This is a genomic window from Streptomyces sp. NPDC008150 (assembly GCF_042956945.1).
Taxonomy (GTDB): domain Bacteria; phylum Actinomycetota; class Actinomycetes; order Streptomycetales; family Streptomycetaceae; genus Streptomyces.
Genome location: NZ_JBIBHJ010000024.1, coordinates 1 through 56128, shown reverse-complemented (window position 1 = coordinate 56128; position 56128 = coordinate 1). Strand labels below are relative to the sequence as shown.

Genomic DNA, 56128 nt, shown 5'->3' with positions numbered 1-56128 from the left:
AGAGGAGCCGGAGAGGGCCTTGAGCGACGGGAGGGGCGCCGGGCGCACGAGTGCGCGGCGGGACCGCAGGACACGTGGCCCTGGCCGGTCCCGCCGCGCGGGAGGTGGTGCGGAGAGGGGTGCGGGCGGATCAGACGGCCGGGGCCGCCTCCGGCTCGCCGCCGGCCGGCGCCTGCTCCTCCTCCTCGGGTGCTTCCAGACGCATCTGCCGCGGGATCGCGAACATCAGCGCGAAGGCGAGCGCGACGACGCCGGCGAAGACCCACAGGGTCGTCTGGAGGCTCAGCGCGAACGAGTCGCCGGTCGCCTTCTTGGAGTAGTCGGCCAGCACGGGCGCCGCCTGCCGGTCCTGGAGTGCCGGGGCCGCGCAGCTCTTGGGCACGACCGCCGGGTCCTTCTCGTCCACCCGGTCCACGGCACACGCCCGGTACGCGGCCACGGTCGTGTCGGCCTGCCCCGGGGTGAGGTGCGCGGTGGCGACCAGGTCGCCGCGCAGGTGCGCGGTCTGGTCGTCGATGGTCGAGCCGGTGTTGCCGGCGAGCCCGGCGAAGAAGACGACGCTGACGAGCGCGCCGCCGATCGCGAAGCCGAGCTGCGCGTTGGTGTGGACGATGCCGGACGCGGAGCCCGCGTCCTTCTGCGGCACCTCGGAGATCACGATCTGCGGCAGCGGGGCGGCGATCAGGCCGAAGCCGAGGCCCACGAGAAGCATCGGGACGACGAGGTGCCAGGAGCTGATGCCGCTGCCGTAGTGGCCCGCCGCCCACAGGAACGTGAGCGCGCCGGTCACGGTGACGACCGCGCCGACCTGGAGCACCTTGCGCCCGAACTTGGGCACCAGGGCGACCATCGCCGCCGAGGAGGTCAGGAACGCTCCGATGCAGAAGGACAGGCTGGTCAGACCGGCCCGCATCGGGGACCAGCCCAGGCCGACCTGCATGTAGACGGTCCAGCCGATGTTGAACATGCCGATGCCGATGTAGAAGGCGAGGTTGACGCCGAGGCCGGAGGAGAAGCTGCGGATGCGGAACAGCGCCAGCTCCACCAGCGGCGAGCCGTCGAGGCGGGTGCGCCGCTTCTGCCACGCCACGAACGCGGCGAGGACCGGGACCGAGGCGGCCATGGAGACGAATCCCCATACCGGCCAGCCCAGTTCGCGGCCCTGGAGCAGCGGGAAGATCAGCAGCAGCAGACCGGCGGTGGCCAGGACGACACCGCGCACGTCGAGTTTCAGGGCGTGGGGTGCCCGGGACTCGCGGATGACGCGGGGCGCGTAGATCATGCCGAGGATGCCGACGGGGATGTTGATGAGGAAGATCAGCCGCCAGCCGAGGCCGAAGAGGTCCCACTCGGCGAGCGGTCCGCCCGCGGCCATGCCGACGGCGGCGGCGAGACCCGCCACACCCCCGTACATGGCGAACGCGCCGGCCCGCTCCTTGGCGGAGAAGGTGACGTGGATGATGGCCAGGATCTGCGGCACCATGATGCCGGCGAAGGCACCCTGGACCATGCGGGAGGCCACGAGCTGCCAGGGCTCGTGGGCGGCGCCCGCGCCCAGCGACGCCAGGGTGAAGCCGACGACGCCGAGGAGGAACATCTTCTTGCGGCCGTAGATGTCGCCGAGCCGGCCGCCCAGGATCAGCAGCAGCGCGAAGCTGAGCTGGTAGCCGACCAGGACCCACTGGATGACCGAGTAGCCGCCGCCGATGCCCTTCTGGACGGCGGGCGCGGCCACGTTCGCGATGGTGCCGTCCAGCATGTCCATGAACGCCGCGACGAGCAGCACCAGGAGGGCCATCCAGCGCTTCGGGTCGGGTGCCGCGGCACCGCCGGCCGCCGTCGTGCCGTCGGGCGCCGCCGAGTCCTGGGGACCGGTCGACCCGGTCCCGGTTCCGTCCTCTAACACCTCCGTCTCCGTGGGCGGAGCCTGCTCGGAGGAAATAGCCATGGTGTACCTCTCAGATCTCGTGGGGGACGGTGGATGCTCTCGACAAACGCCTCGGGCGGCCGGACGGCCTCGTGTACCGGACGGCTACGGGCACTTGACGGCCTCGGAGCACCGGAGGGCAGGATGCCGGGTGTCAGTGGAGTCCCGCTCGAGCGGCGCTGGTGCCGGATCCGGCGGTGCCGAAACGCGGTGCCGCCGTGGCGGGGCCGCTCCCGCGGGCCCGTTGGTGCGGATGCGACGCCGCCTCGCCGGCGCTGAGCACCGGCGTCACGCAGGCCTCGGTGCCCTCGAACAGCGCGGCCCACTCGTCACGGCTGCGGCCCGCGAACCGGTTCGCGAACTCCCGCCGCAGAGCGGGCCAGTTGACGGGGTCGTCGCGGTCGGGCAGCGCCGCCGGGTCGAGGCCCAGGCCGTGCAGGAGCGCGGCGTAGAACCGCTCCTCCAGCGCTCCCACGGCGACGTAACCGCCGTCGGCGCAGGCGTAGCAGGTGTAGAACGGGGCGCCGCCGTCCAGCAGGTTCCCGCCGCGTTCGGGCCGCCACTGGCCGGCCGAGCGCATGCCGACGAGCATGCCGAGCATCGCGCCGACGCCGTCCACGATCGCGGCGTCGACGACCCGTCCCGCGCCCGTCGTCTCCCGTGCGTGGAGCGCGGCGAGGACGCCCGCGACCAGGAACATGGAGCCGCCGCCGAAGTCGCCCAGCAGGTTCAGCGGGACCACGGGCGGGCCGCCGGCCTCGCCGATCGCGTGCAACGCCCCTGTCAGGGCGAGGTAGTTGATGTCGTGACCGGGGGTCTGGGCGAGGGGTCCGTCCTGGCCCCAGCCGGTCATCCGGGCGTACACGAGGCGCGGGTTGCGGGCGAGGCACACGTCGGGCCCGATGCCCAGTCGTTCCGTGACACCAGGCCGGAAACCCTCGACGAGGACGTCGGAGTCCGCGACGAGGTCCAGGAGTTCCGCGACGTCGCCGGGACTCTTCAGATCCAGCGCCACGCGCCTTCTGCCGCGGTCGAGTTCGCGGTGCCACTGCTCGAACGACCTTTTTCCGTCGGCCCGTTCGACGCGGACCACGTCCGCGCCGAGGTCGGCCAGCACCATGCAGGCGAAGGGCACCGGCCCGATCGCCGCCAGTTCGACCACGCGCAGCCCGGCCAGCGGGCCGGTGCGGCCAAAAGTGCGCTCTGTCGTCGCGATGCCCATTCCGGGAGGCTGTGCCCGCGCGCCGGAGCGGCCCTCGGGGCCCTCTGGAGCGCCCGCGTCCGGACTCCACCTGTGCCCGAGGGGGCGCTGACACCGTGTCGCGGGAATTCCCGGGAATCCCAGAGGAAGGACTCACTGTGACCACCAGTGCCACGGAGCGGGACACCGCCGAGGCGGAGGCCGCCACCTTTCCGTACAAGCGGCAGTGCCCGTTCACGCCGCCGAAGGAGTACGCGGAGATCGTCCAGAAGGACGTCTCCCAGGTCACGCTGACCGGCTCCGGGCTGCGGATTTGGACGGTCGCCGGCTACGAGACCATCCGCACGCTGCTCACCGACCCGCGGGTGAGCGCGTCGCGTAAGCACGACAACTTCCCCTTCTACTTCATCGCGCCGCCGGAGTACCGCACCGAGACGTCGTTCATCGGCTACGACGGCAAGGCGCACAGCGACACCCGCCGCAAGGCCGCGCTGACGTTCACCAGCCGGCAGGTGAAGCGGCTGCGCCCGCGCATCGAGGAGATCGTCGACGACCACCTCGACAAACTGCTGGCGAGCACGCCCGTGGTCGACTTCCACCACGCGTTCTCCCTGCCGGTGCCGATGACGGTCATCTGCGAGCTGCTCGGCATCCCGCAGGACCGGCACGAGTTCTTCATCAAGCACGGCACCGCGCTGCTCGGCGGCCACAGCTCCACCGAGGAGCGGCAGGCCGCGATCGTCGAGGTGAACCAGTACGTCAGCGACCTGATCCAGCTCAAGAAGCGCGAGCCCGGCGAGGACCTGCTGTCGCGGGCCATGGCCGACTACGAGGAGTCCGGCGAGCCCTACACCGACCGGGACCTGTTCAACATGGTGCGGCTGCTGATGAACGGCGGCCACGAGACGACCGCGAGCCAGATATCGCTCGGCACCGCCTGCCTCCTGGAGAACCCCGACCAGCTCCAACTGCTGCTGTCCGACCCGTCGTTGGTGAAGCCGGCGGTGGAGGAGCTGGTGCGCTTCGCGACGATCGGCGACACCGCGGTGCCGCGCGTGGCGCTGGAGGACATCGAGATCGGCGGGCAGGTCATCCGCAAGGGCGACGGCATCCTCTGCCTCGGTCTCGCCGCCAACCGCGACCCGGAGGTCTTCCCGGAGCCGGAGAAGCTGGACATCACCCGCGGCAGCCGCAAGCACCTGGGCTTCGGCCACGGCGTGCACCACTGCATCGGCGCCGACCTCGCCCGGCTGGAGCTGGAGATCGTCTGGAGCAAGCTGTTCCAGCGCATCCCCACCCTCCAGCTCGCCAAGCCCTTCCTGGAGATCCCGCGGAAGGAGGGGGCGGTGATCTACGGGCTGTGGGAGCTGCCCGTGAAGTGGTGACCGGGGCCGACCACGTGTACGCACACCGCGCCGGGCACGGTCCGGCGCGGTCGACCGGCGCTCCAGCCGCCGTCCGTAGCGTGGGCCTCCGACGGCCGAAGTCCCGGCCGTGGCGGCCCACTTCGGCCCAGGAGGAAGACGCATGAGCACCGCACCGACGCCCTTCCGCGTCGCGTTCCCGGACCGGGACCTCGACGACCTCCGCGAACGCCTCGCCCGGACCCGCTGGCCCGACGACGAGACGGTGGACGACTGGTCGCAGGGCGTGCCCGCGGCCTACCTTCGCGAACTGGCCGCGTACTGGCGGGAGTCGTACGACTGGCGGGCCACGGAGGCGCGGCTCGACGCGCTGCCGCAGTTCCGCACCGAGATCGACGGGCTCGGCATCCACTACCTGCACGTCCGGTCCCGGCACGAGGGCGCCCGGCCGCTGCTGCTCAGCCACGGCTGGCCGGGTTCCGTCGTCGAGTTCCTCGACGTGATCGGCCCGTTGACCGACCCCGAGGACCCGGCGCAGGCCTTCCACGTCGTGGCGCCCTCGCTGCCCGGCTTCGGCTTCAGCGACAAGCCGCGCGGGACCGGCTGGACGATCGAGCGCACCGCCGCCGCCTGGGCGGAGCTGATGCGCCGGCTCGGCTACGACCGGTACGCCGCGCACGGCACCGACTGGGGCTCGTTCCTCACCGCGATCCTCGGCGAGAGCGACGCGGCGCACCTGACCGGCATCCACATCACGATGCCCTTCGCCAGGCCGCCCGAGGAGCAGGTCCAGCTCGACGCGCGCGACTACGCGGGCCTCGCCGCGCTCAAGGAGTTCCAGGCGAACGAGGGCGCGTACTCCGTGCTCCAGGCGACCCGGCCGCAGACGCTCGGGTACGGCCTGGCGGACTCCCCCGTCGGCCAGCTCGCCTGGATGATCGAGAAGTACTGGGCCTGGAGCGACCACGACGGCGACGTGGAGAAGGTCATCGCCCGTGACCGGCTGCTGGACGCGGTGACGCTGACCTGGCTGACCGGCACGGCCACCTCCTCCGCGCGGATCTACTGGGAGAGCCACAACAAGATGGCGCTCGGGCGGGTCGACGTGCCCACCGCCTGCTCGCTGTTCCCCAAGGACGGCAGGATGCCGCGCCCCTGGATCGAGCACCGCTTCACCGACCTGCGCCGCTGGCGGGACCACGAGCACGGCGGCCACTTCCCCGCGCTCGAACAGCCCGACCTGCTGGTCGACGAACTCCGTTCGTTCCTGGCTCCGTTGACCTGAGCGGACTGTCAACGCCGCGCCCCGCACGCGGCATTGGCGCCCGTCACTGCCCGACCCCTCGTTTCCCTGGCTCCCGACTCCGGAGGCACTGCCATGACCGCCCGAACAACCGGGGTGAGTGAAGAACTGCCCGAATTCCCCTTCCCGGACACGAGTTACCGCGGTCCGGACCCGATCTTCACGCGGCTGCGCGAGGAACGCCCCGTGGTGCGCGTGCGGTGGAGCGGCGGCGGCCACGCCTGGCTGGTGACGCGCCACGCGGACATCCGGGCCGTCCTCGACGACACCCGGTTCAGCCGTGCCGCCTCGTACGCGCCCGAGGCGCCGAAGTTCAGCGGTCTGTTCCAGGCGCCGCCCGGGATGATCATCTCGCTGGACCCGCCGGACCACACCCGGCTGCGCGTGCTGGCCGAGCAGGCGTTCTCCCCGGCCCGGATCCAGGGCATGCGCCCGCGGGTGCGGGAGCTGGCGGGACGGCTGCTCGACGCCCTGGAGAAGGAACCGCCCGGCGCGCCGGTCGACCTCGTCGAGGGCTTCTCGGCGCCGCTGGCCATGGGGGTCATCTGCGAGCTGCTCGGCGTGCCCGAGCAGGACCGGGACCAGTTCCTCACCTGGGTACGGCAGTTCGCCGACGTCTCGGGGCCCGAGGAGCTGGCGGTCGAGGGCCGCGAGAACCTCGGCGCGTACATCGCCGGTCTCGTCGGGGGCAAGCAGGCGGCGCCCGCGGACGACGTGCTGTCCGACCTGATCACCGCGCGCGACGGCGAGGACCGCCTCGACTTCGGCGAGCTGGTCGGCCTCGGCTACACCCTGCTGGGCGGTGGGTTCGACTCGGCCGCCGGGCAGATCTCCAACTTCGTCCTCACCCTGCTCGACCGCCACCAGGACGTCTGGCGCCGGCTCGGCGAGCACCCCGAGGACGTGCCGGCCGCCCTGGAGGAGCTGTTGCGCACGGTCAACCTGACCGGCAACGACACCTCCGGGCTGCCGCGGATCGCCACCGAGGACGTGGAGATCGGCGGGGCGACGATCCCGGCCGGTGACGCCGTCTTCCTCTCCTTCGCCTCCGCCAACCGCGACGGCGCGGTCTTCACCGACCCGGAGACCGTGGACTTCCACCGCGGCGACAACCCGCACCTGGCCTTCGGCCACGGCATCCACCACTGCCTGGGCGCACCGCTGGCCCGGGTCGAACTCGCCGTCGCGCTGGAGGAGTTGACCCGCCGCTTCCCCGACGCGCGGCTCGCCGTGCCGGAGGGCGAGCTCGTGTGGCGGGCCGGCGACGTGAACCACAACCTGGTCAGCCTCCCCGTTCACCTGAGAAGGAGCACCGTATGAGCAGCGTCGAGCTTCCCGCCGTCAGCAGGGAGGTCCGCCTGGCGGCCTACCCCGAGGGCGACGTCACCCTGGACACCTTCGAGTTCGGCGAGGCGGAGGTGGCGGCGCCCGCCGAGGGCGAGGTGGTCGTGCGCAACGACTGGATGACGCTCGGGTCCGTCGCGCGCGACCAGATGAACCCGGACACGAAGCTGCCGATCCCGGTCTTCCAGCCGGGCGTCGCGATGTGGGGCCGCACGATCGGCACGGTCGTCGCCTCCAACAGCGACACCCTCGCGGTCGGCGACCTGGTGGAGCACTTCCTGGGCTGGCGCGAGTACGCGACGGGGAACGCGCACGGGTTCTTCAAGCGCGACGCCGCGCTGCTGCCGGGTCCGGAGTACTTCCTGTCGCAGGGCCCCACCGCCTGGCACGGCATGGTCGGCACGGCGAACGTCGGCGAGGGCGACACGGTGTTCGTGTCGGGCGCCACCAACGGCGTCGGCGCGCTGGCGGGGCAGATCGCGAAGCTGCGGGGCGCGGGGCGCGTCATCGGCAGCACCGGCTCCAAGGAGAAGATCGACTTCCTGGTCGAGGAGCTGGGCTTCGACGCCGCCTTCGACTACCACGAGGGGCCGGTGGCCGAGCAGTTGGCGGAGCTGGCGCCCGACGGTCTGGACGTCGTCTTCGACAACGTGGGCGGCGAGCAGTTCGAGGCGGCCGTCCAGGTGGCGGCGCGCGGCGCCCGGTTCGCGCTGTGCGGGGCGCTGTCGGGGCAGCACGGCGGTGACGGCGGCAGCCCGCGGCTCCCGCTGATGTCGGCCATCACCAAGGACCTGACGCTGCGCGGCTTCGCGACGCTGCACACCCCCGACCAGATCGAGGAGTGGAACGCGCGCTTCGGCCCGTGGCTGCGCGAGGGCCGCATCGTCTTCCCGCACACGGTCGTCGAGGGCGGTGTCGCCGGGCTGCCGGCGGCGTTCGTCGCGCTCCAGGAGCGCAAGTACAGCGGCACGGTCCTGGTGAGGATGAGCTGACCGCGGTCGCGGTCACGGCGCTGTCGGTGGTGTCCCGGACACGGTCCGGGACACCACCGTGTTCTTTTGTGGGAGCTTTTCGTTCGGAGTCCGGGGCCGCCCCGCGGCTCTGTGCGGTCACGAGAAAGGAAGTCCCGTCGTGGTGACAGGGGACGAGCGCGTGCTGGACCGGCGGGCGCTCAACAGGGCATTACTCGCGCGGCAGTTGCTGCTGGAGCGGTCGTCGATGACGGCGGCGGGGGCGATCGGGCACCTGGTGGGCATGCAGTCGCAGGCGCCGAACCCGCCCTACATCGGCCTGTGGACGCGCCTGACCGGCTTCCGCACCGCGGACCTCGCCGACCTGATGCGCAGCCACGAGGCGGTCCGCCTGGTGCTGATGCGCGGCACGATCCACCTGGTCACCGCGGACGACTGCGTCGCGCTGCGGCCGGTGCTCGGGGCGGCGCTCAGGCAGGGCCTCAAGGGCACCTTCGGGCGCAAGCTCGACGGGCTCGACACGGACAAGGTCGCCGAGTTCGGCCGTGAGCTGGTCGAGCGCGAGCCGCTCACCCTGGGCGGCCTGGGCACGCTGCTGGCCGAACGGTGGCCGGACCGGGACCCGTTCGCCCTCGCCAACGCCGTGCGCAACCTGGTGCCGCTCGTGCAGGTGCCGCCGCGCGGGCTGTGGGGCGAGAGCGGACAGGCCGTGCACACCAGCGCCGAGGCGTGGCTCGGCCGGCCGCTCGCCGAGGAGACGGCGCCGGACCTCGTGGTCGAGCGGTATCTCGCGGCGTTCGGTCCCGCCACCGTCAAGGACGTCCAGGCGTGGTCCGGCATGACGCGGCTCGCGGACGCGGTGAAGCGGCTGCGGCCGCGGCTGCTGTCGTTCCGCGACGAGCACGGCAGGGAGCTGCTCGACCTGCCGGACGCCCCCCGGCCCGACGCGGACACCCCGGCCCCGGTGCGGTTCCTGCCGGACTTCGACAACATCCTGCTGTCGCACGCCGACCGCGCCCGCATCCTCACCGAGGAGCAGCGCATGCTCGTGTTCACGCGCAACGGGCTGATCCGCCCGACGTTCCTGGTGGACGGGTTCGTGGCCGGCCTGTGGCGGATCGAGCAGACCCGGGACGCCGCCGTCCTCGTCGTGGAGCCGTTCGCGAAGCTGGGCACGGCGGCACGGGCCGCGCTCGCCGAGGAGGGCGCGGCCCTGCTGGCGTTCGCCGCGGCGCCGGCCGCGAAGCGGGACGTCCGGTTCGCCTGACCCGCCGCCCGACCGTCGCCGCCCCCGGACATGGGCGGGGGAGGGACCGCCCCGGCCCCTCCCCCGCCCGCCCCGCGCACGGTCCGGTCGTCAGCCGGTCCAGTGCGGCGTCTCGAGGATCTCCAGGACCACCGTGGTCCACACGTAGCCGGCGCCGGCCGCCTGGAGGACCACCAGGTCCCCGGGCTTCGCCTCGCCCGACTCCAGCACCCGGTTGAGGCCGAGGACCGGGTCCGCGGTGCCGACCATGCCGGTCGACAGTCCCCACTCGTGGGTCGTGCGCTCCCGGTCGACGCCGAGCAGCCCGTACAGGCCGTGGGTGACGATGGACAGCGCCAGGTTCTGGTGCAGGAAGTACCGGACGTCGGCGAGGTCCACGTCCGCGTCGTGCAGGGCCTGCTTCATGGAGAGCTGGACGCTCGCGGAGATCTTCTCGATGGCGTCGTCGAAGTCCATGTCCTCGGCGAGGAGGTAGTCCGACTTGCGCTCGCTGACGCCGACCGGCGCGCCGCCCGAGAAGGGCGCGTCGGTCCAGCCGGCGCCGCTGCGGCCCATGGGTTCGAGCGACGGGTCGGCGTGCGAGTAGGTGGACAGCACGCGGGCGACGCCGGTGCGGCCCGACAGGACGAGGGCGGCGGCGCCGTCACCGTCGACGTTCTGCTCGTCGGAGCCCCACCGGTCGATGTACGGCATCCGGAACGCGTCGCCGCCCGTGATGAGCGCGGCGGTGACGTCGGGCCGGGCGCTCACGTAGGAGGCGGCCACCTCGAAGGAGGCGAGCATGCCGTTGCAGCCCTGCTTGATCTCGAAGGCCGGTCCGGTGCCGCCGACGGTCTCGCGCTGCACGAAGCTCGCCGGGGTCCAGAAGTCGAGGCCCTGGTGGCCGATGTAGCTGTGCAGGACGAGGCCGAACTCGTCGTGCTCGTGGCCCGACCGGGCGACCGCGCGGCGGCCGGCCTCGGCCGCCATCGTGGGGCCCGTCTCGCCGGGCGCCGCGACGTGGACCGAGCGGAACCCGTTCAGGGACCGCTTCTTCTCGGTGTACCTGCCGTCGGCGATCGCCTCCTCGGCGGTCTCGACCCGCTCGGGCAGGTAGCCGCCCACACCGGCGACGTACAGGTTGTTCCAGCGCATGTCGGTCTCTCCTTCAGGCCGCGTGCAGGTACGCGGCGAGGGTCGCGGGGGTGGGCACCTGGTAGATGCGGCGCACCGGGATCCTGATGCCGAACGCCTCCTGGACGCGCCGGGTCAGCTTCGAGGCGAGCAGCGAGTGGCCGCCCAGGTCGAAGAAGCTGTCGTCGGCGTCCACGTCCGGCAGGCCGAGCACCTCGCCGAACAGCAGGCGCAGTTCGTTCTCCCACTCCGTCTCGGTCACCGGGGCCTCCGTCGTCTTCCGCTTCTGGGTGGGTGGTTGGGCGTGCGCGGGGCCGTCCTGGGCGGTGGTCATGCCGCCGCCTCCTTCTCCAGCCGGTTGTGCAGTTCCTCGTCGTACAGCTCGTCGACGGACATGCCGCCGGCGGCGACCGCGAAGTAACGCTCGGTCAGGTCCTGGGACTTGGAGATCATGCGGAGCATCGCCAGGCGGTCGGGGGTGACTTCGAGGCGGCTCACGAACAGGGTGTTGCGGTAGCCCTCGAACAGGTCGTCCTGGAGCTGCTCGCCGTAGCGCCGCAGCCCCTCGTCGAGCCGGGCCGGGTCGTCCAGGACCCCGGCGACCGAGGCGGCCAGCAGGTCGGCCTGGAGGAACGCGTCGCTGATGCCGCGCGCGGTGATCGAGTCCTTGTGGTGGGCCGCGTCGCCGACCAGCGCCCAGCCGGGGCCGTTCGGCACCCGGAAGAAGTTCTGCTGGTCGCCGGTGCCGCGCAGCCGCTCGACGCGCTCGCCGCCGTCCATGGCGCGCTCGTACAGGTCCGGCGCGGTGGTGCGGATGTTGTCCAGGTAGTTGCCGAGCGAGTCGGCGCGCACCCGCTCGAACTCGGCCTGCGGGTGGTACGAGGCGATGAGGGTGGCACCGTCGTTGGTGGGGATGGCGCCGATCCAGCGGCCGGGGCGCTCGTACAGCTCGAACCCCGACCGCACGCCCTGCCAGTAGGTGAAGTAGATGCAGGACATCAGCGGGTCCTGCACCGTGTAGGGGGCGTCGACGGCGCGGGCGACGGCCGAGCGCATCCCGTCGGCGCCCACCACCAGGTGCGCCCGCTCCTCGACCGGTTTGCCGTCCTTGGAACGGCACTTGACGCCGACGACCCGGTCCCCGTCGAAGACGAGGCCGGACGCCGCGCAGCCGTCCCGGAACTCCGCGCCGGCGGCCACGGCCGCGTCCACGAGGATCTGGTCGAGCAGGAAGCGGCGCGGCGCGTACGCGGCGGACTGGCCGTCGTGGGGCACGGTGCCGCCGTCCAGGCGGACGTCCTCGACCTGGTAGACGGTGCGGTCGAGCGCGGGGCAGCCGGTGGCGCGGACGGCGTCCAGGACGCCCCAGCGGGCCAGGCGCGCGACGCCGGGCTGGTGGATGTAGTGCGTGGACAGGGTGTCGCTGGGGAACCGCGCCCGGTCGACGAGCAGCACCCGATGGCCCGCCCGCGCCAGGAGCAGAGCGGAGGCGGCACCCGCGACGCGAGCACCCACCACGATGACGTCGTACATTCCGGACCTCCAAGTCGCGGACCCGCCCCCGCGGTTCGGCGGCGGGCCGGGTTCGTTCGCCACCCGGCCCGCCGGCGGAGGGGGCAATCTCGGGGCACCATCGCAGCCGTCTCTTGAGACCCGCTCGACAGCGCCCCGGGCGCCGCTCCCCGCGCGGGTCAGTTCCGGGCGGCGAACGCGTCGAGGTGCTCGCGGGCCCACTGCTCGAAGGTGCGGGCGGGCCGGCCGGTGACGGCCTTCACGTCGTGCACCTCGGCCGGGCGGTCCACGGCGGCGGACCACTGGTCGAGCAGGGAGGCGAGGACCGGCGGCGGCATGAACCGGCCCATCTCCTCGACCGCCTGATCCCGCGTCAGTTCGTGCACCGCGACGTCACGCCCCAACAGCGCGCCGATCACGGCCAGTTGCTGCCGGAAGGTCAGCGACCGCGGCCCCGAGAAGGTGAGGGTGCGGCCGGCGTACGACCTGTCGCCGAGCGCGACCGCGGCGACGTCCGCGATGTCGTCCTCGTGGACGGGCGCGGTGTGCGCGTCGGGGAAGGGGATCCGCACGGGCTGTCCGGCGGCGATCGCGCGGCTCCAGCCGAGCGCGTTGCCCGCGAAGGCGCCGGGCCGCAGCACCGTGCCGGGCACGGCGGACGCGGCGAGGGCGTCCTCGACGGCCGCGTGGTGCAGGGCGAGCGGGTCGGTCCCGGCGGCCGGACCGGACACCGTGGCCGACGACAGCAGGACGACGTGCCGCACGCCCGCGCGGGCGACGGCCGCGAACAGGTCCCGCGCGGCGGCGGGTTCGGCGTAGAGGAACGCGCTGTCGACGCCCTTCAGCGCGGTGTCGAAGGTCTCGGGCCGGCCGAGGTCCAGCTCGACGGCGTCGACCCCGGCCGGGACGGTCAGGTCGTCCGGCGTGCGGGCGGAGGCGCGCAGGTCGTGGCCCGCGGCGTGCAGCCGGTCCAGGACGCGGCGTCCGACGTTGCCGCGGGCACCGGTTACGAGAATGGTCACGATGTACTCCTGTCGAGTGCGGTGCCGGTCCGGACGGTGGGGAGCCCGCGGCGGACCGAGGCGCTGTGGGGGGCCCCGGCCGGGGGCGGGCGCAAAGCGGAACCGGCTGCTCAAGGAAACAGAAGGCCGCTCGGGTACGCCTCGACCGGCCCGTGGGGAGGTGCGGCACCGCGGCCCGTTCCGGGCCCCTGCCGGTACCCGGTTCCACCGGCAGTCGAGCCGCCGGGCGGACCCTGCCCGCCGGACCTCGAAAGGAGTCGGCCGATGACATCGGTAGTCGCGGCGTTTCGCCGCCGGGTGGCCGAGGCCCCCGACACCGTGGCGGTCTCCGCCGGTGACGACACGGTCAGCTACGCCCAACTCGACGCCTGGGCACGGGAGGTGGCCCGTCTGCTCGCCACCGGGGCGGGCGCCGCACCCGGCGACCGGATCGCCGTGTGCCTGGAGCGCTCCCCCGAACTGATCGCGGCGCTGCTCGGCGTCCTCGGCGCGGGCGCGGCGTTCGTGCCCGTCGGCCTGACGGACCCGGCGACGCGGATCGCGGAGGTGTTCGGGGACGCCGGGGTACGGGCCGTCCTGTGCGAGCCGGACGACGCGGACCGCTTCGCCCCGCACGGCGCGGCGGTGCTGCACGTGCCGGCGCGGCCGGACACCGCTCAGGACCACGGGGCCGTCGACCCGTCGGCGTACACCGTGCGCCCCGACGACCTCGCGTACCTGATGTACACCTCGGGATCGACCGGCCGGCCGAAGGCCGTGATGGTGGAGCACCGCAACGTCGTCAACCTCGTCACCGAGCCCAACTACGTCGAACTCGGCCCCGATGACCGGGTGTTGCAGCTCGCGCCCGTCGCCTTCGACGCGGCCACGTTCGAGATCTGGGGCGCCCTGCTCAACGGCGCCCGGCTGGTGCTGGCGCCCGCCGGACAGGTCCAGGCCGAGGAGCTGGGGGCGCTGCTGCGCGACGAGGGCGTCACCGTGCTGTGGCTGACGGCGGCGCTCTTCCACCGGCAGATCGACACGGACGTGAAGGCGTTCGCGGGGCTGCGCACGGTTCTGGCGGGCGGTGACGTGCTGTCCGTGCCGCACATCGACGAACTGCGCGCGGCGGTGCCGTCCTGCGGCATCGTCAACGGCTACGGCCCCACCGAGACCACCACGTTCGCCGTGTGCCACCGGATCGGCGCGCGCGAGGACCTCGGCCGGTCGGTCCCGATCGGCACCCCGCTGCAGAACGTGGACGTGCGGATCGTCGGGGACGACGGCCGCCCCGTGCCGGACGGCACGCCCGGCGAGCTGTGGATCGGCGGCGCCGGGGTGTCCCGCGGCTACTGGCGGCGCCCGGACCTGACCGAACGGGCCTTCGTCACCGCGCCGTGGGACGCCTCCGCCGGCCGCTTCTACCGCAGCGGCGACCTGGCCCGGCGCCGGGCCGACGGTGTCGTGGAGTTCCTCGGGCGCAACGACGACCAGTTCAAGCTGCGCGGCTTCCGCATCGAGCCGGGCGAGCTGGAGAGCACGCTCGTCGGCCACCCCCAGGTGCGCGCGGCGGCCGTCGCCCTGCGCGAGAGCCACCTCGGGGACCGGCGCCTGGTGGCGTGGGTGGTGCCGGACGGCGACGCGCTGGACCGGCGCGGGCTGCGGAAGTACCTGCGCGAGCGGGTGCCCGAGCACATGATCCCGGCCGCCTTCGTCGCGGTCGGCGAACTGCCGGTCACCGGCAACGGCAAGACCGACCGCAAGGCACTCCCGGCCCCCGACTGGACGTCGAAGTCCATCTACGTCTGAGACCTCCCAAGCGCGAAAGGCAGGACGGAGCATGACCGATCAGCCGTTCACGAACACGACCGCCGTGGTCACGGGCGGTGCCACGGGCATCGGCCTGGCCGCCGCGCTCGACCTGGCCAAGCAGGGCGCGGCACAGGTGATCATCACGGGGCGCCGCGCCGGCCGGCTGACGGAGGCGGCGGCGCTGCACCCGGCGCTCGTCCCGGTCGTCGCCGACGTGAGCACCGAGGAGGGCGCCGACGCGGTCGCCGCGGCGGTCGCCGACAGCGGCGGCACACTCGACGTCCTGGTGCACAACGCCGGGGTGCACACCATCGGCGCCGTCGGCGAGATCGACCCGGCGAAGGCCCGCGAACTGTTCGACATCAACGTCGTCGGCACGATCATTCTCACCAACAGGCTTCTGCCGAGCCTTCGTTCGCCCGGCGGCAGCATCGTGTTCGTCACCAGCCCGGCGGGCCACAACCCGACGCCGCTGGCCTCGGTGTACGCGGCGAGCAAGGCCGCGGTGAACACGTTCACCCGCTCCTGGGCACTGGAGCTGGCCCCTCGCGGCATCCGCGTCAACGCGGTCGCCCCGGGGTGGGTGCGCACCGAGGTCTACGAGAGCAACGGCATGACGCCCGAGCAGGTGGACGCGCTCTTCGCGCACGCGGCGACGGGCGTGCCGCTGGGCGTGACCGGTGTCCCGGAGGACGTGTCGCAGTGGATCACGCTGCTGTCGGCGCCGAGCAGCGCGTGGGTGACCGGCCAGATCCTGACGATGGACGGCGGCGCGGACCTGGTGCGCGCCAAGCAGGTGTGACGCCCCGTCACTTCTGCTCAACTCCCCTCCCCCGCACAGAAAGGAAGCACCCATGCCGCACGACGAGCACGACGGTCAGGCCGCTGTACCGGCGCTCTCCCCCGACGCCCTGTTCCACACGGGCCTGGTCGTGGACGACCTCGACCTGGCGATGAAGACGTTCGGCGCGCTGGCGGGCTACCGCTTCACGACCGTGATGGAGCTGGAAGTGACGGCGCGCCTGGCGGACGGCCGGCTCCAGCACGCCTCGCAGCGGTTCGCACTGACCGTGGAGGAGCCGCGCCTCGAACTGGTGGAGGCGATCCCGGGCACCGTGTGGGTGTCCGACGGCAGCAACGGCGCCCACCACCTGGGGTATTGGGCGGACAGCGACCGCATCGGGGCGATGTCGGCGGAACTCGTCGCCCAGGGCTTCGCGGTGGAAGCCTCCAACGACCACGAGGCCGACGGCATCCTGATGTGGGTCTACCACCGGGGTCTGGGCGGCCTGCGCATCGAGCTGCTCAACAAGCTGATGAAGCCGTCGATGGACGCGTGGATCGCGGGCGCGGACCCGGCGGAGGTGGCCCAGGAGGCCCCCGGCAGCTGATCCGCCGACGCACGGCGGCACGGCGGCACAGCGGCACAGCGGCACAGCGGCACAGCGGCACAGCGGCACAGGACAGCACGACACAGGCACAGGCCACGGAGGCCGCCCCCTCAGCCCGCCTCCGTGGCCTGTGCCTGCGTCGGTGCGGGTGCCCGCGCCGGTTCCGCCCGGGCGCTCACCGTTCGTCCGCGACGTCGACGTAGCGGGGTTGCCGGACCGGCGTGGCGGCCACGATCCGGCCGTGGCCGAAGTGTGGCCGACGTTCGCCGTGGCTGGTGTCGGGGAGGGTGCTGACGGCGACCAGGCCGATCGTACGAGCCGGCGGCGGAGCACCACACTTGATTTGTTCCGGCACGTCCACGGCCCGGCCGGGGTGTCCCGGCCGGGCCGTGGGTGCGGGGTGTTCACGGCCGCAGCAGTACCGGCAGCTTCTCCAGCGCGTGGTTGATGCCTCCGAGGTGCCAGGGGATCTCCTCCTCCGGGACCGCGAGGGACAGGTCGGGGAAGCGGCGGACCAGGCCGTCGATCGCTATCTCCAGTTCCATGCGCGTCAGTTGCTTGCCCAGGCACAGGTGCATGCCGTGGCCGAAGGACAGGTGCGGGTTGTGGGTGCGCGCCAGGTCCATGCGGTCCGGGTCCGGGAAGACGCTGCCGTCCCGGTTGGCGGCCGAGATCGCGATGACCACCGCGTCGCCCTTGGCGATCCGCACCCCGCCCAGCTCCACGTCCTCCACCGCGATGCGCGGGTTGCCTGCGGAGTCGGTCGAGAACAGGTTGACGTGGCGCAGCAGTTCCTCCACCGCGCGCGGGATGCGGGAGCGGTCCTCGGCCAGCCACTTCCACTGGTCGCGGTGGTGCGCTATCAACGCCAGGACGGAGCTGGCCAGTTGGTTGGCCGTGGTGTCGAAGCCGGCGCCGATGAGCGTGAACGCGAAGGTGACCAGCTCCTGCTCGCTGAGCCGGTCCCCGCTGTCGCGCGCCTCGACGAGGTCGGACAGCAGGTCGCGGGTGGGGTGCGCGCGCTTCTCGGCGACGACGTCGACCATGTACTCGTTGAGCTTGGCGAGGCCGTTCAGCGAGTCGGAGCCCTCGCTCTGGTCGTCGACGGTGACGAAGTCCCGCGCGTTGGCCGCGAACAGCCGCAGCACCTTCATCGGGACGCCCAGCAGTTCGCCGATGACGGTGAGCGGCATCGGCACGGTGAACCGCTCGACCAGGTCCACCGGGCCCTCGGTGCCCGCCAGTTCGTCGAGCAGGGTGTCGGCGATGCGGTTGATGCCGGGCCGCATCTGCTCGATGCGGCGCGCGGTGAACGCGCCGGCCGCGAGCCTGCGCAGCCGGGAGTGCTCCGCGCCGTCCATCGAGATGATCATCTCGGGGGTCGAGGTCATCGCCCCGCCGATCCGCGGCGCGTCCGGCTTCACGGTCTCGGCCCGGCTGAGCCGGGGGTCGGCGAGCGCCTCCCTGGCCTCCTCGTACGCCGTGACCAGCCAGGCGTCCACACCGCCCTCCGTGCGCACCCGTACGACGGGCTGCTGGGCCCGCAGCCGGGCGTACTCCGGAGCCGGGCAGCGGTAGGACGAGCCGGCGAGGGGGAACACCTGCGTCTCCTGAACCTCATCGGTCACGTTCAAGACAGCACCTCCACGGTTGACACGGTTGTGCGGCGCCGGGTCAGCCGGCGTCGGCGGGGACGTCCGGGCGCGGGGTGCGGCCGGGGACGGAGGAACGCTCGGGCGGCAGGGTGCCGTCCACCAGGTAGGCGTGGACGACGGCGTCGACGTGGGGGTTGCCGCCCAGCGCGAACACCTCGTGCTCCCCCGAGTCCTCGACGGTGAGCAGGTGGTGGCCCAGCAGCTCCGCCATGGCCACGCCGCCGTCGTAGTGGTCCATCGGGTCGCCGTCGGCCTGCACGATCAGTCCCGCGGGGTAGCCGTCGCGGGTGAGCGCGGTCGGCTCCTCGGGGGCCTCGAACGCGCGGAAAGCGCCGACCCAGGGCGAGGCGCGCAGCACGCCGTACCCGTACGGGAACCGCTTCCGGAACTCGCGCATGTCCTGGTAGTAGACCTCCAGGTCTGCGGGCCAGGCGTGCTCCAGGGTGATGGCCTCCAGGACGCCGACGCGCAGGTCGCCCTCGCTGTCGGCGGGCCGCCAGGTGCCCTGTTCCGCGAGGAGTTCACGGCTCGCGCCGACGTCCTTCGCGGTGGCCGCGCGGCCCAGCTCGGCGACCAGGACGGCGAGGGTCGCCCACTGGCCGCGGTCGGCGGCCCTGTTGCCCACGGCGCCGTCGAACAGGGTGCGCAGCCGCACTCCGTCCTCGGGCAGCGCGTCCAGGGCGGCGACGGTCTCCTCGACGCCGGCGAGCACGGCCTGCGGCGAGGTGCCGATGCCGAAGGTCCCGTCGCGCTCCCCCGCCCACGCGGCCCACAGGTCGACGTTGCGCTGCACGGCGTCGCCCTGCTGGAGGAACTGCTCGCGCCAGGTCCACCCGGGGCCGACGCAGGAGTCGAGCACGAGCCGGTCCAGGCCCTCGGGGAAGAGGCTGCCGTAGACCGCGCCGACGTAGGCGCCGTACGCGTACCCGACGAAGCTGATGCGCTCCTCGTCGAGCACCCCGCGGATCACGTCCATGTCGCGGGCCGTGTTGCGGGTGCTGATGTGCGGGCGCAGCTCGCCGCCGGCCCGTGCGCAGGCCTCCTCGCGCAGCCGCATGTCCTCGGCGATGGCCGGGAACAGGTCGTCCGGCGGGCGGGAGTCGAACGGCACCTTGGGGACGGTGACCTCGGCGTACAGGTTGGTCGACGCGCCGATGCCGCGCGGGTCGAAGCCGATGAGGTCGTAGACCTCGGCCAGGGGTGTGCCGGCGTAGACGCCGGGCAGGTCGCGTCCCCGCCCCCAGTCGCCGCCGGGGCCGCCGTTGACGGCCAGCAGGACACCGCGGCGCCGCGCCGGGTCGGTGGCGCGGCGGCGGGTGAGGGCGAGGGTGATCCGTTCGCCCTCGGGTTCGGTGTAGTCGCGGGGGACCTCGATCGTCGCGTGCTCGACGTGGTCCGTACCGGGTGCGGGCGACCAGGTCGGCCGCTGTGTGTGGAACTCGCTCACCACCGCAAACCTCCGTTCTCGTCAGGCCGCCACCATCTCGGTGTCCCCTTGAGGGGAGGTGGACCGCTTCCGGACCGGGACGAAGAGCGCGGCGACCAGCCCGGCCACCGCGAAGAACGCGGCCCCGGTGAGCGCCAGCCGGTAGCCCGACGCGAGGGCGTCGGTGGTCGCGGCGCCCGCGCCGGTGCGGGCGTCGGCGCGGGAGACGGACAGCGCCGCCAGGGTCACCAGGCCCACCGCGCTGCCGAGTTGACGGGTGGTGTTCAGCAACCCGGAGGCCAGGCCCGCCTGGTGGGGCGCGAGTCCGGCGGTCGCCGCGTTGGTCGTGGCGTTCAGGACGGCGCCCATGCCGAAGCCGAGCAGGACGCACGGCACGAGCACGTCGCCGACGTAGCCGGAGTCGACGCCGACCCGGGAGAGGAGCAGCAGGCCCGTCGCGGTGAGCGTGAGGCCGCCGAGCAGGATCGGGCGAGGGCCGGTGCGCGGCACGAGGGGGGCGATGCCCCAGCCGCCGAGCGCCATGCCGAGGGAGAGCGGCAGATAGCTCAGTCCGGTGCGCAACGGGCTGTAGCCGAGCACCTGTTGGAGCACGAGCGTGAAGAAGTAGAAGGTGCTGAAGAGGGCGGCGACGCCGAAGAACGCCACCAGGTTCGCGGCGGCGACCGACCGGTTGCGGAAGATCCCGAGCGGCACCAGCGGGTGGCGGGCGAACCGGGCCTGGATCACCAGGAATCCGGCGAGCAGCGCCACGCCCGCGGCGAGCGGGACCAGCACCCGGGCCGAGCCCCAGCCGTACGCGGCCGACTGGGAGACGGCGTACACGGCGGACATCAGGCCGAGGGTGACGGTCACCGCGCCCGGCAGGTCCAGGCCGGCCGCCCCGCCGGAGCGGCGCGGGCGCGTCTCGGGCACCACCCAGCGCACCCCGGCGAACAGCAGCAGCCCGACGGGGACGTTGACCAGGAAGATCCAACGCCAGGAGAACCACTGGACGATGACACCGCCGGCCAGCACGCCGATCGCGCCGGCGGCGCCCGACACCGCGCTCCACCAGCCGAACGCCCGTGCCCTGGCGCCCGGTTCGGTGAACGTGGTGCCCAGCACGGTGAGCGTGGCCGGTGCCATGACGGCGGCGCCCAGGCCCTGGAAGGCACGGGCGAGCACCAGTGTCGCCGGGGAGCTGGCCGCTCCCCCGACCAGGCTCGCGAACGTGAACAGGCCGACGCCGCACAGGAAGACGCGACGCTGCCCGAACAGGTCCGCGAGCCGCCCGCCGAGCAGCAGGAACCCGCAGACGACCACCGTGTAGGCGTTGTTGACGAACTGGAGGTTGTGCCGGGTGAAGTCCAGGTCGGCGGCGATGACGGGCAGTGCCACGTTCACCACCGACGCGTCCAGGACGTTCATGAACTGGCCCAGGCAGCAGGCGGCGAGTACGAGGCCCAGCCGGTGGCCGGAACCGCCCCTGCCGGGACGGGCGGGCCTCTCGGTTGTCCGATCGGTCACAGTCATGGCCGCACGCTGCGCCGCCGCGATCGACCGGCGCTGGTGACCGGGTCGAGCGCGCCGCGACGGTCCAGATTCCCTCCACCGCCGCTGAAGGAACGGCCGCCACATTCGGTGCCGTACCCACCTCCGCACGGATGGCCGAAAAATCCCACGAGGAGACCTCGCATGGCCAAGATCACCTACAAGCATCCGAACGGAACCGTCACCGTCGTCGACGTCCAGGCGCCCAACACGGTCATGCGCGGGGCCAAGCTCAACAACGTCGACGGCATCGAGGCGCAGTGCGGCGGCTCCGCGCAGTGCGGCACCTGCCACGTGTTCGTCGACGCGGCGAACACCGTGCCGCTGCCGCCGATGCACGAGGTCGAGGACGACGTGCTGTACGGCACCGCGTGCGAGCGCACCGAACTGTCGCGGCTGAGCTGCCAGTTGCCGGTGTCCGAGGAGATGGACGGGCTGCTGGTCCACCTGCCCGAGGCGCAGAGCTGATGGCCCCGCACTCGGTGGTCGTCGTCGGCGCGGGCCAGGCCGGACTGGAGACCGCGGCCGCGCTGCGCGCCCGCGGCTTCGCCGGCCGGGTCACCCTCGTCGGCGACGAACCGCCCGGTCCCTGCCACCGGCCGCCGCTGTCGAAGGGCTACCTGACGGGCGCGGTGTCCGCCGAGGACGTCCCGCTGCGGCCGGCCGCCTTCTACGCCGAGCAGGACATCGAGCTGCTGACGGGCGACCGCGCGACGGTGGTCGACCGCGACCGGCGCACCGTCCTGCTGGAGTCGGGCCTGCGGCTGCCGTACGGCGCGCTGGTCCTGGCCACCGGCTGCCGCCCGCGCACGCTTCCGGTGCCCGGTTCCTCGCTGTCCGGGGTGCGGGTGCTGCGGGGCCTGGCGGACGCGGAGGACCTGCGGCTGCGGCTCGACGGGCCGCCGCTGCGGATCGTCGTCGCCGGGGCCGGGTTCATCGGCCTCGAAGTGGCGGCCACCGCCCGCGGTCTCGGCCACGAGGTGACCGTGGTCGAGCCGCAGTCCCGCGTGCTGACCCGCGCGCTGACCCCCGAGGTCGCGGACCACGTCGTCGCCGAGCACCGCGCGCACGGCGTCACGGTGCTGACGTCCCGTCACATCACCGTGCTGCACGGCGACGGGGAGCGCCGCGTCCGCGCGGTGGAGCTGTCGGGCGGCGAACGCCTCGACGCGGATCTCGTCGTGACCGGCATCGGCGTGCTGCCCAACACCGAACTCGCCGCCGCCGCGGGCCTCGCCGTCGAGAACGGCGTCGCCGTGGACGAACAACTGCGCACCGCGGACCCCGCCATCTGGGCGGTCGGCGACTGCGCCTCGTTCCCCGGCGTCCCCGGCCTCAACGGGGCGCACACGGGCGGCCGGACCCGGCTGGAGTCCGTGCAGAACGCGACCGACCAGGCCCGCTGCGCCGCCGCCGCGATCTGCGGCGAGCCGTACGCGTACACCGCCGTGCCCCGGTTCTGGTCCGACCAGTACGCGCTGCGCCTCCAGATGGCGGGCCTGACGGCCGGTGCCGACGAGACCGTGACGGCCGGCGACCCGGCGGGCGGGCGGTTCTCCGTCTTCTGCTTCCGCGCCGGCCGGCTGATCGGTGTCGAGTCCGTGAACCGCCCCGCCGACCACGGCATCGCGGCGCGGCTCCTCGCGAACGGCACCGCGCTGTCGGCGGCGACGGTCCGCGAGCCCGGCTTCGACCTCAAGAGGCTGCCCCGCACGCCCCCTTCGGCCACCCCGGCCGTCCCCGACTCCCCCACCACCCCCACGGCGTCACCGTCCGGTTCCACCCTCCAGGAAAGGCTCACCGTCCATGCCTGAGAACACGTCGGCCCCCGAGGGCACGACATCCTCCGTACCCGCGCCGTCCCGGCGTCCGGCGGCGCTGCGACTGCTCGGCGTGCTCCTCGCCGTGCTGGCCGTCCTGACCGGCGTCGGCACCGCGTCCGCGTCGCCTGCCGTGCACGCCCACGCGGTCCACCACCAGGTCAAGAACAAGCCGCTGACCGGGGTGTGGGACCTCATCGTGACGGTTCACCTGCCCGACGGCACGTCCTCGGTGACCGACCCGCGGTTCACGTTCACGCCGGACCACAAGCTGACGGCCGAGGGCCCCCCGGACGCCAGCGGCGACCCGCTGTACGCGGCCACGGGCTACTGGAACGAGAGCGCGGACGGCTCGATCGCCCTCTACATCACCCACGGCGGCGCGTCCGAGGGCGGCGCCATACCCGGCACCGTCCAGGCGGAGCACATCGGCAAGATCAAGGGCAAGCACTTCAGCACGGACGCCTACGCGTTCGTCTTCACCGCCCCGGGCGCCGCGCCGGAGGGCCCGATCCACGTCGACTCCACGGCCACCTGGGTCTCCCCCGTCCCGGCCGCCTGACCCGCCCGCACCAGCACGGCGCACCGCTACGCCCCCGCCCGTGTCCGGCTCCCAGAGCCGGGCGCGGGCGCGGCTGTTTCCGCCTGCGCGCCGGGAGTTGAAGCCCCAGCCGGAGAGCCGGCCCCGCCGGGCGCGGGCCGCACCGGTGCGTTCGGGAGCGTCCCGCTCCCGGCCGTCAGCGGGTCGCGCCGACGGCGTGCCCCACGGGTGGCCGGGCGCCCGGCCGCCGCGGGGAGGACCGGTCGGCGGGTCGATCGACTGCCTGCGTCCCCTGAACGCCCCAGGGACAGAGGGGCGTTGGGACAACGGACGCTGAGGCAGAGGGACGCAGAAGCGGAGGGACGCTGAGGCAGGGACGCCGCGACAAAAGGACGCCGGGGCAACGAAGAAGGTCCCGGCCCCCGGAGAAGGGGGGCCGGGACCTTCGCCGTGCCGCCGGCGTCGGACCCGCTCGCGGGGTCTCAACTCCCGCGTACCACCGGCAGGCTGGTCAGGGTGTGGTTGATCTCGCCCTCGTGCCAGGGCAGTTCGCCCTCCGGGACGGCGAGCCGCAGGTCGGGGAAGCGGCGCACCAGGCCCTCGATGGCGACCTCCATCTCCATGCGTCCCAGGTGCTTGCCCAGGCAGTAGTGCATGCCGTGGCCGAAGGAGATGTGCGGGTTGCGCTCACGGGCCAGGTCGAGCCGGTCCGGGTCGTCGAAGACGTCCGCGTCCCGGTTGGCGGAGGCGAGCGAGAGCAGGACGGCGTCGCCCTTGGGGATCGTCACGCCGCCGACCTCGATGTCCTCGGCGGCGATGCGCGGGAACCCGGACGTGTCGGTCGCGAACAGGTTGACGTGGCGCAGGAGTTCCTCGACCGCCCGCGGGATGCGGGAGGTGTCCTCGACCAGGTAGCGCCACTGGTCCTGGTGGTCGACGAGCAGCGCCAGCACGGAGTTGGCGAGCTGGTTGGCGGTGGTGTCGAAGCCCGCGCCGATCAGCGTGAAACCGAAGGTCACCAACTCGGGTTCGCTGAGGCGGTCGTTGTCGTCACGGGCGGCGATCAGCTCGGAGAGCATGTCGTCGGCCGGGTTGGCGCGCTTGTCCGCGATGAGCCCGACGATGTACTCGCTGAGCTTGCCGAGCGCGTGCAGCGACTCCTCGCCGCCCGCACGGTCGTCGACGGTGGCGAAGGCGCGCGCCCACTGCTCGAACTCCCGCAGGTCCTTGGCCGGTACGCCGAGCAGCTCACCGATGACGGTGAGCGGCAGCGGCACGGCGAGCTGCTGCACGAGGTCGACGACGCCGTCCTTCTTCTCCATGTCGTCGAGGAGTTCGTCGGTGACCCGCTGGACGTTCTCCCGCATCCGCTCCACGCGCCGCATGGTGAACGCGCCGGCCACCAGCTTGCGCAGCCGGGAGTGCTCGGGGGCGTCCAGGGAGATGATCATCTCGGGGGTGGTGTGCATGGTGCCGCCCACCCGGGGCGCCCCCTCGCCGCAGGCCTGGGCCCGGCTGAGACGGGGGTCGGCGGACAGCCGGCGCACGTCCTCGTACCGGGTGACCAGCCAGGCGTCCACGCCGCCCGCGGTGGGCACCTTCACCACCGGCTGCGCCGCGCGCAGCTGACCGTACGCCGGGGCGGGACCCCGGTAGCTCGAACCACTGAAGGGGAACACGCCCGCCACCGGGCAGCCGCCGCCCTGGGGCGCCGTCCGCGGGCTGGCGGGCTCCTGGGGAGCCGTCTCCTGGGTGACTGTCACGATAGATCCTCCGCTGGAAGCGTTACGGGGCGGGTCTCAACGTACGGACCGGCAATAGAGCCCAAGTCGCCCTGGACTGGAGCTGGTTGGGGCCGGGCGGCGGACCGGTCGGGCCGGCGGCCGCGGGCGGACGGCGGAGGGGGCGCCCCCGGGGTGGGACGCCCCCTCCGTCGTCCGGCCGGCCGCCGTCATCCCTCGGGGCCGAGCAGGACCGCCGAGTAGTTCTTGCGGGCGGCCGTGTCGTACTGGAGCGCGACGTGGCTCGTCGCGGACGTGATGTCGCGCCAGTACCGCTGGAGCGCGTGCTTCTCGCCGAGGCCGCCGGTGCCGGCGGCGCCGACCAGCAGCGTCACGGCCTCGCGCAGGATCTCCGCCGCGAACGTCGCGTTGCGCTCGTTGCGCGCCATGTGCTCGGGGGTGAACAGCCGCCCGTCGAGGACCTGGGCGTTCTGCTCGACGAGGTGGCGTGCCGCGTCGATGCGGCCGGAGGCGCGCACGACGGTGAGCTCGGCCCCCTGGTTGCGGCGGCGCCCGGTGATCGAGCCCGCGCACGCGGCCAGTGCCCCGGTGGCGGCACCGGCGACGGGCGCGATGAAGGTGAGGCCGCCGACGGCCTGGAAGGGCACGTTGTGGGACGACACGGCGGACGTGCCGTTGCGGCCGCTGAGCATGTCGGCCCGGTCGAAGGTGAGATGGTCCGGCACGAAGGCGTTCTCGACGACCACGGTGTGGCTTCCGGTGGCCCGCATGCCGACGCTGTCCCACGTCTCGCGCACGGTGTAGGCGCCGCGCGGCAGCGTGAAGAAGCGGAGCTGCGGCGGCCCTTCGGCGCCCGCGACCGCCGCGCACACCATCACCCAGTCGGCGAAGTCGACGGCGCTGACGTACGCCCACTGGCCGTTGACGCGCCAGCCGCCGCTCTCGGCGACGGCGCGGCCCGCGGGCATCAGGCCGGTCGCGACGACGGTGTCGGGCCCCGCGCCCCACAGTGCCTGGTGGCCGCCCTCGGGCAGGTGGGAGGCGAAGCGCGCCGAGTACGCGGCGAGCGAGGCGCACCACGCGGACGCCGCACAGCCCTCGCCGACGGTCATGACGGCCGAGGTCAGCTCCGCGAAGGTGCCCTCGGTGCCGCCGAAGCGGGTGGCTACGAAGTGCCGGGCGAACCCGGACTCCCTTATGGCGTCGGTGACTTCGCGGGACAGGCCGCGTGCCGCGTCCGCGTCGGCCGCGTGCGCGGCGGCCAGCGTGCGGAGCTGTTCGGCGGCGGCCGTGAGTCCGGAGCCCGCGGTGACGGACGCAACGGGCGCGACGGGGGCGGCGGAGACGCCGGTGTCGACGCTCACGCCGCAGGTCCGTTCGCGACGGCCGCCGCGAAACGCTCCAGCGTCTCGCCGGGGCTCGGTCCGTCGAGCGCCTTGAAGATGCGCTCGGCGCCGGGGCCGTGGTTGTCCAGCTTGACGTGGGCGAGCGACACGAGGGTGTGGGTGTCGTCCACGGCCTCGAAGTCGACCTCGATCTGGCTGGCGCCGTCGTCGGTCGGGATGGACTGCCAGTTGGGGTCGATCCGCCAGGTCATGACGACGCGGCGGCCCGGCACCCATTCCAGGACGCGGCCCCAGGCGATCTCGGTGCCCTCGACGTCCCACTCGTAGTAGCGTCCGCCCACGCCGGGTTCGAAGGCGAGGCCGGCCCGCTCCTTGCGCACCAGGATGTGGCTCGGCGGCCACCAGTCGGCCGGCCGCTCGGTGAAGATCTGGAAGCACTCGTCGGGAGTCGCCGCAACGGTCACCGACTTCCTGACATCAGGCAGGGTCTGCGTCTGCTCGGGCACGGGGCCTCCTCGCTCCGGCCGGGTGTCCGCCCGGCCACGGCATCGAATACGCCCAAACTGCCGCCCTTCGCTAGGCCCCTTGTCGAGCCCCGCTCGAACGCCCGTCCACGCGGCCCGGCCCGCCGCCCGGCCCGCGTCCCTCCGGCGCCCGCCCGGGTCCCGTCCGCGTCCGTCCTCCAGTCGCGCTCGAGGCCGCGCCGAGAACCCCGCAAGGCGACGGGCCCACCTTCGGTCCGACGTGGACCGACCGGTACGAGCGACGAGGAGAGCACGATGACAGACGCGGGACGACGGGTCGCCTTCGTCACCGGCGCGACCAGCGGGATCGGCCTTGCCGTGACCGAACTGCTGGCCTCGCAGGGTGTCGCGGTGTTCGGTGTGGCACGCGACGCGGAGAACGTGCGCACGATGGTCAAGGAGCAGCGCGAACTGGGCCGCGAGGTGGCCGGCACGGTGTGCGACGTGACGTCGCTGCCGCAGATCCAGGAGGCCGTGCGGGCCGCGGTCGCCGAGTACGGGCGCATTGACATCCTCGTGAACAACGCGGGCCGCGGCGGGGGCGGCGTGACCGCCGAACTCCCGGACGCCCTGTGGGACGACGTGATCGAGACCAACCTCAACGGCACCTTCCGGGTGACCCGCGAGGTGCTCAGCACCGGCCTGCTGCGCGAGGGTTCGTGGGGCCGGATCATCAACATCGCCTCCACGGGCGGCAAGCAGGGCGTCGAGCTCGCCGCGCCCTACTCCGCGTCCAAGCACGGCGTGATCGGCTTCACCAAGGCCGTCGGCAAGGAACTCGCCGCGACCGGCATCACCGTGAACGCCGTGTGCCCCGGCTACGTGGAGACCCCGATGGCCCAGAAGGTCCGCCAGGGCTACGCCGGCCACTACGGGGTGAGCGAGCAGGAGATCCAGCAGCGCTTCAACGCCAAGATCCCGCTGGGCCGTTACTCGACCCCGGAGGAGGTCGCCGGACTCGTCGGCTACCTCGCCTCGGACACGGCCGGCTCCATCACCGCGCAGGCCCTCAACGTCTGCGGCGGCCTCGGCAACTACTGACCGCCGCCCGGCCGGACACGACCGGGCCCCCGCGGCTCCCTCCGCGGGTGTCCGGCCCCGCCGCCACCGACGGTGCCGACGCCGACGACGGCCCCCCACGGACGAGTGCACGAGCAGAAACGGAGTACTGACATGACCGCCGCAGCGACCGCCGGCCCCCTGCTGGCCGCCGAACCCGACGTGACCGCCTTCCGTACCGCGATGGGCCGGTTCCCGACCGGCGTCACCCTGCTCACCCAGGGCAGTGGCGACGAGACGATCGTGATGACGCTCAACAGCCTGACCTCGGTCTCCCTCGACCCGATGCTGCTCCTGGTGTCGGTCAAGGCGGACGGCCGGATGCGCCCGCGCATCTCGCGCGCCGGCAGCTTCGCGGTGAACGTCCTCACGGACGCGCAGCGCGACCTGGCGCAGGAGTTCTGCCGACCCGACCGGCCGGAGGGGCACGCCGCGATGCGCCGGCTGTCCGCCGTGGAGGGCGTCACCGGCAACGCCGTGCTGCCCGCCTCGGAGACGTACGTCGAGTGCGTGCTGCACGCCGAGTACGAGGCCGGCGACCACACGCTGCTGATCGGCGGGGTCGTCGCCCTGTCCGGCGGCTCGGCCGCGCCGGACCCGCTCCTGTTCCACCAGGGCCGCTTCGCCGCCCTGCCGTCCGCCGCGCCGCGGGGGGCCGCCGCGTGACGGCGCCGGCCCCCCTCGCGCCCGCCGCGCCCGTCGTGGCGGCGCACGGCACCCTCGGACGGGTCGCCGACGACGTGTACGCGTTCGTCCAGCCGGAGGGCGGCTGGTGCCTGAACAACGCGGGTCTCGTCGTCGGCGGCAGCCGGGCGGTCCTGGTCGACACGGCCGCGACCGAGTCCCGTACCCGGCGGCTGCGCGAGGAGGTGGAGGGCGTCGTGCCCGGGGGTCCGGACTTCGTCGTCAACACCCACTTCCACGGCGACCACACCTTCGGCAACGGCCAGTTCGTGCCGCGGGCGACGGTCGTGTCCGCCGAGGGGACCCGCTCCGACGTGGCCGAGGCGGGCCTCGGGCTGCGCCACCTGTGGCCGGACGTGGAGTGGGGCGAGACCCCGCTCACGCCGCCGACACTCACCTTCCGGGACACGCTGACCCTGCACGGGGACGGCGGTCCGCGCACCGAACTGTTCGACGTGGGCCCGGCGCACACCCCGAACGACGTCGTCGCCTGGGTGCCGGAGCGCCGGGTGCTGTTCACCGGGGACGTCGTGTGGTCGGGGGTGACCCCGTACCTGCTGATGGGGTCGATCACCGGTTCGCTGAAGGCCCTCCAGCGGCTGCGCGCCCTCGGCGCCACGGTCGTCGTACCCGGTCACGGACCCGTCGGCGGGCCGGAGTTGATCGACGCGACGGCCGCGTACGTACGACGGATACAGGAGATCGCCCGCGACGGGCTGCGGCGGGGGCTGACCCCGCTGCGGGCCGCGCGGGAGGCGGACCTCGGCGCGTTCGCCGGCCTGCTCGACGCGGAGCGCCTGGTCGGCAACCTGCACCGCGCGTACGCCGAGGCGGAGGGGCTGGCGCCGGGTGCCCGGATCGACGTCGCGGCGTCCTTCGGGGAGATGGTCGAGCTGCACGGCGGCCTGCCCTCCTGCCACGCCTGACCGCACCACGCAGAGGCACGTTCCACCCACCGAAAGGAGTCGTCGATGGAGACGATTCTGCCGGACCGCGAGATACCCGTCGCACCGCTGCCGCACCTGGCCGGACTGCACGAAGTGCCGGACTGGGTACCGCTGTTGCTCGCCGGAGACCTCGACGACGACGGCACCGAACCGCACATCTGCCGGGGCATCGACTGACCCGGCGCACGACCGGCCGGCCGCCGGAACGGCCGGCCACGGCGGACAGCGACAACGACGGACGAGGGGCCCTCGGTGAAGAGGGCCCCTCGTCCGTCGTGCCGCCGCCGCGCGGTCCGTCAGGAGGCCGCGGGGGTGGACGGGGTGTCCCGGCGGATCACCCGGGAGCGGTTCAGCAGGCCGCCGTCGCGGCGCACGAGCACGTCGTCCACGGTGAACGTCGGCTGGAAGGACACCTTGCCCTCCCGGTCGGTCAGCGTGACCAGGGTGTAGTACGAGACGCGGACGGTGTCCTCGTCCGCCGGGTCGGGCTCGATGAGGAGGTGCCCGAACCAGTGCCGCGTCGCGATGTCCTTGTAGCGGGGCAGGGCCGCCCGCATGCCGGCGATCATCTCGTCCCGGCCGCTCTGCCGCTGGCCGCCGGCGTGCACGACCTCGCCGTCCTCCGTGAACGTCGCGGCGAAGCCCTCGATGTCCAGGCTGTCGACGCGGCGCATCTGCTGGGCGTAGAAGGTCTGCACCTCGGCGTACAGGTCACCCGTGACCTGCTGACGGAGGGTCCCGACCGACTGAGACATGGTGAACTCCCTTCGCGGCGGCGCCCCTCACGGCCGCCCGCCATCTCTCACCACCCTGCCGGGCGCGGCTGCAGCACCGCTGGAGAGCCGGTCGCGGTGCGTCCGGCCCGGCCGGCGGCGCCGCCCGGCGGGAGCGGCACCGCCCGCGGTCCGGGACAATGTCGTGCGGGTGGGCCCGGCTCCCCCGCGAGGCCCGCGGCGTGCGGGCCCGCGTTACGACGGTGGGCGAGAGGGCATGGGCGGCACGTGAGCGAGAACAGCAGCCGGCCGGACTGGACCGCGATGTCGCAGGCCGAGTTCGACGCGGAGGCGCCCAACATGCTGCCCGTCTCCGTGGTGTCGCGGCGCGTCGTCGCGGTCTGCGACACGTACGGCACGACCGCGCTGTTCGGCGAGGAGCCGAACCGCCCGGCCCCCGCGCCCCGGCGGCCCCGGGCTCCGGCGCCGGGGGACGTCGAGGGGCAGGGCACGCTCTTCTGAGGGACACCGCCGCGGGGCCCCGTCGCCCCGTCAGCCGGCGGGACGCGGGTTCCTCACGGGACGAGGAGGCCGACGATGCTTCCCACGAGGTCCGACAGGACGCCCGTCGGCCTGTCCCCGGCGGCCGTGCCCGTCCCGGCGGTGGCGGACGGTGACGCGGCGGGCGCCGACGTGACCGGTGACGCGGGCGCCGGGTCCTGCGCGGTGCCGCCGGCCGGCGCGGACGTGACCGCGGCCGGACCGGTCGCCGTCCCGGTCGTCGTGCCGGTGCCACGCGCGGCCCCCGTCGCGGGCGCCGGTGTCCGGGCTCCCGCCCCGGCCGCGGCGGACGCGGACGTGCCGCCCGGCGCTCCCGCCGGTCCGGCCCCCGCGGCACCGTCCGGCGCGGACGGCGCGGAGGCCGGGCCCGTCGCCGGGCTCGCCGGCACCGGCCGTTCCCGTGTCTCCTTCCGGACGAGCGACGCGGCGGGCGCCGGAACCGCTCGGGCCGTCCCTCCCCCCGCCCCGGTCCCGTGCGCGGCACCCGGTATCGGCAGCCACGGCGCGCCGGGGCCGCCACCGACGAGCGCGGCGGCGAGCAGCCCCGTGTAGCAGAGGCACACCGCTCCGACGACGAGTGCGGCACGCCGCATCACGAGCAGCCGCCGCCCGCTGGAGTCCACGAACACGGGTGCGCCCTCGGAGGTCATGGGCTCGGCAGCTGCAGCGGCTTCTGGGGAGACCTGTGCGTCGGCTTCGGCCTCCGTGTCGGTGTCGGCCACGGTCCCGGTGCCGGCTTCACGTTCCGCGGCGGTACCGGTCCCGGTCCCGGTGCCGGCTTCGCGTTCCGCCGCGGTATCGGTCCCGTGCGGGGTCGTCGGGGCGTGGGTACGGGTCGGTGCTTGCATCGTCGTGTCCTCACGGCAGTCCGGTCCTCGGTCGGGTGCTGCCGCTCCCGGCTCCCGCGCGACGGCGCGGCACGAGAACGCGGCGCTCCCGACGAGTGGTCCGAAGCCGACGAGCCGGTCGGATTGGTGTGCTGAACCGATAAACAGCCCGATCGATGGCGAGCGCCTCCGACCAGCGCCGGAGGCGTCCGGTGCCGCGGATAAAGTGGCACCGACTTGTGAAGGGAACGTGCCGTCGTGCTCACTGCTTCGCCACCGGCGCTCGGTCCGCTGCTGCGCGGACTCCGGCACGCCGCCGGGATGACGCTGGAGGAGCTGGCCGCCGCCTCCGGTGTCAGCGACCGGGCCATCGGCGACATGGAGCGCGGGCACAGCCGCGGGCCCCAGGCGCGTACGGTCCGGGCCCTGGCCGACGCCCTGCGTCTCGGCCCCGAGGACGCCGACCGGCTGCTCGCCGCCGCGCGCGACGGACGTCGGCACGTCCACCGGGAGGCCGACCGGGGGCGGGGCCTGTGCGACCTGCCGCCCGCGGTGCCGGACATCGCCGGGCGCGCCCGTGAGCTGGCGTGGCTGGAGAGCGGGGCGGGCACGGACGACGGGTCGGGCCGGACCGTCACGATCGTCTCGGGCGGACCGGGGCTCGGCAAGACGACGCTGGTCGTGACGGCCGCGCACCGCGTCGCCGACCGGTTCGCCGACGGCTGCCACTACGTCAACCTGCGCGGCCTGGACGCCCGGCCGCTCGACCCGCACGACGTCCTGGGCCGGCTGCTGCGCGCGCTCGGGGTGCGGGAGCGGGACCTGCCCGCCGACCCCGACGAACGGCCCGTACTGCTGCGCCGGCTCGCCCGGGAGCGCGGCGCCCTGGTGATCCTCGACAACGCGGCCGACGAGGCGCAGTTGCGGCCCCTGCTGCCGGGCGAGGGCCGCAGTACCTTCTGGGTCACGAGCCGCCGCGCGCTGACCGGCATCGAGCACGCCCGACGGCTGACGCCCGGACCGCTGCCCACGCGGGCCGCGGCGGCACTGCTCGGCACCATCACCGCCCGGCGGCCGGCCGGTGCGCGCGAAGGGGAGGCACCGGCCGCCGACCTCGAACGGATCGCCGACCTGTGCGGCGGGCTGCCGCTCGCGCTGCGCATCGCGGGCAACCGGCTGGCGAGCCGCCCCGCCTGGAGCGCGGCCGACCTCGCCGACCGGCTCGCCGCCGAGGACCGGCGCCTGGACCGGCTGACCGCGGGCGACCTGCGCGTGCAGTCCGCGTTCACCCTCTCGTACGAGCAACTGACGCCCGCCGCACGGCTGTTGTTCCGCCGCCTGTCGCTGGTGCCGGGCCCCGACTTCGACCCCGCCCTCGGCGCGGTCCTCACCTCGCTGGACCTGGACCGGGCCGAGCAGATCATGGACGAGCTGGTGGAACTGGGCCTGCTCAACCCCGGTGCGGGCGACCGGGCGTCCTTCCACGACCTGGTACGGCTCTACGCCCACCAGCGGCTGCGGGAGGAGGAGTCCGCGGAGCGACGGGAGGCGGCGCGGGCCGCGATGAACACCTGGCTCCTCGGCACGGCGAGCACGGCCGGCCAGTGGTTCGAACCCGGCCCGGACCCGTCCGCCGACGACGCGCTCGTGCCGCTGCGCGACCAGCAGGCGGCGGAGGCGTGGCTGCGCGCGGAAAGCGTCAACTGGTTGGCCGCGCTGCGGGATTCGGCGGCGGCCGGGGAGCACCGGACCGTGGTCGACGTGGCCGAGTCGATGCACTGGTTCTCCGACCGGTGGGCGTTCTGGGGCCACTGGCACACGGTGTTCGAGCTGTCCCGGGCGGCGGCGCGCTCGCTCGGCGACCCCGCCCTCGAAGCCACGCACGCCAACTACCTCTCCTGGGCCTACCGTTACTGCCAGCGTCGGTTCGCCCTCGGCCGGGCGACCGCCCTGGAGGCGGCGGAGCTGGCGCGCCGGGCCGGCGACACCGTGCAGGAGGCCTGGTCGCTGGCCTACGCGACACACGCCGGGCAGACCCCCGAGGACCACGCGGAGTCGGTGCCCTGGAGCCGTCGGGCGATCGAGCTGTTCGCCGCGGCCGGCGACAAGGAGGCGCATCCGCAGGCGCTGATGGCGCTCGGCCGCGTCCTGCGGCACCTGGGCCGCAACGAGGAGGCCGTCGAGGTGTTCCGGACGACCGCGCGCGCCGTCTCCGACCCGCGCACCGCCCCGGCCCGGCACATCGCGGACTACACCGAGATGAACGCCCTGTCCGGCGAGGCCGCGGCGCTGCTGGAACTCGGCCGCCACGAGGAGGCCGTCGCCGCCGCCGACCGGGCCCTCTCCCTCGACTCCCGCGTCCAGGTGCCCGCGCTGCGGGGCTTCGCCTCGCTGCACAGGGCCCGTGCGCTGCGGGCGATCGGCCGGGACGCCGACGCGGTGCGACAACTCCGCGTCGGCGTCGCGGCGTTCACCGAGGGCGGGGACGCCGCCCAACTGGCCACGGTGGAAGACCTGTTGGCCGAGTGGACGGGTGGCGCGCGGCGGCCGGGGTGAGCGCGGCCCGGCCACGGGGGACGGCCCGCCGTGCGCCCACGGGCACAAACGGGTGCGCTGCGGGACAACTCGCGTGCCGGCGGCGGTCCTACCGTCCTCGTATGTCCACCACCGCTACGCATTCCGAGACCCCGGCTCCGGCCGCCGCCCCCTCCCCGCTGTCCGGCAGCCAGCCGCACCTGCACCAGAAGGGCGCCGTCATCCAGGAGTTCGGCCAGGTCAAGCAGTTCCCGATCGGGCTCTCCCACGAGGCGCGGATGTACTCGTGCCAGCGTCTGAACCGGGTGCTGGCCGACACCCAGATCCTGTACGGCCTCTACAAGAAGCACCACTGGCTCATGCGCGGCGCGACCTTCTACCAGCTCCACCTGGTGCTCGACAAGCACGCCGGGGAGCAGCTCGCCATCGTCGACGCGCTGGCCGAGCGGGTCCAGACGCTCGGCGGGGTGGCGGTCGGCGATCCCCGGCACGTCGCCGAGATCACGTCCGTCCCGCGCCCGCCGGACGGTGTGGAGGAGGTCCCGGCGATGCTGTCGCGGCTCCTGGAGGCGCACGAGATCATCCTGACCGCCGCCCACGACGCGGCGTCGCGCACGGCCGGGCTGGGCGACGACGGGACGAACGACCTGCTGGTGTCGCAGGTGATCAGGACCGGCGAGCTCCAGGCGTGGTTCCTCGCCGAGCATCTGGTGGACACGCCGCTGGTGCGCGTCTGAGGACGGGGGCCGCGGGCGGGCTCACGCCGCGGTCGCGCACACCCCCGTGCCGGCCCGTCCGCGCCCCGTCGGTCCCTCCGCGCCGGGCTCCTGCCGCCGTGCCGTCGCCTGCCACTCGCGCGGCGACATGCCGTAGGCGGCGCGGAAGACACGGCTGAAGTGGGCCGGGCTGACGAACCCCCACCGGTGCGCGACCGCCGCCACCGGCGGTGTGACGGGGGTGCGGGCCAGCTCGGCGCGGCACCGCTCCAGGCGCTGGTGCCGGATCCAGCGGGCGACGGTGACGCCCTCGTGCTCGAAGAGCTTGTGCAGGTAGCGCACGGAGACGTGGTGGGCCGCGGCGATCGTCTCGGGCGAGAGGGCGGGGTCGGCGAGGTGGCGCAGGACGTGGTCCTTGACGCGGGCCGTGACCGCGCGGGCGGCCTCGGGTGCCTGGGGCGCGAACCGGCCCCGCCGCTCCTGGAACAGCACCGCCAGCAGGTCGCTCGTCGTCCGGGCCAGCCGGTGGCGCACGGCCGCCGGGAAGTCGCCCCTGGCCAGCCGCTCCAGATAGGCGGCGACGACGCCCGCCCCGCCGCCGTCCCGGGAGAACACCGTGCAGGTGAACGCCCGCAGTTCGTCGTCGTCCACGTCGAGCGAGGTCCGGGGGAGGTGGAACGCCGTGAAGCTGAACGGCTCCGCGACCTCCTTGGTGAAGGGCCGCGCCGAGTCGGACAGCGCCAGCTCCCCCGGGCGCACGTTCACCCGGCGGCCGTCCTGCGCGAGCCGTGCGGTGCCGCGGTGCTGCATGGTCAGGGTCAGGTACTGGGCGCCGTCGCGGGCGATCGTGCGCCTGTCGCGGACGACGGTCTGCGGGCCGGCGGTGACCACGGAGACCTGGAGCGAGCCGAGGTGGTGACTGGTGATCGTCGCGGCGGACGGCGTCTCCTCGTGCAGGTCGACCTCCAGCGGAACGAACGTCCGGGACACGGCGTCGCGCCAGAACTCGGACCGCTCGGCGGTGGACAGGGACGACGTCGACAGAACGACGGGCACGGCGACTCCTCGGCGCACTCGTGCGGACGGGACGGCGCACGACGTGCGCGGACGTGGAGTCCGCCCGGGACCCGGCACGTCACCGGGCGCCCGGTCCGCCTGTTCCATCACACCGTCGTCCGGCCGCCTTCACCAGGAAGAACGACAGGAAGAACAACAGGAAGAGCGGCGGGGAGCACTCGGGGCGCGGCGCCGCCGGTGTCAGGAGGACACCGCGCAGGTGTGCCCGTTCAGGGTGAAGCCGTACGGCGCCGCGTTGGCGTCGTGCCAGGAGCCGAGGAAGCCGAAGGTGAGGGTTCCGCCGTCGGCGACGGAGGTGTCGTAGTCGGCGGCGGTGGCCGTGATCCGGGAGCCGTGCTGGGTGAAGTCGGCCGACCACATCTCCCCGACCGTCTGGCCGTCGCGGAAGGAGAACGCCACGCGCCAGGTGTCGAGGGCCTCGCCGGTGGTGACGGTGATCCCGGCCTGGAAACCGCCCGGCCACTCGTTGACGAGTTCGTACCTGACCGCGCACTCGCCGGCCCCGGCAGCCCCGGCGGTGTCGGCGGGACCGTCGGGAATCGTTGTCACCGGGGCCGACGGCGCGGCCGTGCCCCGTCCCGGGAGGGTCCCGCCGGAGGCCGACGCGCCCGCCGCGGCGCCGCCGCGGGCGGAACCGCGGTCGGCGGGCACGGCGGTCCAGGACCGGTCCGGGCGCGCGGTGGCCGACGGGGAGCCCGACGTGGCGGAGGTGTGGAGGTCGGCGACCGGCTTGCCGTCGGCGCCGGTGTCCGCGGCGGAGCGGTGGTCGTCGCCGAGCGGCACGAGCGACACGACGAGGGCCAGCAGCGACAGCAGGACGGCCGTGGCGAGCAGTCCCCCGAGCACCAGCCGCGCCCGGTGCCGGTCGAGCAGCGGTTCGGCGGCGTCCTGCTCCCGGGCCCCGGGGTGCGGGGCGCCGAGCCGTACGTCGGCGGCGCGGCGCCGGCGTTCGAGGTAGGCGAGGCCGCCCCAGCCGATCACACCGCCGGCGAGCGCGGCGGCCAGGCCCCCGCCGTGCAGACGCAGGCAGCCCGCGGCCTCCGCGCAGTCGGCGCAGCGGGCGAGGTGGCGGGAGAGGTCCTCGGGGGCGTCGGCGGGCGAGCGGGTCACCGCGTCCAGCAGCCGCGCGTAGCGGCGGCACTGCGCGTCCATCGGGGCGTCGAGGTGGCTGCGGTGGCAGCGGCCCCTGAACAGGCCGCGCACCTGGGCGAGTTCCTCGGCGGCGACGGCGGGGTCGAGCCCGAGCCGGCGGGCGACCACGGGCAGCGGCAGCGCCTCCACCTCGGCCAGCCACAGCAACGCCGCGTCGGCCTCCTGGAGTTCGACGAGACCGCGCAGCGCGAGCGGTCGGCGCGCGGGCTGGGCGTCGTAGCGGGCGGCGCGGTCGGAGGTCAGCCACAGCCGCAGGTCCGGGTCGAGGAGGTGGCCGAGGCCGTTCGCCTCCCAGGCGGCGGCCGTGGTGCGAACGGCGGTGAGCAGCAAGGGGATCGCGGGCAGCCGGCGCACGCGGCGGCCGGCGCTGCGGGCGCGGGCCTCCTCGGTGGCGCGCACCTCGCGCATGCCCAACGTGAAAGCCTCGGCGGCAAGTTGCTGGGCGGCGGCCGATCCGGCGGTGCACAGGTCCGCGTAGGACAGGACGGCGTCCCAGCACTCCGCGAACAGCGCGGCCTCGGCGGCGTCCTTCGGGGGCGGCAGGTCGGGCATGGGTCTCCTGCATCCACATGCGAGGTCAACTCGCCACAAGGACAGAAGAGTTGACGGCGACCTCGCGGCAGGACCAGAGCCTTTCACGGCTCCTGCACAACTGACAAGCGCTCTCGTCACATGCGGTGTCGGACGTCGCACGGCGAGTCGTCACGTCGACAAGGCGCCGAAGAGACCCGGGAGCCGGCGGGCCGGGACCGTGGAAAACCGGAGAGGCGGGAACCAGAGCGTGTTGGTTCCCGCCTCCCCGTCCGCTGCCGTCCGGCGGCCCGTGCGGTGCACGGCCTCCGGGCGACAAGTCCGCGCGCGCTAGTGGGCGTTGGACGGCTCCGCGGACGCCGCGGCCGTCGCGGGGGCCGCGGCGGGCTCGTCCACCGCCGGGAGGGAGTCCATGAACGAGCTGACGGAGAACACCGCGTTGCCGGGTCCGGGCGGGCCGTACCCGGGCGGGGAGGACAGACCGAAGTCGTCCATGGTGGCCCGGTAGGCCTCCAGGAGCCGGATGTGGTACTCCAGCGGCGCGCCCGACGGGTTGGCCTTGCCCAGCGGGGTCGTGGGCTCCGGGCACCAGGTGGTGAAGCGGGGCGTGATGCCGTTGGACATGAAGAAGCGCAGGCCCTCGGTGGTGGACGCGATCGCCTCGTCGACGGTCTTGAAGCCGAACGGCTCGGCCATCTCCACGCCGGCCACGAAGTTGGGGATCACGTTGCGCGCGCCGAAGACGTCCCGGGAGTCGAGGATGCGCCGGTGCCACTCGTCACGGCCGACGTAGCGCTCCTTGCCGGGGCAGTACATCTTGAACAGGTACTCGTCCCACACCTCGAAGTTGGGGTGGTAGATCTGCACGCCGTAGTCCTTGAAGCGCTGCACGTCGTCCTTGGGCAGCGCCTGGGCGACGACCTTGCCGATCCAGCGGCCGGGGAAGCGCTCCTCGATGGCCTTGGCGTAGTGGCCGTAGAAGTCGGCCTCGTCGCGGCCGGAGACCTTCGAGGTGATGGCGCCGCCGGTGAGGGTGTACGCGGTGGACGCCTTCTGCGTGTCGTACCGGTCGATGATCTCCAGCGCCTCCAGGACCTCTTCCACGTCCTTGACGCCGGTATACGGCCGGCCGGCCGCCTTGTGCTGGCGCCAGTTGTGGTTGATGTCGCAGTACTGGCACTCCTCCTTGGCGCCGAAGTACTGGCAGACCCGGAAGACGGTGAGGTAGATCAGGTAGCCCCACTGGATGGTGGGCGCCACCTCCATCACGGACTTCCCGTTGGAGAGCGTGTGCCGGTAGTACTCCGGCATCGGCGGCACGCCGACGTCGGCGATGCGCGCGCCGTCGAGGTAGAGCCCGAGGACGCCGTCCTCGTCGGCCGCGACCCGGTACGGCGACGCCGGGTTCACCCGTACGGAGACCACGGTGCGGCGCAGGTCGTAGGGGCCGCCGGTGAGGATGATCTCCTCGGGCGGGCGGCGCAGGGCGGCCTCGCCCAGCTCCGGCAGGGTGCCGTGGTCGAAGGAGAAGATGAAGTAGGACTTCGGCTTGACCTCGCCGTCCTCGTTGTCGCTGAGGGCGGACGGATCGAAGGCGACGCCGCCGCGGAGCAGGTCCTCCTTGAAGACCGCCTCCCGCGGGACGTGCGAGAACCGTTCCATCAGATCCTCGACCAGCGCGGTGCGGCTGCCCATCCCGTTCTCCTCGCTCCCGGCGTCCGTGCTCGACTCCTCACGGTATGCCCCTGCCTGCACGTCCGGCGTACCGGGTCCCCCGGCGTGGTGCGCGTACGCCCGGGATTCCGGGGCGTACGCGGCCCCGGCCGTGACCGGGATCACGGCCCGGCCCGGCCGCGGCGGGGCGGTCCGGCCGTGAGAGGGTCAAAGGAAAGCGAAAGGGACGAACGATGACCGGCTCCGGCACCGTGACCAACTGGGCGCGCAACATCACCTTCACCGCGGACGCACTGCGCCGGCCGGACTCCGTGACCGAGCTGCGCACGCTCGTCGCGGCCGGACCGCGCGTGCGGGTGCTGGGCAGCGGCCACTCCTTCAACACGGTCGCGGACCCGGGTCCCGGCGGCGTCCTGGTCTCGCTGGCCGGTCTGCCGGCCGAGGTGGACGTCGACACCGCGGCCCGGACGGTGCGGGTCGGCGGCGGCGTCCGGTACGCGGAACTGGCCCGCCGGGTGCACGAGCACGGGCTCGCGCTCGCCAACATGGCGTCCCTGCCGCACATTTCGGTGGCCGGCTCGGTCGCCACCGGCACCCACGGCTCGGGCGTCGCGAACGCGCCGCTCGCGTCGTCCGTGCGCGAGGTCGAACTCGTCGTCGGCGACGGCTCGTCGGTGACCGTCGGCCGCGGGGACCCGCGCTTCGACGGCGCGGTGACGTCGCTGGGCGCGCTCGGCGTGGTCACCGCGCTCACCCTCGACCTGGAGCCCGCCTACGACGTGGCGCAGACCGTGCACGTCGAACTTCCGCTGGAGGGGCTGGACTTCGAGACCGTCGCCGCGTCGGCGTACAGCGTCAGCCTGTTCACGGACTGGCGTGCGCCGGGCTTCCGCCAGGTCTGGCTCAAGCGGCGCACGGACCGCCCGAGGACGGAGTTCCCGTGGGCGGCCCCGGCCGGGGAGGCGCAGCACCCGGTGCCGGGCATGCCCGCGCGCAACTGCACCGAGCAGTTCGGGGTGCCGGGGCCCTGGCACGAGCGACTGCCGCACTTCCGGGCCGAGTTCACGCCGAGCAGCGGCGCGGAACTCCAGTCGGAGTACCTGCTGCCCCGCGAGCACGCCACGGCCGCGCTGCACGCGGTCGACGCGATCCGGACGACGGTGGCGCCGGTGCTCCAGACCTGCGAGGTGCGCACCATGGCCGCCGACACGCAGTGGCTCTCGCCCGCCTACGGCCGGGACACGGTGGCACTGCACTTCACCTGGGTCGAGGACACCGCGGCGGTGCTGCCGGTGGTGCGGCGCCTGGAGGAGGCGCTCGACCCGTTCGACGCGCGCCCGCACTGGGGCAAGGTGTTCACCGCCGAGCCGCGCACGCTGCGCGAACGCTACCCGCGCATGGGCGACTTCGCGGCGCTGGTGGACGAACTGGACCCGAGGGGAACGTTCACCAACGCGTTCGTGCGGGACGTGCTGGCCGGTTAGACCGGCCGCCGGGGTGGTCCGGTGCGGCGGCGGTGCGGGCGGGTCAGTCGCGCGCCCGCAGCCCCTCGATCGCGAGGTCCAGCGCGCGTTCGGTCCGCTCGCGGCCTGCGCCGTCCGGGCCCGCGCGCCACAGGAACCCCATGAGCAGCAGCACGTCCGCGGGGTCGAGGCCGGCCCTGACGGTGCCGTCCCGTTCGCCCGCGTCCAGCAGCCGGCCCACCGCGGCGGCGACCGGCGCGTACGTCTCGTGGACGGCCTCGCGCCCGGCGGCGGTGTGCAGCGCCTCGCCGAGGCCGTGCTTGACGCGGACGTCGTCGGCGAGGGTGCGGAACCAGCGCCGCAGCGCTTCGAGCGGCGGGTGGGCGGCGAGCGTCCGGGGCACCGCGTCGACCAGCCGCTGCACGTCGCGCCGGTAGACCGCGAGGACCAGGTCCTCCCGGGTCCCGAAGTGCCGGTAGAGGGTGCCGGCGCCGACTCCCGCGCGCTTGGCGATGGCGTTGAGCGAGGTCGTGCCCGACTCGGCGAACGCGTCGTGGGCGACCTGGAGGATGTGCTCCCGGTTCCGCAGCGCGTCGGCGCGGCGGATCCCGGGCGCCGGCCCGGACGCCCGCACCGGCACGTGCACGGGGGCGGACGCCGACGGTGTCGGCTGCGGGGTCGGGGGCGCGGTCTCGGACACGGCCAGGGACTCGGGCACGGCTCCTCCGGGGTGCTCGGCGGGGGGTCGAACTCGGGCTGACGGACGGTGGGCCGGGGGCGGCGGGGGTTACGCGCGCCCCTGCGGCGCCTCGGCACCGGGGAGCGGCTTCTTCGCGGACTCGGACATTTGCCCAGGCTAGAGGGTTGCCGCCCCGGATCCGCGCGTTTGCGGGCCCGCGCGCACGACGGCGGGGCGGCGGCCGCGCGGCGCCGCGTCGTGCGCGCCTCCCGGGTCCGGCCCGCCTCGGCTACCGTCGACCGCATGACCGGCACCCGCTCCCCCGCCGAGACCTCCCCCGGCGAGACGTTCGCCGAGGCGCTCGCCGCCCGGCCGCTCGTCCTCGACGGCGGGCTGTCCAACCAGCTCGAAGCCGCCGGGCACGATCTCGGCGACGGGCTGTGGTCGGCCCGGCTGCTCGCGGACGCGCCGGAGGCGGTGACCGGCGCGCACCTGCGCTACTACGAGGCAGGTGCCGACGTCGCGACCACCGCCAGCTACCAGGCCACCTTCGAGGGCTTCGCCCGGCACGGCACCGACGCCGCACGGACCGCCGAACTCCTGGCGCTGAGCGTCGAGTTGGCGAGGCAGGCGGCACGGACCGCCACGGCGGGCGGAGCCGGCAGGCCCCTGTGGGTGGCCGCCTCCGCGGGGCCCTACGGGGCGATGCTCGCCGACGGTTCGGAGTACCGGGGCCGCTACGGCCTGAGCATCGCCGAGCTGGAACGCTTCCACCGGCCGCGGCTGGAGACGCTCGCCGCGGCGGGCCCGGACGTCCTGGCGCTGGAGACGGTGCCCGACGCCGTGGAGGGCGCGGCCCTGATGCGCGCGGTGCGCGGGCTCGGCGTCCCGGCCTGGTTGTCCTACACGGTGGACGCCGGCCGCACGCGGGCGGGCGAGTCCCTGGAGGAGGCGTTCGCGCTCGCGGCGGACGTGGACGAGGTGGTCGCCGTGGGCGTCAACTGCTGCGCGCCCGAGGACGCGGCGGAGGCGGCCGCCGTGGCCACCCGGGTGACCGGGAAACCGGCCGTCGTCTACCCGAACAGCGGCGAGACCTGGGACGCCGACTCCCGCACGTGGCAGGGCGGTTCGACGTTCGGACCGGCACGGGTCACGCACTGGCGGGCAGCCGGGGCCCGACTCGTCGGGGGCTGCTGCCGAATCGGCCCCGACGCGATCCGCGCCATCACCGACGCCGTCCGAACCGGCTGACGGGACGGCCGGGCCGGCCGGTAAACCGGCCCTCGCCCACCCGAACAGCGGCGAGACCCGGGACGCCGACTCCCGCACACGACAGGGCAGTTCGACGCTCGGACCGGAACGGGTCACGCACTGGCGGGCAGCCGGGGCCCGACTCATCGGGGGCTGCTGCCGAATCGGCCCCGACGCGATCCGCGCCATCACCGAAGCCGTCCGCACCGGCTGACGGAACACCCCGCCGGCCGCGAAACCGCCCCTCACCCACCCGAACAACGGCGAGACCCGGGACGCCGACTCCCGGACACCGCAGGGCAGTTCGACGCTCGGACCGGAACGGGTCACGCACTGGCGGGCAGCCGGGGCCCGACTCGTCGGGGGCTGCTGCCGAATCGGCCCCGACGCGATCCGCGCCATCACCGACACCGTCCGAACCGGCTGACGGAACACCCCGCCGGCCGCGAAACCGCCCCTCACCCACCCGAACAACGGCGAGACCCGGGACGCCGACTCCCGCACACGACAGGGAGGTTCGACGCTCGGACCGGAACGGGTCACGCACTGGCGGGCGGCCGCCATCGCGGAAGCCGTCCGAACCGGCTGACGGGACGGCCGGCCCGGCCCGTCACGCCGTCCGGCGCCGCACTCCCCCCGGCCGCCGCAATCGCCGTACGACGGAACGGAGTTCCGTGCCGCGCAGGGACGTGCTCGCCGACGGCGGCGGGTCGGCACTGTGTTCGCGGGCGGTGATGTCGGCGGCCCACAGGGCGAGTTCGGCGTCGCGCGGTCCGTAGGCCGTGTGCGGTTCGCCCTCGCCGAACACGCGCACGGGGTGCGAGGCGTCCCAGGGCTGCCAGCCCGGGTCGCCGTCGGTGGCGAAGCCGACCCAGGCGGCGTGCATGGTGTCCGCGAGTTCCTGCGGCGCGCCGCTGCCCGCGAGTTGCTCGGACTCGGGGATCGCGCCGGTGTCGAAGACGAAGCCGAGTTCCAGGGCGTGGCAGGAGCCGAGGTCGGGCAGCCGGGAGGGCCACGCGAACTCGTACACGTACGACGAGCCGCGGCGCGCGTCCGCGAGGATCTGGAGCGGGTTGCGCAGCAGATGGTCGGTGACGAGCTGGCCGACGGTCTCCGCGACGCCCGCCCGCGGGTTCAGGGTGCGGTAGCCGCGCGGTACCTCGTGGCCGCAGTGGCAGCGCGCCATCGCCCCGGCGAGGGCGACCGGGCCGAGCCGGTCGATCCGTTCGAGCAGGCCGCCCGGCACCAGCCACAGCCGGTACTCGTCCCGGGTCCAGCCGGCCATGATGTCCACGCCGGGCGCCGCGCCGCCGTGCACCAGCGCCTCCAGCGGGTCGGCCGGCACCAGGTCGCCGTCGACGACGATGCCGAAGGCGGGGCCGCCGAGGACCGGGCTGCTGAGCCTGCCGACGTCGGCCTGGGTGCGCAGCAGCAGGTCGCGGTCGACCGCCGCGAAGGCCTCGGCGGTGGCGGGCACCTTGAGCCGGGTCGCCATGCGGCGCACCATGCGGCGGACCTTGTCGCGGTCGGACGCCTCCGGCGCGCCGCTCTGCAGCACGGCCCGGCGCACCAGTCCCCGTGTCTGCGGGGCGGCGATCAGGGCGCCCGTGCTGATGGCGCCGGCGGACTGCCCGAAGACGGTCACCCGGTCCGGGTCGCCGCCGAACGCGCCGACGGCTTCGTGCACCCACTGGAGCGCGGCCAGCTGGTCGCGCAGTCCCGCGTTGGCCGGGGCGTCCGGGAAGAGGCCGTAACCCTCCACGCCCAGGCGGTAGTTGACGGAGACGAGGACGACGCCGTCCCGGGCGAAGGACTGTCCGTCGTACACCGGTACCGAGGACGAGCCGCGGGTCAGGGCGCCGCCGTGCAGGAACACCATCACGGGCAGCCGGGCGCCGGGGCCGGGCTCGGGGGTCCAGACGTTGAGGTTGAGGCAGTCGTCGCCGGGGATCGTGGGGTCGGACAGCAGCTTGCCGAAGGCGTCCGAGTACGGGGGCTTCGGCGCGGTCGGCCCGAAGGCGCCCGCGTCGCGCTCGCCGTCCCAGGGTTCGTGCCGGACGGGGGGCCGGAAACGGTTGGCGCCGAAGGGGGGCGCCGCGTACGGGATGCCGCGGAACACCGCGACGCCGTTCTCGTACCTGCCGCGGACCGCGCCGTACGGCGTGGTCACCACCGGGTCCGTCCGCTCTGCCGTCATCCGCCACCAGCTCCTCACCGCGCTCTCGCGCCGCGCTCGCCACAGCGTGCGTGTGTACTACATCCAGACCATCACACCATCGGCTCGTATTCCGGTCGAGAGGGCGTGCGGGCGGGCGCGCGAGGGCCGTACGGGTGAGTGCGCGGGGTACTCTCCGCTGCGATGAGACCTCCTTCAGCGGTTCCCTCGCACCCGTTCCCGGCGCGGCTGGACCACCTCGTCCTCGCCACGCCCGACCTCGCGGCCACGGTCGCCGACTTCGAGCGCCGTACCGGGGTGCGCCCCGCGCCCGGCGGCGCGCACCCCGGGCTCGGGACCCGCAACCAGCTGGTCTCCCTGGGCGGCTCCGCCTATCTGGAGATCATCGGTCCGGATCCGGAGCAGCCCGGCCCGGAGGGCCCCCGCCCCTTCGGCGTCGACGGGCTGGCCGGGCCGCGCACGGTGACCTGGGCGATCAGGACACACGACCTGGACTCGGCGGTCGCCGAGGCCCGCGCCGGCGGCCACGACCCCGGTCCGGTGCGGTCGATGCGGCGGCGCAGGCCGGACGGGACGCTGCTGGAGTGGCGGCTGACGGACGGGGGCGCCCAAGCGTCGGGCCTGGTGCCCTTCCTCATCGACTGGGGTTCCTCCGCCCACCCGACGGCGGCGGGACTGCCCGTCACTCCCCTGCTGAGCCTGTCCGCGAGCGCCCCCGACCCCGGCGAGATCGCGCCGCGGCTGTCGGCCCTCGCCGCACCCCTGACGGTGGTGCCCGGCGAGACCGGCCTGACGTTCACGGTGGACAGTCCGCGCGGCCCCGTGACGTTCCGCTGAGCGGGGCGGGCGGGCGGGTGACGAGCGGGGGCGACCCGTCCGATTCGTTCAAGACCCGGCGGCGCGCCCGCTCCTACGGTGGACGCATGACATCGACTCCCCGGTTCAACGCCATCGGCCTCGTCGTCTCCGACATGGCCGCCTCCGTCTCCTTCTACGGCCGCCTCGGGCTCGACTTCGGCGAGGACGCCGAGAAGCAACCGCACGCCGAGGCCGAGCTGCCCGGCGGGCTGCGGCTGCTGCTCGACACCGAGGAGACCGTCCGGTCGTTCCACCCCGGGTGGCGCGCGCCGTCCGGTCCGGGCCGGGCCGCGCTCGCGTTCGCGTGCGGCGCTCCGGCGGACGTGGACACGGTGTACGCGGGCCTGGTCGGCGCCGGGTACCACGGCGAGCTGAAACCCTTCGACGCGTTCTGGGGGCAGCGGTACGCGGTGGTCCACGACCCCGACGGCAACGGCGTCGACCTGTTCGCACCGACGGCCGCCGACGCCCCCGAGGCGGGCGCCTGACCGGTCCGGGGCCGCGCGCGCGGAGCGTCCGCTACCGCGGCAGGGCGAGCAGTTCGCCGGGCGGCATGCCCGCGAGTTCCGTGACGTCGCGGGTCAGGTGGGCCTGGTCGGCGAAGCCGGCCCGTGCCGCGGTCTCCGCGAGCGGGACGCCCGCGCGGGCCAGCGCCAGTGCCCGTTGCAGCCGCAGGACGCGGGCCAGCGTCTTGGGCCCGTAGCCGAAGGCCGCCACCGAACGGCGGTGCAACTGCCGTGCCCCGAGGCCGAGTTCGTCGGCGGTTCCGGCGACCGGCCGGCCCGCGCCGAGTGCCGTCACCAGGACCCCGAGCAACGGGTCGGGCGGCCCCGCGTCGGCGGCACGGGCCAGCGCCTCGGCCTCCAGGGCCGCCGCCGGGTCGGCCGCCGCGTCGACCCGGCGGCGCAGGCGACGTACGTGCGCGGCGGGCCACAGGTCGGCCAGGTCGACCCGCCGGTCGCGCAGCTCGGCGGCGGGCACGCCCAGCAGGGCGGGCGCGGTGCCGGGCGCGAACCGGACCCCGGCCCAGCGCGCGGGCGGCCCGTCGGGCAGATGGCCGCGGGTGTCCGGCCCGGCGACCAGCAGCCGCCCCTCGTTCCACAGCAGGTCCATGCAGCCGTCGGGCAGGACCGGGCGGACGGTGTCGGCGGCGGGTGCCCCCGGCCCGACGGTGCGGCTCCACACCACCGCGCCGGACAGCCTCGACGCCCGCTCCGCGTACACGTGCACCAGGCTACGCCGGGCCCGCGGCCCCGGCCCGGCCCCGCGGAACCGGCCGGACTACGTACGCCGGTGCTTGTTCTGGTGCGGCTGCTGGGCGCCCTCGTCGCCGCTCTTCTGCGGGCCCTTCGTGCGCAGCCGGGACGTGACGTCCTCGGGGGGCAGGAACCGCGACCAGCGCTCGGGGTACTCGGAGGGCATGTCCGGGTCGTCGGGGTCGTCGAAGTCGTCGGCGTACTCGGCGGCGCGGGCGCGCGCGGCGGCTGCGCGGGCCGCGTACTGGGCGGCGTCCTGTTCGCGCTGCCGCTCGTTGGCGGCGCGCGCGGCGGCGGTCGCGGCGGCCGGCCAGACGCGGTCGATGGCCGCGTTGACGGCGGCGCCGACCAGAACGGCGAACGCGGCCACGCCGATCCACAGCAGCACCGCGACGGGCGCGGCCAGTGAGCCGTAAATGGTCGGCCCCTCGATGGTGCTGGTCAGGTAGATGCGGAGCAGGAAGCTGCCGATCACCCACATCCCGAGGGCGACCAGCGAGCCCGGCACGTCCTCGATCCACGGCGACCGCACCGGCACGGACACGTGGTAGAGCGTGGTCAGGAAGACGATGGACAGGACGATCACGACGGGCCAGTACAGGACCTGCACGACCGTCGTCGACCAGGGCACCACCCGCACCACCGCGTCCGGGCCGGCCACCATCAGCGGCAGTGCCACCGACCCGATCAGCAGGCCCACGACGAACAGGCCGAACGACAGCATCCGGGTGCTGACGATGCCGCGGGCGCCGTCGAGGCCGTACATCACGGTGATGGTGTCGATGAAGACGTTCACCGCGCGGGAGCCCGACCACAGGGCGAACAGGAAGCCGATGGAGATGACGTCGGGCCGGCCGCCCTTCATCACGTCGTGCAGGATCGGCTGCGCGATCTCGTTGACCCCCTTGTCGGACAGGACCGTCCGGGAGGCGTCGAGGATGTTCATCTCCAGGCTCTTGATGGTGTCCGCGCCGGTCCAGGCGTCGACGTACCCGAGCAGCCCGATGAGACTCAGCAGCAGCGGCGGCACCGAGAGCAGCGTGAAGAACGCGGCCTCGGCCGCCAGGCCCAGGATGCGGTACTCCATGCAGGAGTTGACGGTGTCCTTCAGCAGCAGCCAGGCGGTCCTGCGCTTGGAGACGTTCCGGTAGAGGGCTCGCGCCCGGTGGAAACGGCCTGCGGGCCTCGCGGGTTTCTCTCTTGCTGGCTGCACGGGCTAAAGGTATCCGGCGCGACGGCCTCCACTCATCCCGCGGGGGACGGGAGGGCCGCGGGAGCGGCACCGGGGTGGTGAGCGCCGCGCTACCCGGGGGTAGGTTCCCTGCATGGCTGCCAGTACGCACACCGTGACCAACCAGGCCCCGCCACTGGTCGGGTACGACGTCTTCGCCACCGACCGGGTGCTGACCGAGGCCGTCGGACGTCATCTCGATCCCGGTCTGCTGGAGGAGGCGTCCGACGAGCTGTCGACGCTCGGACGGGCCTCCGGTTCGGCCCAGGTGCAGGAGTGGGCCGCGCAGGCGAACGAGAACCCGCCGCGCCTGCGCACGCACGACCGGTACGGGAACCGGATCGACGAGATCGACTTCCATCCCTCGTGGCACCGGCTGCTCGGCAAGGGCGTCTCCTCCGGGCTCACCACGGCGTGGGTGCGGCCCGGCGGGCACGTGCGGCGGGCGGCCGGATTCATGGTGTGGACGCAGGCGGAGGCCGGCAACGGCTGCCCGCTGTCGATGACGCACGCGGCGGTGCCCGCCCTGCGCACCGACCCGGAGCTGGCCGCCGAGTGGGAACCGCGGCTGACGTCCACCGTCTACGACCGCGAGCTGCGGCCCGCCGCGGACAAGCCCGGCGCGGTCTTCGGCATGGGGATGACGGAGAAGCAGGGCGGCAGCGACGTACGCGCCAACACGACGGACGCCCGCCCCCTCGCCGAGGACGGGACGTACGCGCTGACCGGGCACAAGTGGTTCTGCTCGGCCCCGATGTCGGACGGCTTCCTGGTGCTGGCGCAGGCGCCCGAGGGGCTGACGTGCTTCCTGGTGCCGCGGGTGCTCGCGGACGGCACGCGCAACGTGTTCCGGATCCAGCGGCTCAAGGACAAGCTGGGCAACCGTTCGAACGCGTCCGGCGAGATCGAGTTCGACGGCACGTGGGCGCGCCGGGTCGGTGACGAGGGCCGCGGCGTGCGGACCATCATCGAGATGGTGGCGGCGACCCGGCTGGACTGCGTCCTCGGGTCGGCGGGCCTGATGCGGCAGGCCGTCGCGCAGGCGGTCCACCACTGCACGTACCGCGAGGCGTTCGGCGGGAAGCTCGTCGACAAGCCGCTGATGCGCAACGTCCTGGCGGACATCGCCCTGGAGTCGGAGGCGGCGACGGTCCTCGCGCTGCGGCTCGCGGCGGCCTACGACGACGGGGGCGAGCAGGAGCGGGCGCTGCTGCGGCTCGCGGTGCCGGCCGCCAAGTACTGGGTGACCAAGCGCTGCGCCCCGCTCGCGGTGGAGGCGTCCGAGTGCCTGGGCGGCAACGGCTACGTGGAGGAGTCGGGGATGCCGCGCCTGGTGCGCGAGTCGCCGCTCAACTCGGTCTGGGAGGGCGCCGGGAACGTCCAGGCGCTCGACGTGCTGCGGGCGATGCAGCGCGAGCCGCAGGCGCTGAACGCGTTCCTGGTGGAGGTGGGGAAGGCGCGCGGTGCCGACCACCGGCTGGACGGCGCGGTGAAGGACCTGCTGACCGAACTCGCCGATCTGGAGGGCGTGGAGGGCCGGGCGCGGATGCTGGTGGAACGGTTCGCGCTGGTGCTCCAGGGTTCGCTGCTGGTGCGGTACGCGCCGCCCGGGGTGGCCGACGCGTTCTGCGCGTCGCGCCTGGGCGGCGACTGGGGCTCGGCGTTCGGGACGCTGCCGCGCGGCCTCGACCTGGCGTCGGTGGTGGAGCGGGCACGCCCGGTGGCGTGAGCGCCGGGTGCCCGCCCGGGGCACCCGGCGCGGGAGTGGTGCCGCGCCGACGCGGCACCACCCTCGCCGCCGGGCCCGCAGCAGGCCGCGGGCACTCCGGACGGCAGGGCCGGCCGGGTGCGTCGCCCAAGTCTCGAACCGCGGGCGGCTTTGCACCAGGGTTGCGGAGGGTTGCAATTCGACGACGGCGCGCTGCGGAGTCCCGGGCTCCGCGGAGCCGGTCGCGCACACTCTGCTTGCGCACCGCTCAAGTCCCCTGCTCCGGGCGGCCGTTGGCATGATCCCGCCCGGCCGGCCTCGTGGTCCCCGGGACCCGTGGGGCCACCGGGGCGAACGCGTCGTGCGGGGCCCGGGTCGGTCCGGGTGACGGGCGGGGCCCGTGTGCCGTCAGGCTCCCGGCTCAAAGTGGTCCGGGAGGGGCATCTTCCGCATATTTGCAGGGTCTTCGGCCAAAGCGGCCCCCGTCTGCCGTAGAGTCCCCCTACCGGCCGCCCCAGTTGCTCTTCGCTCAACGCGCTGATCATGAGGAGCAGTTGGCCCGCCTCGGGAGGACGAATGATGCATCGCGGCAGACACCGCCGGCGCAGGCGGGGCAGGGCGCTGCGCGCGGTCCTCGGCGGCGCGGCGTTCGCGCTCACCGCGGCGGCGACCATGATCAGTGCCTCCCAGGCCACGAGCAGTGACGACCCCGGGGCGCTGAAGCCCCTCACCTCCGCGACGGCGCTCGACCGCTTCCAGCTCCAGGAGGACCTGGTCCCCGCCGCGACGCTGGACCGGCTCGCCTCGTCCATGGGCCGCCCGGTCGGCATCGCCACCGTCCTCGCCTCCCCCGACCACACCCTGCGCGACACCGCGGGCTGCACGGCCGCCGAGCGCGAGGCGCTGCCCGCCGAACCGGCCCCCGACCGCGCGTACTGCTGGGCCGACGGCGACGCCGCGACCTCCGCCTGGCTGCCGCGCGCGGTGACCACCTCGGGCGACGCGGACGGCGACGGGAGCTGGGGCGAGCACCGGGTGCTGCTGTCCGGCTGGACGCACAACGACCGTCTCGCCGGGACCACCGGCGCCGACCGGGGGCTCACCCGGGTCGCCGTGGTCGACGCGGACGACCCGTCCCGCCTGACGTACTCCTGGGTGCTGCTCGCGGTGCCCGTGGACGGCGGCCGCGACTACGCCGGGCTGGTGTCGCACGTGGCGGGCATGGTCTGGTACCAGGACAAGCTGCTGGTCACCACCACGAGCGGGTCCGGCGAGGCCCTGTACGTGTACGACGTGAACCGGGTGCAGCGCGCCGACGTGAACAGCGCGGCGGTGGGCCGGTCCGGCAAGGGCTGGTCGGCGCACGGGTACCGCTGGGTGATGCCCGCGGTCGGTGCCTACCGGATGACCGGCGGGACCTGTACCCCGGCGGCGGACGACGCGGTGCCCTGTCTCGGCGGCCTGTCCCTGGACCGCGGCACCTCACCCGACAGCCTCGTGGCGAGCGAGTCGGTCCCCGCGGGCAGCGGCCGGCACACCCGGCTGTGGCGCTACCCCTTCAGCACGGACCCGGCCCGCCCGGGGCTGCTGGCGGCGGACGGTACGGGGCAGGTGGACGCCGGCCAGGCGTACGAGACGAAGGCGTCCGGAGTGCGGGCGGTGCTCTCGCGCACGACGGGCACGGACACGGAGTGGTACGTCGGCCCCGCCTCCGACGGCGCGCGGCGCGGCACCCTGTGGCGCCAGGACACCGAGGGCGCGAAGGCCGCGAAGTGCGGTGCGCGGGACGGCCGCCGCTGCTGGAGCCCGGACGTGCGGTCCCTCTCCTACTGGACGGGCACGGGCGAGGTCTGGTCGCAGAGCGGCCGCACCCTGTTCGCGACGCCGCTCGCGGCGATCGACCGGGCGCTGCGGTAGGCCCCGCCGCGGGCGGGGCGGAGGCACCGCCGCGGGACCCGGTTCCGTGCCGCGCGCGTGCCGTGATTCCCTGACCCGCATGAGCACCGTCACCGTGACCACCTGGTCCCTCGAACAGACGTCCCCCGCCGACCTGCTGTCCTCCGCCGTCCCCGGCCCGGACGTCGAGGTCGTCCGGGCGGCCGTGCCCTCCCCCGAGTTCAGCCGCTTCCTGTACGCGTCGGTGGGCGGCGACATCCGGTGGACCGACCGCCTCGCGTGGCCGTACGCGCGCTGGCGGGAGCACCTGGAGCGGCCCGGCGTGGAGACGTGGGTCGCCCTCGACCGGGGCACGCCCGCCGGGTACGTCGAGCTGGAGGCGCAGGACGACGGGGTCGTGGAGATCGTCTACTTCGGCCTGATCCCCGCGTTCCGCGGCCGCCGCATCGGCGGGCACCTGCTGTCGTACGGGACGGCGCGGGCGTGGGACCTCGCGGACCGGTGGCCGGGGCGGGCGCCGACGAAGCGGGTGTGGCTGCATACGTGCAGCAAGGACGGGGCGCACGCCATGGACAACTACCGGCGGCGCGGGTTCCGGCTGTTCGACACGAAGGTGGAGGAGGAGCCCGAGGTCGCGACCCCCGGGCCCTGGCCGGGCGCCTGACCCGACCGCGCACCACGGCATGACCCAGGTCACACCGGTCCGCAATGCGAGACACCGGCGTCCGCCATATGGATGAAGGTGGACTGTCCGGAGATCCCCGTGACACGCTTTCGTCATGTACGGAACTGGAGTTGCCTTGGTGAGTCGACGGCACGTCGACCTCGGCCGCATGTCCAGCGCCATCTGTCCGGCGGCCTGAGGCACGGCCCGGAGCGACCCCTCGGGTCGCGGGCGCCCCGCCGGTTTTTTCCGCTACAGTCTCACGCCGCGCAGCGTCGCGCGCTTTTTTCGCGCGCGTACGCGCAGGTCAGAGCCGTATCCCCATCGGTCCGAAGGACGTAGAACCATGGCCGCCACCCCGCAGGACCCCGCTGCCGCGACTCCCCGCCGCAAGGTGAGCCGTCACCGTGGTGAGGGTCAGTGGGCAGCGGGGCACTTCACCCCCCTCAACGGCAACGAGCAGTTCAAGAAGGACGACGACGGTCTCAATGTGCGGACACGCATTGAGACGGTCTACTCCAAGCGCGGGTTCGACTCGATCGACCCCAACGACCTGCGCGGGCGCATGCGTTGGTGGGGTCTCTACACCCAGCGCAAGCAGGGCATCGACGGCGGCAAGACCGCGATCCTGGAGCCGGAGGAGCTGGACGACGAGTTCTTCATGCTCCGGGTCCGCATCGACGGCGGCCGGCTGACCACGGCACAGCTGCGGGTGGTCGGCGAGATCTCCCAGGAGTTCGCGCGCGGCACCGCCGACATCACCGACCGGCAGAACGTGCAGTACCACTGGATCCGGATCGAGGACGTGCCCACCATCTGGGAGCGGCTCGAAGCGGTGGGCCTGTCCACCACCGAGGCGTGCGGCGACACGCCGCGCGTGATCCTCGGTTCGCCCGTCGCCGGCATCGCCGAGGACGAGATCATCGACGGCACGCCCGCCATCGAGGAGATCAACCGCCGGGTCATCGGCAACAAGGCGTTCTCCAACCTGCCGCGCAAGTTCAAGACCGCGATCTCCGGCTCGCCGCTCCTCGACGTGGCGCACGAGATCAACGACGTCGCGTTCGTCGGGGTGGTGCACCCCGAGCACGGGCCCGGCTTCGACGTCTGGGTCGGCGGCGGCCTGTCCACCAACCCCAAGATCGGGCAGCGGCTCGGCGCGTGGGTCCCGCTGGACGAGGTGGCCGACGTCCACGAGGGCGTCATCTCGATCTTCCGCGACCACGGCTACCGCCGGCTGCGCACCCGCGCCCGGCTGAAGTTCCTGCTGGCCGACTGGGGCGTGGAGAAGTTCCGCCGGGTCCTGGAGGACGACTACCTGAAGCGGAAGCTCGTCGACGGCCCGGCGCCGGCCCAGCCGGTCGAGCGCTGGCGCGACCACGTCGGTGTGCACCGGCAGAAGGACGGCCTCTTCTACGTCGGCTTCGCGCCCCGCGTGGGCCGTGTCGACGGCGCGACCCTGACCAAGATCGCCGACCTCGCGGAGGCGCACGGCTCGGGCCGGGTGCGCACCACCGTCGAGCAGAAGATGATCGTGCTGGACGTCGCGGAGGACCAGGTCGAGTCCCTGGTGGCCGGGCTCCGGGCGATGGACCTGACCGCGACGCCGTCGGCGTTCCGGCGCGGCACCATGGCCTGCACCGGCATCGAGTACTGCAAGCTCGCGATCGTGGAGACGAAGGCCCGCGCCTCCTCGCTGATCGACGAACTGGAGCGCAGGCTCCCGGAGTTCGACGAGCCGCTCACCATCAACGTCAACGGCTGCCCGAACGCCTGCGCGCGTATCCAGGTGGCGGACATCGGTCTCAAGGGCCAGCTCGTCCTCGACGCCGACGGCGAGCAGGTCGAGGGCTTCCAGGTGCACCTCGGCGGTGCCCTGGGCCTGGAGGCCGGGTTCGGCCGCAAGGTGCGCGGCCTGAAGGTGACGTCGCAGGAGCTGCCCGACTACGTCGAGCGGGTGCTGAGGCGCTACCAGGACGAGCGCGAGGACGGCGAGCGCTTCGCGACCTGGGCCGCGAGGGCGTCGGAGGAGGCCCTGTCATGAGCGAGCGAGCGGCACCCTTCTACTGCCCCTACTGCGGCGACGAGGACCTGCGCCCCAGCGAGGAGGGGCACGGCGCGTGGGAGTGCGCGGCGTGCAACCGGGCGTTCCAGCTGAAGTTCCTCGGGCTGCTGGCCCGAGGAGTCCGGCACGACGACGTGGGAGGGGATCAGTGATGACGACAGTCCACGAAGAGCGCACGACCGACGGCCTGCGGGCCCTCGCCGAACAGGCGGGCCGCGACCTGGAGGACGCCTCCGCCCTGGAGATCCTGCGGTGGGCGGCGGACACGTTCGGCAAGGAGTTCTGCGTGACGTCCTCGATGGAGGACGCCGTGGTCTCCCACCTCGCCTCCCGGGTGCTGCCCGGTGTCGACGTCGTCTTCCTCGACACCGGCTACCACTTCCCGGAGACGATCGGCACCCGTGACGCCGTCGAGGCGGTGATGGACGTCAACGTCATCACGCTCACCCCGCGGCGGACGGTCGCCGAGCAGGACGCCGAGTACGGGCCCCGGCTGTACGAGCGGGACCCCGACCTGTGCTGCCGGATGCGCAAGGTGGAGCCGCTGGAGACGGGCCTCGACGGGTACGCGGCCTGGGCCACCGGGCTGCGCCGCGACGAGTCCCCGACCCGGGCCGGCACGCCCGTGGTCGGCTGGGACGAGAAGCGGCAGAAGGTCAAGGTGTCGCCCATCGCGCGCTGGACGCAGGACGACGTGGACGCGTACGTCGCGGAGCACGGCGTGCTGACCAACCCGCTGCTGCTGGACGGCTACGGGTCCGTCGGCTGCGCGCCCTGCACCCGCCGCCTCCTCGAGGGCGAGGACGCGCGCGCGGGCCGCTGGGCCGGCCGCGGCAAGACCGAGTGCGGTCTGCACGGCTGACGGCACCGGCGACCACGCAGACCACGATGACGACGACTCAGGAGAACCACGTGACCACCGGCGCCACCGTCTGGCTCACCGGTCTGCCCAGCGCGGGCAAGACCACCATCGCGTACGAGCTGGCCGAGCGGCTGCGGGCCGGGGGCCGCCTCGTCGAGGTGCTCGACGGCGACGAGATCCGCGAGTTCATCTCGGCGGGCCTCGGCTTCAGCCGCGAGGACCGCCACACCAACGTGCAGCGCATCGGCTTCGTCGCCGAACTCCTGGCCCGCAACGGCGTGCTGGCGCTGGTGCCGGTCATCGCGCCGTACGCGGACAGCCGCGACGCGGTGCGCAAGAGACACGACGCGGGAGGCACGGCGTACGTCGAGGTGCACGTGGCGACCCCGGTCGAGGTGTGCAGCGAGCGCGACGTGAAGGGCCTGTACGCGAAGCAGGCGGCCGGTGAGCTGACCGGGCTGACCGGTGTCGACGACCCGTACGAGGAGCCCGTCACGCCGGACCTGAGGATCGAGTCGCAGCACCAGACCGTGCGCGAGTCCGCCGCGGCGGTCCACGCGCTGCTCACCGAAAGGGGACTCGCATGACGACCGCCGCCACGGCCCGGCCGGGCACCGGCAGTCCGTACACCCTCTCCCACCTGGACGCCCTGGAGTCGGAGGCGGTGCACATCTTCCGCGAGGTCGCGGGCGAGTTCGAACGGCCGGTGATCCTCTTCTCCGGCGGCAAGGA

Annotated in this window: 51 protein-coding genes and 3 pseudogenes; 33 read left to right on the top strand and 21 right to left on the bottom strand. The window is 73.9% G+C overall.

Going from position 1 to position 56128, the window contains the following annotated elements:
• Positions 1 to 130 precede the first annotated feature (130 nt).
• Together ACFZA0_RS36510 and ACFZA0_RS36505 are read right to left on the bottom strand one after the other, a co-directional pair.
• Positions 131 to 1948 (bottom strand): MFS transporter, encoded by a 1818-nt coding sequence (locus tag ACFZA0_RS36510; protein WP_391025024.1) that lies wholly within the window; start codon positions 1946 to 1948, stop codon positions 131 to 133.
• A gap of 133 nt (positions 1949 to 2081) precedes the next feature.
• Entirely contained in the window at positions 2082 to 3149 is a 1068-nt protein-coding gene (locus ACFZA0_RS36505; protein ID WP_391025022.1) for a CoA transferase, read from the bottom strand.
• Positions 3150 to 3286: 137 nt separating this feature from the next.
• Between ACFZA0_RS36505 and ACFZA0_RS36500 the strand changes: the two genes are divergently transcribed.
• The 5 genes from ACFZA0_RS36500 to ACFZA0_RS36480 all read left to right on the top strand — a co-directional run bounded on the left by ACFZA0_RS36500 (position 3287) and on the right by ACFZA0_RS36480 (position 9377).
• Positions 3287 to 4513: a cytochrome P450 gene (locus ACFZA0_RS36500; protein WP_391025020.1), complete on the top strand. Its 1227-nt coding sequence runs from the start codon at positions 3287 to 3289 to the stop codon at positions 4511 to 4513.
• A gap of 142 nt (positions 4514 to 4655) precedes the next feature.
• On the top strand, positions 4656 to 5777 hold the full coding sequence (locus ACFZA0_RS36495; protein WP_391025018.1) for an alpha/beta fold hydrolase: 1122 nt from the start codon (positions 4656 to 4658) through the stop codon (positions 5775 to 5777).
• A gap of 93 nt (positions 5778 to 5870) precedes the next feature.
• Positions 5871 to 7115 carry a cytochrome P450 gene (locus tag ACFZA0_RS36490; protein ID WP_391025016.1) on the top strand — a complete coding sequence of 415 codons (1245 nt, stop codon included), beginning with the start codon at positions 5871 to 5873 and terminating at the stop codon, positions 7113 to 7115.
• The gene (locus ACFZA0_RS36485; RefSeq protein WP_391025014.1) at positions 7112 to 8131 is read left to right on the top strand and encodes a zinc-binding dehydrogenase; all 1020 of its coding nucleotides are present in this window, start codon (positions 7112 to 7114) and stop codon (positions 8129 to 8131) included. Before ACFZA0_RS36490 ends, ACFZA0_RS36485 begins: the two co-directional genes overlap by 4 nt.
• A 139-nt stretch (positions 8132 to 8270) precedes the next feature.
• Positions 8271 to 9377 (top strand): DNA glycosylase AlkZ-like family protein, encoded by a 1107-nt coding sequence (locus ACFZA0_RS36480; protein ID WP_391025012.1) that lies wholly within the window; start codon positions 8271 to 8273, stop codon positions 9375 to 9377.
• A gap of 90 nt (positions 9378 to 9467) precedes the next feature.
• Here the strand turns inward: ACFZA0_RS36480 and ACFZA0_RS36475 are convergent, their stop codons facing one another.
• The 4 genes from ACFZA0_RS36475 to ACFZA0_RS36460 form a co-directional block, all read right to left on the bottom strand.
• Positions 9468 to 10511, bottom strand: a complete 1044-nt coding sequence (locus ACFZA0_RS36475) for a 3-oxoacyl-[acyl-carrier-protein] synthase III C-terminal domain-containing protein (protein ID WP_391025009.1) — start codon at positions 10509 to 10511, stop codon at positions 9468 to 9470.
• A 13-nt stretch (positions 10512 to 10524) separates the two neighbouring features.
• On the bottom strand, positions 10525 to 10824 hold the full coding sequence (locus ACFZA0_RS36470; RefSeq protein ID WP_391025007.1) for a phosphopantetheine-binding protein: 300 nt from the start codon (positions 10822 to 10824) through the stop codon (positions 10525 to 10527).
• The gene (locus tag ACFZA0_RS36465; protein ID WP_391025005.1) at positions 10821 to 12023 is read right to left on the bottom strand and encodes an FAD-dependent monooxygenase; all 1203 of its coding nucleotides are present in this window, start codon (positions 12021 to 12023) and stop codon (positions 10821 to 10823) included. The genes ACFZA0_RS36470 and ACFZA0_RS36465 overlap by 4 nt, the downstream gene beginning before the upstream one ends.
• Before the next feature lie 158 nt (positions 12024 to 12181).
• Positions 12182 to 13024, bottom strand: coding sequence for an NAD(P)H-binding protein (locus tag ACFZA0_RS36460; protein WP_391025003.1), 843 nt, complete (start codon positions 13022 to 13024; stop codon positions 12182 to 12184).
• A gap of 264 nt (positions 13025 to 13288) precedes the next feature.
• On the opposite strand from ACFZA0_RS36460, the gene ACFZA0_RS36455 reads away from it, so the two are divergent.
• From ACFZA0_RS36455 to ACFZA0_RS36445, 3 genes are read left to right on the top strand one after another with little or no spacing between them, the layout of a single operon-like run.
• Positions 13289 to 14812, top strand: a complete 1524-nt coding sequence (locus tag ACFZA0_RS36455; RefSeq protein ID WP_391025001.1) for an amino acid adenylation domain-containing protein — start codon at positions 13289 to 13291, stop codon at positions 14810 to 14812.
• 31 nt (positions 14813 to 14843) lie between these two features.
• Complete coding sequence (locus ACFZA0_RS36450; RefSeq protein ID WP_391024999.1) at positions 14844 to 15617, top strand: SDR family oxidoreductase; 774 nt, start codon at positions 14844 to 14846, stop codon at positions 15615 to 15617.
• A gap of 52 nt (positions 15618 to 15669) precedes the next feature.
• Positions 15670 to 16206: a VOC family protein gene (locus ACFZA0_RS36445; protein WP_391024998.1), complete on the top strand. Its 537-nt coding sequence runs from the start codon at positions 15670 to 15672 to the stop codon at positions 16204 to 16206.
• Between the two features lie 404 nt (positions 16207 to 16610).
• Here the strand turns inward: ACFZA0_RS36445 and ACFZA0_RS36440 are convergent, their stop codons facing one another.
• Genes ACFZA0_RS36440 through ACFZA0_RS36430 form a run of 3 tightly spaced genes read right to left on the bottom strand, consistent with a single transcriptional unit; the run spans position 16611 to position 20820 of the window.
• Positions 16611 to 17834 carry a cytochrome P450 gene (locus ACFZA0_RS36440; RefSeq protein ID WP_391024996.1) on the bottom strand — a complete coding sequence of 408 codons (1224 nt, stop codon included), beginning with the start codon at positions 17832 to 17834 and terminating at the stop codon, positions 16611 to 16613.
• Between the two features lie 46 nt (positions 17835 to 17880).
• Positions 17881 to 19308 carry an alpha/beta fold hydrolase gene (locus tag ACFZA0_RS36435; RefSeq protein WP_391024994.1) on the bottom strand — a complete coding sequence of 476 codons (1428 nt, stop codon included), beginning with the start codon at positions 19306 to 19308 and terminating at the stop codon, positions 17881 to 17883.
• 21 nt (positions 19309 to 19329) lie between these two features.
• Positions 19330 to 20820, bottom strand: a complete 1491-nt coding sequence (locus tag ACFZA0_RS36430; RefSeq protein ID WP_391024992.1) for a DHA2 family efflux MFS transporter permease subunit — start codon at positions 20818 to 20820, stop codon at positions 19330 to 19332.
• A gap of 162 nt (positions 20821 to 20982) precedes the next feature.
• Between ACFZA0_RS36430 and ACFZA0_RS36425 the strand changes: the two genes are divergently transcribed.
• Genes ACFZA0_RS36425 through ACFZA0_RS36415 form a run of 3 tightly spaced genes read left to right on the top strand, consistent with a single transcriptional unit; the run spans position 20983 to position 23220 of the window.
• Positions 20983 to 21306: a 2Fe-2S iron-sulfur cluster-binding protein gene (locus tag ACFZA0_RS36425; RefSeq protein ID WP_391024990.1), complete on the top strand. Its 324-nt coding sequence runs from the start codon at positions 20983 to 20985 to the stop codon at positions 21304 to 21306.
• Positions 21306 to 22652, top strand: coding sequence for an FAD-dependent oxidoreductase (locus ACFZA0_RS36420; protein WP_391024988.1), 1347 nt, complete (start codon positions 21306 to 21308; stop codon positions 22650 to 22652). Before ACFZA0_RS36425 ends, ACFZA0_RS36420 begins: the two co-directional genes overlap by 1 nt.
• A complete protein-coding gene (locus tag ACFZA0_RS36415) occupies positions 22645 to 23220 on the top strand; it encodes a hypothetical protein (RefSeq protein WP_391024986.1) in 576 nt (191 codons plus the stop codon). The genes ACFZA0_RS36420 and ACFZA0_RS36415 overlap by 8 nt, the downstream gene beginning before the upstream one ends.
• A 461-nt stretch (positions 23221 to 23681) precedes the next feature.
• Here the strand turns inward: ACFZA0_RS36415 and ACFZA0_RS36410 are convergent, their stop codons facing one another.
• From ACFZA0_RS36410 to ACFZA0_RS36400, 3 genes are all read right to left on the bottom strand, one after another.
• Positions 23682 to 24962, bottom strand: coding sequence for a cytochrome P450 (locus ACFZA0_RS36410; RefSeq protein ID WP_391024985.1), 1281 nt, complete (start codon positions 24960 to 24962; stop codon positions 23682 to 23684).
• Positions 24963 to 25150: 188 nt separating this feature from the next.
• Positions 25151 to 26305, bottom strand: coding sequence for a hydrolase (locus tag ACFZA0_RS36405; protein ID WP_391024983.1), 1155 nt, complete (start codon positions 26303 to 26305; stop codon positions 25151 to 25153).
• Positions 26302 to 26793: an SRPBCC domain-containing protein gene (locus ACFZA0_RS36400; protein WP_391024981.1), complete on the bottom strand. Its 492-nt coding sequence runs from the start codon at positions 26791 to 26793 to the stop codon at positions 26302 to 26304. Before ACFZA0_RS36400 ends, ACFZA0_RS36405 begins: the two co-directional genes overlap by 4 nt.
• 273 nt (positions 26794 to 27066) lie before the next feature.
• Here ACFZA0_RS36400 and ACFZA0_RS36395 point away from each other — a divergent pair, with 273 nt between their 5' ends.
• From ACFZA0_RS36395 to ACFZA0_RS36380, 4 genes are all read left to right on the top strand, one after another.
• On the top strand, positions 27067 to 27852 hold the full coding sequence (locus tag ACFZA0_RS36395) for an SDR family NAD(P)-dependent oxidoreductase (protein WP_391024979.1): 786 nt from the start codon (positions 27067 to 27069) through the stop codon (positions 27850 to 27852).
• Between the two features lie 132 nt (positions 27853 to 27984).
• Positions 27985 to 28536 (top strand): flavin reductase, encoded by a 552-nt coding sequence (locus tag ACFZA0_RS36390; RefSeq protein ID WP_391024977.1) that lies wholly within the window; start codon positions 27985 to 27987, stop codon positions 28534 to 28536.
• Positions 28533 to 29480, top strand: coding sequence for an MBL fold metallo-hydrolase (locus tag ACFZA0_RS36385; RefSeq protein ID WP_391024975.1), 948 nt, complete (start codon positions 28533 to 28535; stop codon positions 29478 to 29480). Before ACFZA0_RS36390 ends, ACFZA0_RS36385 begins: the two co-directional genes overlap by 4 nt.
• 45 nt (positions 29481 to 29525) lie before the next feature.
• A complete protein-coding gene (locus ACFZA0_RS36380; RefSeq protein ID WP_391024973.1) occupies positions 29526 to 29678 on the top strand; it encodes a hypothetical protein in 153 nt (50 codons plus the stop codon).
• Between the two features lie 119 nt (positions 29679 to 29797).
• Here the strand turns inward: ACFZA0_RS36380 and ACFZA0_RS36375 are convergent, their stop codons facing one another.
• Positions 29798 to 30256, bottom strand: a complete 459-nt coding sequence (locus tag ACFZA0_RS36375) for a nuclear transport factor 2 family protein (protein ID WP_391024971.1) — start codon at positions 30254 to 30256, stop codon at positions 29798 to 29800.
• Positions 30257 to 30502: 246 nt separating this feature from the next.
• Here ACFZA0_RS36375 and ACFZA0_RS36370 point away from each other — a divergent pair, with 246 nt between their 5' ends.
• Positions 30503 to 30736: a hypothetical protein gene (locus tag ACFZA0_RS36370; RefSeq protein WP_391024970.1), complete on the top strand. Its 234-nt coding sequence runs from the start codon at positions 30503 to 30505 to the stop codon at positions 30734 to 30736.
• A gap of 53 nt (positions 30737 to 30789) precedes the next feature.
• Here ACFZA0_RS36370 and ACFZA0_RS36365 read toward each other — a convergent pair whose 3' ends face one another.
• A complete protein-coding gene (locus ACFZA0_RS36365; RefSeq protein WP_391024968.1) occupies positions 30790 to 31497 on the bottom strand; it encodes a hypothetical protein in 708 nt (235 codons plus the stop codon).
• A gap of 363 nt (positions 31498 to 31860) precedes the next feature.
• Here ACFZA0_RS36365 and ACFZA0_RS36360 point away from each other — a divergent pair, with 363 nt between their 5' ends.
• The gene (locus tag ACFZA0_RS36360) at positions 31861 to 34158 is read left to right on the top strand and encodes a helix-turn-helix domain-containing protein (protein WP_391024966.1); all 2298 of its coding nucleotides are present in this window, start codon (positions 31861 to 31863) and stop codon (positions 34156 to 34158) included.
• Positions 34159 to 34259: 101 nt separating this feature from the next.
• Positions 34260 to 34874, top strand: a complete 615-nt coding sequence (locus ACFZA0_RS36355) for a ferritin-like domain-containing protein (protein ID WP_391024964.1) — start codon at positions 34260 to 34262, stop codon at positions 34872 to 34874.
• Positions 34875 to 34895: 21 nt separating this feature from the next.
• Here the strand turns inward: ACFZA0_RS36355 and ACFZA0_RS36350 are convergent, their stop codons facing one another.
• The 3 genes from ACFZA0_RS36350 to ACFZA0_RS36340 form a co-directional block, all read right to left on the bottom strand.
• The gene (locus ACFZA0_RS36350; RefSeq protein WP_391024962.1) at positions 34896 to 35909 is read right to left on the bottom strand and encodes a helix-turn-helix domain-containing protein; all 1014 of its coding nucleotides are present in this window, start codon (positions 35907 to 35909) and stop codon (positions 34896 to 34898) included.
• Between the two features lie 201 nt (positions 35910 to 36110).
• The gene (locus ACFZA0_RS36345; protein ID WP_391024960.1) at positions 36111 to 37634 is read right to left on the bottom strand and encodes a cellulose binding domain-containing protein; all 1524 of its coding nucleotides are present in this window, start codon (positions 37632 to 37634) and stop codon (positions 36111 to 36113) included.
• A gap of 309 nt (positions 37635 to 37943) precedes the next feature.
• Positions 37944 to 39308 carry a radical SAM protein gene (locus tag ACFZA0_RS36340; protein ID WP_391024959.1) on the bottom strand — a complete coding sequence of 455 codons (1365 nt, stop codon included), beginning with the start codon at positions 39306 to 39308 and terminating at the stop codon, positions 37944 to 37946.
• A gap of 212 nt (positions 39309 to 39520) precedes the next feature.
• Between ACFZA0_RS36340 and ACFZA0_RS36335 the strand changes: the two genes are divergently transcribed.
• Positions 39521 to 40771: a D-arabinono-1,4-lactone oxidase gene (locus ACFZA0_RS36335; protein ID WP_391024957.1), complete on the top strand. Its 1251-nt coding sequence runs from the start codon at positions 39521 to 39523 to the stop codon at positions 40769 to 40771.
• 43 nt (positions 40772 to 40814) lie between these two features.
• Here the strand turns inward: ACFZA0_RS36335 and ACFZA0_RS36330 are convergent, their stop codons facing one another.
• Positions 40815 to 41468, bottom strand: coding sequence for a TetR family transcriptional regulator (locus tag ACFZA0_RS36330; protein WP_391024955.1), 654 nt, complete (start codon positions 41466 to 41468; stop codon positions 40815 to 40817).
• A gap of 264 nt (positions 41469 to 41732) precedes the next feature.
• Here ACFZA0_RS36330 and mmuM point away from each other — a divergent pair, with 264 nt between their 5' ends.
• From mmuM to ACFZA0_RS36315, 3 genes and pseudogenes are all read left to right on the top strand, one after another.
• A complete protein-coding gene (gene mmuM / locus ACFZA0_RS36325; RefSeq protein WP_391024953.1) occupies positions 41733 to 42680 on the top strand; it encodes a homocysteine S-methyltransferase in 948 nt (315 codons plus the stop codon).
• A gap of 37 nt (positions 42681 to 42717) precedes the next feature.
• A pseudogene (locus ACFZA0_RS36320) lies at positions 42718 to 42894 on the top strand (homocysteine S-methyltransferase family protein); the annotation flags it as partial.
• A 42-nt stretch (positions 42895 to 42936) separates the two neighbouring features.
• Positions 42937 to 43107 (top strand): annotated as a pseudogene (locus ACFZA0_RS36315) (homocysteine S-methyltransferase family protein); the annotation flags it as partial.
• A 183-nt stretch (positions 43108 to 43290) separates the two neighbouring features.
• On the opposite strand, the gene ACFZA0_RS36310 reads toward ACFZA0_RS36315, so the two are convergent.
• On the bottom strand, positions 43291 to 44877 hold the full coding sequence (locus tag ACFZA0_RS36310; protein ID WP_391024951.1) for a carboxylesterase family protein: 1587 nt from the start codon (positions 44875 to 44877) through the stop codon (positions 43291 to 43293).
• A gap of 162 nt (positions 44878 to 45039) precedes the next feature.
• On the opposite strand from ACFZA0_RS36310, the gene ACFZA0_RS36305 reads away from it, so the two are divergent.
• Positions 45040 to 45693, top strand: coding sequence for a VOC family protein (locus ACFZA0_RS36305; RefSeq protein WP_391024949.1), 654 nt, complete (start codon positions 45040 to 45042; stop codon positions 45691 to 45693).
• Positions 45694 to 45779: 86 nt separating this feature from the next.
• Positions 45780 to 46202 carry a VOC family protein gene (locus tag ACFZA0_RS36300; protein ID WP_391024948.1) on the top strand — a complete coding sequence of 141 codons (423 nt, stop codon included), beginning with the start codon at positions 45780 to 45782 and terminating at the stop codon, positions 46200 to 46202.
• A 31-nt stretch (positions 46203 to 46233) separates the two neighbouring features.
• Here the strand turns inward: ACFZA0_RS36300 and ACFZA0_RS36295 are convergent, their stop codons facing one another.
• Positions 46234 to 46938, bottom strand: a complete 705-nt coding sequence (locus ACFZA0_RS36295; protein WP_391024946.1) for a helix-turn-helix domain-containing protein — start codon at positions 46936 to 46938, stop codon at positions 46234 to 46236.
• A 57-nt stretch (positions 46939 to 46995) separates the two neighbouring features.
• On the bottom strand, positions 46996 to 48183 hold the full coding sequence (locus ACFZA0_RS36290; RefSeq protein ID WP_391024944.1) for a YhjD/YihY/BrkB family envelope integrity protein: 1188 nt from the start codon (positions 48181 to 48183) through the stop codon (positions 46996 to 46998).
• Between the two features lie 112 nt (positions 48184 to 48295).
• Here ACFZA0_RS36290 and ACFZA0_RS36285 point away from each other — a divergent pair, with 112 nt between their 5' ends.
• From ACFZA0_RS36285 to ACFZA0_RS36245, 9 genes and pseudogenes are all read left to right on the top strand, one after another.
• A complete protein-coding gene (locus tag ACFZA0_RS36285) occupies positions 48296 to 49930 on the top strand; it encodes an acyl-CoA dehydrogenase family protein (protein ID WP_391024943.1) in 1635 nt (544 codons plus the stop codon).
• 555 nt (positions 49931 to 50485) lie between these two features.
• Positions 50486 to 51826, top strand: coding sequence for a hypothetical protein (locus tag ACFZA0_RS36280; RefSeq protein WP_391024941.1), 1341 nt, complete (start codon positions 50486 to 50488; stop codon positions 51824 to 51826).
• A 79-nt stretch (positions 51827 to 51905) separates the two neighbouring features.
• A complete protein-coding gene (locus ACFZA0_RS36275; protein WP_391024939.1) occupies positions 51906 to 52469 on the top strand; it encodes a GNAT family N-acetyltransferase in 564 nt (187 codons plus the stop codon).
• A gap of 115 nt (positions 52470 to 52584) precedes the next feature.
• Complete coding sequence (locus ACFZA0_RS36270; RefSeq protein ID WP_391025063.1) at positions 52585 to 52668, top strand: putative leader peptide; 84 nt, start codon at positions 52585 to 52587, stop codon at positions 52666 to 52668.
• 147 nt (positions 52669 to 52815) lie between these two features.
• Positions 52816 to 54513: a nitrite/sulfite reductase gene (locus ACFZA0_RS36265; protein ID WP_391024937.1), complete on the top strand. Its 1698-nt coding sequence runs from the start codon at positions 52816 to 52818 to the stop codon at positions 54511 to 54513.
• Positions 54510 to 54686: a hypothetical protein gene (locus ACFZA0_RS36260; RefSeq protein ID WP_391024935.1), complete on the top strand. Its 177-nt coding sequence runs from the start codon at positions 54510 to 54512 to the stop codon at positions 54684 to 54686. The genes ACFZA0_RS36265 and ACFZA0_RS36260 overlap by 4 nt, the downstream gene beginning before the upstream one ends.
• Entirely contained in the window at positions 54686 to 55396 is a 711-nt protein-coding gene (locus ACFZA0_RS36255) for a phosphoadenylyl-sulfate reductase (protein ID WP_391024933.1), read from the top strand. The genes ACFZA0_RS36260 and ACFZA0_RS36255 overlap by 1 nt, the downstream gene beginning before the upstream one ends.
• Positions 55397 to 55422: 26 nt before the next feature.
• Positions 55423 to 55983 (top strand): adenylyl-sulfate kinase, encoded by a 561-nt coding sequence (gene cysC / locus ACFZA0_RS36250; RefSeq protein WP_391024931.1) that lies wholly within the window; start codon positions 55423 to 55425, stop codon positions 55981 to 55983.
• Positions 55980 to 56128: pseudogene (locus tag ACFZA0_RS36245) on the top strand (sulfate adenylyltransferase small subunit); the annotation flags it as partial. The gene cysC and the pseudogene ACFZA0_RS36245, both read left to right, overlap by 4 nt.

Coding starts and splice junctions, on each gene's coding strand:
- ACFZA0_RS36510 (WP_391025024.1), bottom strand. CDS start 1,948: ATGGCTATTTCCTCCGAGCAGGCTCCGCCCACGGAGACGGAGGTGTTA.
- ACFZA0_RS36505 (WP_391025022.1), bottom strand. CDS start 3,149: ATGGGCATCGCGACGACAGAGCGCACTTTTGGCCGCACCGGCCCGCTG.
- ACFZA0_RS36495 (WP_391025018.1), top strand. CDS start 4,656: ATGAGCACCGCACCGACGCCCTTCCGCGTCGCGTTCCCGGACCGGGAC.
- ACFZA0_RS36490 (WP_391025016.1), top strand. CDS start 5,871: ATGACCGCCCGAACAACCGGGGTGAGTGAAGAACTGCCCGAATTCCCC.
- ACFZA0_RS36485 (WP_391025014.1), top strand. CDS start 7,112: ATGAGCAGCGTCGAGCTTCCCGCCGTCAGCAGGGAGGTCCGCCTGGCG.
- ACFZA0_RS36475 (WP_391025009.1), bottom strand. CDS start 10,511: ATGCGCTGGAACAACCTGTACGTCGCCGGTGTGGGCGGCTACCTGCCC.
- ACFZA0_RS36470 (WP_391025007.1), bottom strand. CDS start 10,824: ATGACCACCGCCCAGGACGGCCCCGCGCACGCCCAACCACCCACCCAG.
- ACFZA0_RS36465 (WP_391025005.1), bottom strand. CDS start 12,023: ATGTACGACGTCATCGTGGTGGGTGCTCGCGTCGCGGGTGCCGCCTCC.
- ACFZA0_RS36455 (WP_391025001.1), top strand. CDS start 13,289: ATGACATCGGTAGTCGCGGCGTTTCGCCGCCGGGTGGCCGAGGCCCCC.
- ACFZA0_RS36450 (WP_391024999.1), top strand. CDS start 14,844: ATGACCGATCAGCCGTTCACGAACACGACCGCCGTGGTCACGGGCGGT.
- ACFZA0_RS36445 (WP_391024998.1), top strand. CDS start 15,670: ATGCCGCACGACGAGCACGACGGTCAGGCCGCTGTACCGGCGCTCTCC.
- ACFZA0_RS36430 (WP_391024992.1), bottom strand. CDS start 20,820: ATGACTGTGACCGATCGGACAACCGAGAGGCCCGCCCGTCCCGGCAGG.
- ACFZA0_RS36425 (WP_391024990.1), top strand. CDS start 20,983: ATGGCCAAGATCACCTACAAGCATCCGAACGGAACCGTCACCGTCGTC.
- ACFZA0_RS36420 (WP_391024988.1), top strand. CDS start 21,306: ATGGCCCCGCACTCGGTGGTCGTCGTCGGCGCGGGCCAGGCCGGACTG.
- ACFZA0_RS36415 (WP_391024986.1), top strand. CDS start 22,645: ATGCCTGAGAACACGTCGGCCCCCGAGGGCACGACATCCTCCGTACCC.
- ACFZA0_RS36395 (WP_391024979.1), top strand. CDS start 27,067: ATGACAGACGCGGGACGACGGGTCGCCTTCGTCACCGGCGCGACCAGC.
- ACFZA0_RS36390 (WP_391024977.1), top strand. CDS start 27,985: ATGACCGCCGCAGCGACCGCCGGCCCCCTGCTGGCCGCCGAACCCGAC.
- ACFZA0_RS36380 (WP_391024973.1), top strand. CDS start 29,526: ATGGAGACGATTCTGCCGGACCGCGAGATACCCGTCGCACCGCTGCCG.
- ACFZA0_RS36375 (WP_391024971.1), bottom strand. CDS start 30,256: ATGTCTCAGTCGGTCGGGACCCTCCGTCAGCAGGTCACGGGTGACCTG.
- ACFZA0_RS36355 (WP_391024964.1), top strand. CDS start 34,260: ATGTCCACCACCGCTACGCATTCCGAGACCCCGGCTCCGGCCGCCGCC.
- ACFZA0_RS36345 (WP_391024960.1), bottom strand. CDS start 37,634: ATGCCCGACCTGCCGCCCCCGAAGGACGCCGCCGAGGCCGCGCTGTTC.
- ACFZA0_RS36340 (WP_391024959.1), bottom strand. CDS start 39,308: ATGGGCAGCCGCACCGCGCTGGTCGAGGATCTGATGGAACGGTTCTCG.
- ACFZA0_RS36335 (WP_391024957.1), top strand. CDS start 39,521: ATGACCGGCTCCGGCACCGTGACCAACTGGGCGCGCAACATCACCTTC.
- mmuM (WP_391024953.1), top strand. CDS start 41,733: ATGACCGGCACCCGCTCCCCCGCCGAGACCTCCCCCGGCGAGACGTTC.
- ACFZA0_RS36310 (WP_391024951.1), bottom strand. CDS start 44,877: ATGACGGCAGAGCGGACGGACCCGGTGGTGACCACGCCGTACGGCGCG.
- ACFZA0_RS36305 (WP_391024949.1), top strand. CDS start 45,040: ATGAGACCTCCTTCAGCGGTTCCCTCGCACCCGTTCCCGGCGCGGCTG.
- ACFZA0_RS36300 (WP_391024948.1), top strand. CDS start 45,780: ATGACATCGACTCCCCGGTTCAACGCCATCGGCCTCGTCGTCTCCGAC.
- ACFZA0_RS36285 (WP_391024943.1), top strand. CDS start 48,296: ATGGCTGCCAGTACGCACACCGTGACCAACCAGGCCCCGCCACTGGTC.
- ACFZA0_RS36280 (WP_391024941.1), top strand. CDS start 50,486: ATGATGCATCGCGGCAGACACCGCCGGCGCAGGCGGGGCAGGGCGCTG.
- ACFZA0_RS36275 (WP_391024939.1), top strand. CDS start 51,906: ATGAGCACCGTCACCGTGACCACCTGGTCCCTCGAACAGACGTCCCCC.
- ACFZA0_RS36270 (WP_391025063.1), top strand. CDS start 52,585: ATGTACGGAACTGGAGTTGCCTTGGTGAGTCGACGGCACGTCGACCTC.
- ACFZA0_RS36265 (WP_391024937.1), top strand. CDS start 52,816: ATGGCCGCCACCCCGCAGGACCCCGCTGCCGCGACTCCCCGCCGCAAG.
- ACFZA0_RS36260 (WP_391024935.1), top strand. CDS start 54,510: ATGAGCGAGCGAGCGGCACCCTTCTACTGCCCCTACTGCGGCGACGAG.
- ACFZA0_RS36255 (WP_391024933.1), top strand. CDS start 54,686: ATGACGACAGTCCACGAAGAGCGCACGACCGACGGCCTGCGGGCCCTC.
- cysC (WP_391024931.1), top strand. CDS start 55,423: ATGACGACGACTCAGGAGAACCACGTGACCACCGGCGCCACCGTCTGG.